This window comes from Algibacter lectus (genome assembly GCF_004368925.1).
GTDB lineage: Bacteria > Bacteroidota > Bacteroidia > Flavobacteriales > Flavobacteriaceae > Algibacter > Algibacter lectus.
The window spans coordinates 1,631,355-1,689,025 of the sequence record NZ_SORL01000007.1 but is presented as its reverse complement, the minus strand read 5'-3'; the positions used below and the strand labels follow the sequence as shown (position 1 = coordinate 1,689,025).

Below are 57,671 nucleotides of genomic sequence, written 5' to 3'. Positions count from 1 at the left end.
ATCGTCGTCTACACGTCTGTAGATAATATCAACCTGTTTTAATCCGTTGGTTGTTTTCATGTAAACAAAATGGTTTTTAACAACCAAATCGCTACCTTCTACTAACTCAATGCCCATTAAGCGGGCTAGGGTAGTATGCTCGTAATAGGCCGAATTGTAAATGCCTGGTGTTAGCAATACTATATTGGGTTTGGATAGATTTGAGAGTTCTTTAAGTTTCTTGTATAGCAAATTAGGATAGTCTGAAACGGAGCGAACATTGTTTTTAGGTAGAATACCTGGGAATAAACGTTTAGAGATTTCTCTGTTTTCGAGCATGTAACTTACTCCAGATGGTGTTCTTAAATTATCTTCAAGAACGTAAAATTCACCATCGTTGTTTCTTATTAAATCGACACCAGAAATATGTACATAAACATCGTAAGGAACCTTAACCCCTTTCATTTCTCTTAAAAAATTAGGGCAAGAGTAAATTAATTCACCTGGAATAATACCGTCTTTAATAATAAACTGTTCATTATAAATATCTTTAATGAATAAGTTTAGTGCTTTTAGACGCTGTTTAATACCTGCTTCAATTTTCTGCCATTCAGCGGTTGTTATAACTCTAGGGACAATATCGAAAGGAAATATTTTTTCGATACCTTCATTATCATTGTAAACTGTAAACGTAACACCTTGACTCATAAATAATTGTTTTGCAAGGTCTTCTTTTTTAGAAAGCTTTTCTGGCGATGTGTTTTCTAAGTATTTAATAAAACCATCATACTGCGATCTAAATTCTGCATTGTCATTATACATTTCATCCCAAGTACTAGCAAGTTTCTCGTAATTAGAGAATAGGTTGTTGTCTTTCATAAGCTACAAAGTGTTATGCTCAAATATAAGTTTTTGTTGTAAAATATTTAGTGTTTTATGACTTTAAGTAAATAAAGTTTACGGTTTATTGGTATTTGTTAAAATAAATATAGTTTTTTAACTGTAATTGTTTTTTTAATATGATTTATTTGCGACATAAATAATAAAAAAAATAAAAGTTATCTATTCTCGACGAGCTATCACTGGCATTTTTGTAAAATTAAAGCAGAATTAATATATAGGAAACCTTAAAAAAACATATCTAAACTTTTAGGTTGTTTGATATTAGATTGTTAAGTTTTATTTTTTTTCTTGTAATTAATAAGTGTGTTGTTTTAACAATTATTATTTTTGTCGTAATGCAAAACCTACTAAAAAGTTATATACCAGAGCATGCTGTTAATCGAGTTTTAAAACTTTTAGAGCATGATCACTTGTTGGTGAAAATAAAAAACGAACGTAAAACACGCCACGGTGATTATAGACAAATGCCGCATGGTAAGCATCAAATCACAATAAATTCTAACCTAAATGAATATCGATTTTTAATTACCCTTATTCATGAAATAGCCCATTTTGAAACATACAAAAGTTACGGAAAATTTATTAAACCACATGGGAAAGAATGGAAATGTACGTTTAAAAATTTAATGTTACCTTTTTTAAACCCCGATGTTTTTCCGGATAGTTTGTTACCACTTTTAGCAGCACATTTTAAAAATCCAAAAGCATCTAGCGACACAGATACGGTATTAGCCCTAGCTTTAAAGGAATTCGACGAGCCAAACGATAAAACTTATGTTTTTGAAATACCTTTGGGACAATCGTTTGAGTTATATAATGGTCGGGTTTTTAAAATGGGACAAAAAAGGGTAAAACGATTTGAGTGTGTGGAAATTAAAACAGGAAGGTTATATTTGTTTAATCCAAATGCGGAGGTTAAACTTATTTAATTTTTGAAAATAGAAGTAAAACAAAATAATAATAAGCTAGAATATTTTACGATTTTCTAGAAAAACAAATTAAGAAATGAAGAATAATTATTATGCCATATTGATGGCAGGCGGAGTAGGATCTAGATTTTGGCCAGTAAGTACAAGTGATTTTCCAAAACAATTTCATGATATGCTTGGAACGGGCGATACGCTTATTCAGAAAACATTTCAACGTTTATCAAGGTTAATTCCAAAGGAAAATATATACATATTAACAAACGAGCGTTATAACGATTTGGTTTTAGAACAACTTCCAGAAGTTACTCAAAAACAAGTGGTTTTAGAGCCTGCAATGAGAAATACAGCACCTTGTATTTTATATGCATCTTTAAAAATTCAGAAAGAAAACCCAGATGCTTTAATGATTGTGGCACCAAGTGATCACTGGATTGAAGATGAGCAAACTTTTTCTAAAAATGTAGAAGAAGCATTTAATTATTGCTCAGAAAATGATGCTTTAATGACGCTTGGTATTCAGCCAACATTTCCAAACACAGGTTTTGGATATATTGAGTTCGATAAAAATTCTGAAAACGTTATTAAACCTGTTAGTCAATTTAGAGAAAAACCAGATTACGAAACAGCTAAAGCCTTTATAAGTCAAGGTAATTTTCTATGGAATGCGGGTATTTTTATGTGGAGTGCAAAAAGCGTTGTAGATGCTTTTAAAAATAATCAACCGGAATTATACCAATTGTTTGAGTCTGGAATATCTGTTTATAACACCGATGGTGAAGATGATTTTATAAAAGAAAATTACTCTAAAGCCGAAAACATATCTGTAGATTACGCCATTATGGAAAAATCTAAAAATGTTTTTGTGATAGGTGCAGAGTTTGACTGGAACGATTTAGGAACTTGGGGAAGTCTTTACGATAAACTAGATAAGGATAGTAATAATAATGCTATTTTAAATGCTAATAGTTTAGTTGAGAATGCTGAAGGTAATATGATAAGAACAAAACTTGGAAAACAAGTTATTGTAGATGGTTTAAATGACTACATTATTGTTGATAATGATGAAGCTTTGCTTATTTACCCTAAGAGTAAAGAGCAAGATATCAAGCTTGTTTTAAAGCGTCTTAACGATAAATATAGCAACTAAATTTTAAGCGGTTTTGCTAATTAATATATAAATGGAAGAAAATAAATTCAATTTTTCTGAAGACGAGGTTCAGGCAAAGAAAAATCAAAATGTAGAGGAATCAAAAAAGGCCGTTAAGAAAGACGCCGAAGGATTGTTTAAAAGCATTTATGTGTTTTTTAAAGAATTATTAGATTTTAGGGATGATACCGATCGCGATGCTACTATTGAGGCTATAAAAGCAGATATTCCTTTTAAAGGAGCTACAGCATGGATTTTAATTTGTTCTATTTTTGTCGCTTCCATTGGGTTAAATGCCGATTCAACAGCTGTTGTAATTGGTGCCATGTTAATTTCTCCGCTTATGGGGCCAATATTAGGTATTGGCATGTCCATCGCTATAAACGATATTGATACACTTAGAAAATCGTTAATAAACTTAGCAACTATGCTTGTTTTGAGTTTGTTAACGGCTTTTTTATTCTTTAAATTTTTTCCTTTAGGAAATCAAGAAACCTCAGAGTTATTAGGTCGTGTAAAACCAGATATTCGAGATGTGCTTATTGCTTTCTTTGGTGGTTTAGCATTAATAATTGCACGTACTAAAAGAGGGACTATTGCATCGGTTATTTTTGGTGTGGCTATTGCTACGGCGTTAATGCCACCTTTATGTACGGCGGGTTATGGTTTAGCACACGGAAATTGGACCTACTTTTTAGGTGCCATGAACTTGTTTACCATTAATACTATTTTTATTGCGTTGGCAACATTTATAGTGCTTAAGCTTCTTAGATTTCCTATGCTTAAGTATGCTAATTCGGCTAAAAGAAGACGCACAGCGCGTTTTGCAGCGTTGGTTGCTGTGGTTGTTATGATTTATCCAACAATTACTTTCTTAAGAGTTTTAAAAAGCAGTGGTTTTGAGAATGATTACAATAATTTTATTTCAAATGAAATTAAACTAAATCAGGAGCTTTGGTTTCAAAACGGAACCTTAAATTCAGATGAGAAAAAAATCACACTTTATTTTAATGGTGAAATATCTGAAGCTACAGAATCCGATTTGTTAAACGAAATTAAAGGATACGATAAAATCAGTGATTTTAAATTAGAGATTTTTGGGAATAAAAACAGAAGTTTTGATAAAATTTCCGACGCTTATGATAGAGCTATTAGAGATTTAGATGAAAAAGATCATATTATTTCTGGTTTACGAAATGAAATTGAAGTTTTACAAGAAGAACTTCGCCTAGTGAATGGCGGAAGTAGCGTAATATCTTTCACCAATTTATCGCGTGATGCCAAAGTTAGGTTTAACGATTTAACATATTTTAGTTATGCTAAAACATTAGAGTCTAAAGATTTTATAAACACAGATACATTGCAAGTTGCCACTGTAAAATGGAACGAATCTTTAAGTGATAGTTTGATTGTGATAAAAGAAAAGCAACTTGCCGATTGGTTAAAAGAAGAGCTTAAAGCCAAGCGTGTTATTTTAAAACGAAATTAATTCGATAGAATAACAACTTTAAAATAAAAATAATGGGTTACTGATTTTAGCTATTTTCTTCCAAGTACATTTTACGTACTTTTTTAAATAAGTTAGATGAATATACAAAGTCGGTAACCACTTCATTATCTGTTCTAAAAATGGTTTCCTTAGAACCTTCCCAAGCTTTTAGTCCATCTTTTAAGAACACAATTTTTTCACCAATTTCCATCACAGAATTCATATCATGAGAATTAATTACGGTTGTAATTTGATATTCTTCTGTAATCTCTTTAATTAAATTATCAATTACAATAGCTGTTTTTGGATCTAAACCAGAGTTGGGTTCATCACAAAACAAATATCTAGGTTTGTTTACAATTGCGCGAGCAATAGCAACACGTTTTTGCATACCTCCTGAAGCTTCACTTGGCATTTTGTTATGTGCATCTGGTAGATTCACTCTTTTTAAAACAAAGTCTACACGATCTTGCATTTCGCTTTTACTTTGTTTGGTAAACATTTGTAGCGGGAACATTACGTTTTCTGCAATAGTCATAGAATCAAACAAGGCACTTCCTTGAAAAACCATACCTATTTTTGCACGCATGTTTCGTTTTTCATCTTCTGTAAGTTTAGAAAATATATGCCCATCGTAAGCAATGCTTCCCTCTTCGTAATCGAATAGCCCTAATAAGCATTTTAAAAATACTGTTTTACCAGAACCACTTTGCCCAATAATTAAGTTTGTTTTTCCTTTTTCAAAAGTGGTTGTAATCCCTTTTAAAATATGTGCTTCTCCAAACGATTTCTGTAAATCTTTAACTTCTATCATGCGCTTAACAACATTTGGGTTAGTAAATAATTTAAAAGAATAATAACAACGCTAGTCCAAACAAATGCGGTTGTACTGGCTTTACCAACTTCCAAAGCGCCACCTTTCATGTAATATCCATGAAAAGATGGAATTGTTGCTAATATAAAGGCGAAAGCAAAAGTTTTTATAAAGGCGTAAGTAATATGAAACGGAATAAAATCCATTTGTATACCAACAATATAATCGTCTAATGAGCTAAAACCACCGTAAACACAGGCAGCCATGCCTCCAAGAATTCCTAAAAACATAGCGATAGAAATTACAAACGGATATAACATTAAAGAAATAAATTTTGGAAATACTAAATAGTTTAATGAGTTTATTCCCATAACTTCCAAAGCATCAATTTGTTCGGTAACTCGCATAGTACCAATACTCGATGTAATAAATGAGCCCACTTTACCAGCCATTACAATAGAAATAAAAGTGGGGGCGAATTCTAATATAATAGATTGTCTGGTAGCAAAACCAACCAAATATTTTGGAATTAAAGGATTGTCAATATTTAATGCGGTTTGTATGGTAACTACACCACCCACAAAAAAAGCAATAAAGGCAACAATGCCTAAAGATCCAATGATTAAATCGTCTATATCTTTTAATATTAGTTGCTTCATAACGCTCCATTTGGTTGGCTTGCGAAACATCTCAACAATCATTAAAAAATAAGCTCCTATATTATGTAGGTACGTCATATATAAATTTGAACTGCTAAAGTAAAAAAAGTTAGTGGGATTTAACGATTATTTTAAATTATCATGTTTTTAAAATATGTATTTTTGAAGCTTAAACCCATTATAATGAATAAAAATATTTTCTTTTTAGTTGTAGTTTTTGTGTTAAGTTTATCTTCTAAAGCACAAAATAAATCTGATGAAACTAACCCGAGATTGGTGGTTGGTATTGTTGTGGATCAAATGCGCTACGATTATTTAACAAGATTTGCAGACCGTTATGGAGAAGGCGGCTTTAAGCGTATGATGAATGAAGGTTTTAACTGTAAAAACAATCATTTTAATTATATTCCAACTTATACAGGGCCTGGTCACGCATCTATTTTTACGGGTACAAGTCCTAAATATCACGGCATTATCGCTAATAACTGGTACGATAAAGAATTAAAAACCATGGTCTATTGTGCACAAGACGATGCTGTTTCTTCTATAGGAACAAAAACAGATGCAGGAAAAATGTCTACACAACGCATGAAAACCACAACATTTGCTGATGAGAATAGGTTATTCACACAAATGCGTGGTAAAACTATAGGAATATCAGTAAAAGACCGTGGAGCTATTTTACCAGCAGGGCACACTGCAAATGCAGCATATTGGTTTCAAGGAAAAAATGAAGGAAACTTTATTTCTAGTTCTTTTTATATGAATGAATTACCTAAATGGGTAAGTAAATTTAATAAATCTGGTATTGTAAAATCATATCTTAAGCCATGGAATACATTATATAATATTGAGACATATTTAGAAAGTGGTAGTGATTTAAACGATTTTGAAGGTGGTTTTAAGGGACAAGCTACAGCAACATTTCCTTACGATTTAGATGCCTTAAAAGGAAAAAATGGTGGTTATGATATTTTGAAAGCAACGGCTTATGGTAATAGTTTAGTAGCCGATTTTGCTTTAGCAGCTTTAGTTGGTGAAGATTTAGGTAAAGATGAATTTACCGATGTTTTAACGGTTAGTTTTTCTAGTACTGATTATGTTGGTCATAATTTTGGAGTTAATTCTAAAGAAATTGAAGATACGTATTTACGTTTAGATAAAGATTTAGAGCGTTTCTTTAAAGGATTAGATGCTGAAGTAGGAAAAGGAAATTACACCGTATTTTTAACTGCAGATCACGGGGCTATTAACGTGCCTGCTTACATGAGGTCTAAAAAAATTCCTGCAGGATATTTGAATAATAAAGCTATGAGAACCGAGTTAGAAGCGTTTATGAAAACAACGTTTAAAGCCGATGATTTAATTGAAAACATAAGTAATAATCAAATATTTTTAAATCGTGAAAAGATTAAAACGTTAGGTTTAGATTTAGAAAACGTGCAAGATGCTATTGTTAACGAAATAATTAATTATACCAATGTTTACAAAGCTTACACAGCAACAACAATGGGGAAAGCTTCTTTTACAATAGGTATTGAAAAATTACTTCAAAATGGGTATAATCAAAAACGTTCTGGTGATGTTTTAGTTATTCAAGACCCAGCATATATATCTTACGGAAAAACAGGTTCTACACACGGTAGTGGTTTAAATTATGATACACACGTGCCGCTTTTATTCTTCGGAAAAGGAATTAAACATGGTAAAACCGTTAAGAGAACAGAAATTACAGATATTGCTCCAACAATTTCAGCGTTGTTAGATATTAATGCACCTAATTTTAAACTTGGAGAGCCTTTAGAATTCATTTTAGAATAAATGACGAAAAGAAAATTATTATCGGTTATTTCCGTCGTTATTCTGGTTGCTATTTATGGATATGAGCATTTTTTAGATGAAGAAGAAAAAAATGAAATTGTAACTGAAGGTAGAACATCTAAGAGTGATACAAACGAATACTTTTTGCCAACCAGTACAACAGGGCAAATTGTGCATCACGATGGATATTCGCTGTCTTACAGCGAGCCTTATGAACAAGCTGAATGGGTGGCTTATGAATTGAAGAAATCTCATTTATCTAAAAATGATTTTAAACGTCCGTATTTTGAAATAGATAAAGCGGTAAAAACAGGCGCAGCAGATTGGCGTAATTATAAAAAATCGGGTTACGATCGCGGGCATCTTTGTCCTGCTGGAGACCGACGTTATAGCAAAGAAGCGCACGATGAAACGTTTTTAACAAGTAATATTAGTCCGCAAAAGCACGATTTTAATGCTGGTATATGGAATACGCTAGAACAGAAAGTTAGATATTGGGCAAGTAAATATAATGGCGTTTTTGTAGTAACAGGAGGAGTGTTAAAGGGAAACATGAAAACCATTGGTGACGAGCAAGTAGCAGTGCCAAATCAATTTTATAAAGTTTTAATCGATAATAATTCGGGTAAAACTAAAATGATTGCTTTTTTAATGCCTAGCGTAGAGTCTAAACAACCCTTATATAAGTTTGTTGTATCTGTAGATGAAGTTGAAAAACTTACAGGAATCGACTTCTTTCCAGAGTTAGAAGATAGTTTAGAAAACAAATTAGAAGCTTCTAGTAGTTACAAAAACTGGAGTTTTAATTAATAATTCTATTTATAATATAAAAGCCGCTTTAAGTGTTAAACTTGAAGCGGCTTTTTTTGTTTTATAAGTTACTTGGAGTTTCCGTTGTCATGTCGACGAATGGAGACATCACATAATTTAGGATTATATGCATTATATGATTTCTCCTAACATCGAAATGACCTAACTTACTTTTTTTATTACTTCTAGTCAACTAAAACACGTACACCTTCACTATGGCTACTAAATTCTGGAGCATACATACTTTGTATCGTGGTTATGCCGTTGCTCATATTTCCGGAGTTATTTACACGTAAATCGTATTCAAAAACATAAACGCCTTTAGGTAAATAATCAAAAAAGAAGTTTGTGCTTGCATCTTTCGTGCTTTCATAATAGCCTAAACCATCTTGCCATTTATAAGCAGATATTACATTTACGGGCTCAAAACCTGCTGCTCGCATATCTTTCATATGTATAAATTCCATAGCTCTGTCGCTTTTAAGTTCTATACGTACACGTACTAAGTCACCAACATTTAAAGCGGTTTGCTCTGTTATTTCCGTTATTTTTTCACCAGTATCCGTATTTGTTTTTAAGAATAATTTCTTTTTCAATTGTAAAGGTGTTTCTGCTGAAGTAATTTTATCTAAATCTTCAAAATACTGCCAATACAAACTACCCCAAGCAATACCTGCTCCTTTTTTAGAAATACTAACGTCTCCCATTTCTGGTTTAATTTCAGCAGTATTCCACGATGTTTTATAGTAACCTGTTCCGGCTTCAACTTTTACATTTTCAAGTTTAGATGGTTCAATCTTTTGTCCGCCTAAAACAATTTCAACAGCATCGGTTACACTTAACCAATCGCTACCTTGCAGTAATAATGCATACACGGCATCGGTTGTAGATTTTGTGGTTTTCCAACGGTTGGTTTGTTTGTTTTTAAGTAACCAGATTTTTAAATTATCAATTGTTTCTGTATCATTTTCTATTTCCGAAAAGGCTTCAATTAATAAAGCTTGAGTTTCAATTGGTGCCTGATACCAGAACCAAGAGTTGGTATTAGCTTTCCAGTACATCCCTAGTTCTTCCGAAGTAATACTTGTTTCTTTGAGTGATTTTAAAATTTTGGTAGCCATAATAGGCGCATCATTTCTATGTGAAATTAAGGACATTAGACCTTTTGCATAAAGCGAACGACTTAACCAATATTTCTCAATTTGTGTTTGATAATAGCTAATGATTTCTTCAACTTCTTTAGATTTTTTAATATTAGGGAAGAAGCTTCGCATGTATAAATAATGCAATTGTGTATAGCTTAAATGGTCTAAATCTAAGTCCATATTCTTATCATACTTTCTAATGTCTTTGTATTCTTGAATAAATTCAGCATCCAAAAACTGAATGGCTTTAGAAACCATTTCGGCAGTTTTTTCATTAGCATCTGCAACAGAAAGTTGTTTTAAATGGCCAAAACCTGTAATTATATGTTGTGTAATGTATCGGTTTTCGCGGCCACCTTTAAACCAAGACCAAGCACCATTCGGCATTTGGTTAGCATCTAGTTTATTAACGGCAGATTGTAATTCGTTATTCATTTTGTTTAAATCGAATAATAAAGCAATACGTTTTTTCTGCTCCGTTTCGCTTTGTGCATCACGTAACCAAGGTGTTTCTTGAATTAAAATAGATTTTAAATCTTCATTTTTTTCTAAGTTAGAAAGCAACGCATCGCTATTTTTCCATTGGTTAAAAACCTCCTGAATTCTTGGGTTCGAGTTTGCAATATGGCTCGCCAGGGCATTGGCATAATAACGACTAAAAGTTTGCTCGTTACACTCGTATGGATATTCCATAAGGTATGGCAAGGCCTGAACCGCATACCAAGCAGGATTAGAGGTTACTTCTAGAGTAAGTTTATGGTTTTTTAAAGTTGAAGAGTTATTGTTTTTCAGCTTATCTAAAACAAATGTTTTAGTTTCATTGCTACGTACCCACATTGGTAAAGTTTCGGTTACCAACATGCGATTGCTTAAAACAGGTAAAGCATTTTGCTCGCCATCGCTATAATCGCCCGCTTTAGCAACAATTTTGTATTGCACAGCCTGTATGTTATCAGGAACGTTTAGTTGCCATGATACTTGTGTGTTACCGGCAGCATTTACATTGAAGGTTTTATCAGCTTCAGTAATACCTAATGCTCCGTTAATTTCTTTTCCGGTTAAGGCATCGGTTAAAATTAGCTTAGCCTGACCAGAAAGTACTTGGTCTGTAAGGTTTGAAATTTTAGTACTGATAGAAATAACATCGCCTTGGCGTAAAAAACGTGGTGCATTTGGCGAAACCATCAATTCCTTTTGGGTAACTGTTGTTAATGTTCTAGTGCTGCTTTCTAAGGTTTTGGTGTGCGCTAATAATTGTAATTTCCATTTTGTTAAAGCTTCTGGTGTATTGAAATTAAAGCTAATATTTCCGTCTTTATCTGTTTTTAACTGTGGAAAGAAAAAGGCTGTTTCTTGAAGGTTTTTACGAATTTGAACATCATCAAAATCGATTTCTTTAGGTTTCTCGGTAGAGGCTTCAGTATTATTAACTTCTTTTTGAGTGCCGTACCCAACAACAACGGTATCATCTAAACTAGACATTTCACTTTCCTCCATCATCATTTCAGGAGCTTCAATACGATCTTCAACGACGTGAACTCCAGAGACACTACCACTTCGTTTTTTAGCCATGCTAGACATACCTCTAATAGATATATTACGGTGTTGTCTTCCAAAATTAAAGCCAAACCAATCTAATTGATCATAATATTGTACAGGATATCTAACATTGGTATAGCTGTTATAAACTCTAAATTGGCTATTCCCAAAGCTTGAATTTGCTTGACTGTAAGTTCGTGTTCGGTATGTAGAATTCTGAATTGGGCTAAAGTACCAACTATGGTAGTTAAATTGATCTAAAGAGGCATCATACATACTTGCCAAAATTTCGGCACTTACTTTTTCGCCTTTTGGACCTTTAATTTTAAACTGCCAATTTTCTTCTGTGCCAGGTTGTAGTTTATCTCTAAACGTAATGGTTTCAATGTCTAGATTTGTTTTTGGGAAGGGAACTGAAATAAATACAGAACCAGATTGGTAGCTATTATAAACCGCAAAGCTGTAGTTTACCGTAAAGCCTCCTAAATCATTTTCCGTTACCGGAATTGTGATGCTTTTTTTGTTGTTATTAAGCTGTATAATTTCAGTTTTAATAATTTTTTCATCCTTTTCAATAGAGACGGTAAGGTTGATGTTTTTAGCTGAAGAAGCAAAGGTTATCACGGCCTTGTCTCCAATGTCATATCGATTTTTATTGGCTGAAACGCTCAATAATTGATTATCGGCTAATGTTTTATCAGTATCACTAAATAAGGTTGTTCTAGCTTCATCTTTAACGGTTTGTCCAAATTTATCTTCACTTTCTAGAACGATAATATATTGACCAGATTTCCATTTTTTTATGTTTCCTAGTTCTAAAGTTTTGGCTGTTTTTGTATTGAAGTCCTTTTGAAAAACTAAATCTCCTTTTTTCCAGTTTTTAGAATCATCTTCATCTTGAAAAGCATCGTGAGGAAAAAGTGTTTTAAAATTTTCGAAAGTAAAATTCTGATAATCTGGAGCATTCCAAGGCCTTGTTCTTAATACAAAGTCTGGAGCATTCAATTTATAAATTTTAATATAACCTTTGGCGTCAACAAAGGAGCCATTTAGGTTTTGTGTGTTTATAGAAATTTGGTTGTTTTTTTTAGTTTTATCTAAAATAGGATTTACCATAATATTAGCTATTAAAGCATGGTAACCTACGTTAACAACTGTTGTTGCGCTTCTTGTTTCTCCATTTAAATCGGTAACATCGGCCGTAATTTCATAATTAAAAATTGGTAAGCTCGATTTATCAATACTTTGATCTGGCTGTGCTTTAAAAGAAATTTCAAACTCACCTTTATCATTAGTTTTTGTTTCTCCATGTGTTATTTCTTGAGCTTCGCTGCTAAAATAAGGGCGATACCAATAATACCAACTTGGGTATCTCACTTTGCGTTTAACGGTGTAAACTACTTTGGCATCGGTAATATTACTGCCCGCATAAGCTAAGGCCTTACCGGTTATTTTAACCAAATCGTTTACTTTATAAGTATCTGTAACGGGAGTGAATTGAGTTTCAAATTTTGGGCGCTTGTATTCTTCAACCGAAAAATCTACTGTGTTTCTAAAGTTGATGCCGTTAGAAGCGGCATTAATTTCAATATAATAAGCGCCATTTAGACCTGAGTTAGGTAAAATAAAATCACCAGCAACCGAGCCAAAATCGTTTGTTTTTAGTTGTAATTCTTTTACTTTTTCACCATTAACGTTATAGAGATAAACCAAGACGTTTTGGTTTTCTAAAACTTCAGATTTATTGTTTTCTCTTTTTATAGCAATAGCTTTGAAGTATACGGTTTGCGATGGTCTGTAAATACTTCTGTCTGTAAATAAAAAAGATTTATAGGTTGTTTTTTCTTCGTTTTGGGTATTACTTCTATTAATATAATAATCGCCAAAGTATGCCAAGTCATTATTACTTTCAACCTTAAGTTTTACATTTCTGTACCAATGCTCTCTTTTTTTATTAATTTTAAATTGGCCTAAACTATTTGTTTTATGTTGCTCGGTTTTTATTTTGTTTGTATAGTTTTCTGTGTATGTTAATTCTACCGAAGCATTGGCTATTGGCGCTCCATTTGTTCTATCGATACATTGAAAAATTTTAAAATCAGGCGATTCGGTTTCGATTAAAGCCGTGTTTGTTATTTGAATGTTGGAAAATGAAAAATCTTTATCACTAGCGTTTTTAGTAGTTGCAACCAGAAGATATCTGCCATTATCTAGTTTAGGAAGTAAAACTTCGGTGCTGTGGCTTTGGTAATCGTTTTCATTTTTTAATGTGCTTTCCCAAGTTTTAGTAGATTTTAATGGCTTAATAAAATCCCATTGATCGTCACTATTATAAAGTGTCAGAAATTTTTCAAATTGTTTTTCGGTTACTTTATAGGCATTAAATTCAAGATGGTTTAAGTTTTTGTATTGTACAAAAATGCGTCCGTTTTGTTGAACCGGTAAAAACGCTTCACTAGTTAGCTGAAGTTGCGTACGGTTAATGATAGCTTTTAAAACTTCACACTTTTCTGCTCCATTACTTTTGGGAAACTTAGCGATAACTGCATCGCAGATTTCTAATGCTTCTTTAGCTTTCCATTTATATGTATTGCTTGTTTTTGAATTATAGGTATTACTTTGTTGGTAGTAAATTTGTGCAATTTCAAAATCATAAAGGCCAGAAACTTCGTGTTTTTTATGTTCTTTATTTTCTGCTTTTAAAGCATCGAGTAGTAAGGTTTCTTTGTTATTAAAAGTGGCATGTTCGTTTACAAATTTTAAGCGCTCAATATTAACATCGGCTAAGGCAAAAGGAGATTTGTCTTTTAAGTGAAAACGAGTTAAGTTTTGATAAATTTTTAAAGCCTGTAATTGTAGCGAGCTAGAATCTTTCGATGTTATTGTTAATTCAGCGAAAGTCTTAGCATCACTTAGAAGTTTTTCGTTATTAACTTCAAATTTATATGCAGGTTTGGTGATTTGAGTTTCATTAGTTTTATAAAACTCTAGAGCTGTATGGTTTAAAAAATCAAACAGTGTTGGTCTGTAAATTTTAGAATCTTTTTGTTCCGTTAAAATAGCTGCAAATTGTTTTAAATCTTCTTGCTGAAGCATTAAACCGTTTGCTAGCGAATTTTGAAAATGTAGGTGTGTTTCATCAAACAGCGTTTGTAAATCCCAAGTTCTAAAATCTGTAGCATCAACCTTTTCAGTGGTTTGTGTTCTGTTATAGAATTTCCATCGGTTTTGCTTGTAATATTGCCAATATAAATTGGCTAAAACATTCTCTAGGATGTTTTTAGTAGGAAATTCACTAGTTGCTATGTTTGATTTAAAATCGTTAATAATATCAAGTTGAGCATCTTCTTCTAATACTATAGCAAACTTGCTTTTAAAAAGCATAGTTTTTATAGTTTGGGCTTGGTTTTTATTGGTTTTGGCAATTTTTTCGATGTTTTCAACCACTTTTAAAGCCGATTTGGGTAAACCTTCAGCTTCAAACTTTGCTACATCTTGCCATAATTTGTCGTAATTAGGGCTTTGAGCAGAAGAAAAGTGTGAAAATAATATAACCATTAATATAGATAGTGTGTTTTTCATTGCATTAAATTTGTCTCTAAAATATGAACAAAAGCCGTTCCAAAATATACCAATGCGTGAACGGTTTCGTTTATTGAGTGAAGTTAACCATTTTTAGAGTAAGGCAGAAAGTTTAACTTTGCATTTTCGAACTAAAATCTATGAATAAATTTTTGATACTTCTGTTATTACCAATTATGGCCTTTTCTCAATCGCCTATTGCCGATTTTGAAGAGCTCGTTCGTAAGAAGCACTATCAAAAAGTCGAGCCTTTACTTATTCAATATTTAGAAAATACGCCTAACGATTTGCAAGCGATTGAATTATTAGGAGATGTTTATGGACATCAAAAACAATGGGATCATGCTATTGATAATTATAAAAAACTTGTTGAAAGTAAACCTAACACAGCCAATTATCATTATAAATATGGAGGTGCTTTAGGTATGAAGGCTCTATCGGTAAGTAAGTTTACCGCATTAGGATTAATAGGCGATATTAAAGGAGCATTTTTAAAGGCCGCGGAATTAGATGCAACCCATATTGATACGCGTTGGGCTTTAGTAGAGCTCTACATGCAATTACCCGGAGTTTTAGGCGGAAGTAGAAGTAAGTCTTTACAATATGCTGAGGAACTTGAAGTGCTTTCTAAAGTAGATGGCTATTTGGCTAAAGGTTATATTTATGAATATGATGACGAACCTAAATTAGCAGAAAAATTTTATAAAATGGCTATAACCGAAGGTGGATCGCTAAACTGTTTTGATAAGTTAACTGCTTTTTATGAAAATGAAAAAAGACCTGAAGATGCCATAAAAAATATAGAGCAAGCCGAAGCTAAGCATAAGCGTAATGCATTACACTACCAAATAGGAAAAGTTGCTGCAGAATATAACGTTGAACTGGAGAAAGGAGAAGCTTGTTTAAATCAATATATTCAACATTATTCTGCGAAAGATGGTGTGCCAAAAGCTTGGGCTTATTACCGATTGGCTCAAATAGAAACCCATCAAAAAAATAAAGAAAAAGCTTTAAAGTATATTGATTTAGCAATTGCTGAGTTGCCAAAAATTAAGGTGTTCCAAAAGCAAAAAGAAGCTGTTTTAAAACTTTAAATCTATCTGTTTAGTCATCTATTCTGTTAAATCTATAAATAGTTTCATTTTGTTTTATATGAAAGAATTTACAGTTAGAATAAGGCACAAATTCAAAAGTTTGATTAAAATTAAACCCTTCATTTTCAATTTTAAAAAAGGCGTCTACATCTATATTTCCGTAAGGAGAAACACGCCTAAATCTATAGTTTAAAGCATTTTTCGTTTCATGCAGTTCAAACCATGCTCCAGCAGCAATGCCAGATAACCATTGCGCCTTTTGATGTGTACAGCTAACTGGTTTGGGATTTAAAGTACCAATGAGGTTTACTTTATGATCTTTAAGTTTATCTAAAAAACAACGTAAATTTTCACTCTTTTGCGAACCTTTAAATTCTGAAATTTTACCAGTTTCCGATACTTTAAAAACATGCGGTCCTGTATTAGCTAGTAGCACATTGCCAACCGTACTTGGTGTAAACCACTTCGAGTTTTCTATATTTTTTTGCATTTTTGGTTCTGTAACAGAGGCAATTAAAGCATCGCAAACAAAACGAGCGCAATTACTAGCATTTTTAATAAAGGCTGCATAACGAATAAAATGTTCGTTTTGCATGTTGGTAATAAACGTTCTTGCTTTTTTGTAGTCTATAACATTACAAACCGAGGCAATCAAATTACCCTCTCCATGAGTTAATTTAGGGTGTGTGGCTAAAAACTTTAAAATTTCGTCTAAATTCAATATTTTATCATCTTTAATCTCTGCTTTTAGCGGGAAATGTAATTCGTTATCAGTATCTCTACCTCGAACACGTCCGTTGGGTTCTGGGGTTATGTAACGTCCAAAATCGTGATATTCTAGAACACCTGTTTCTTTTTCAATTAAAACTAAAGCAGCATGACCAGCACGCAAATAATTCTTTTTTCCAACCCCTACAAATCTTAAAAATGGAGAAAACCATTCATCGGAAACCATAACAATGGTGTCAGGGTAGGCGAGTGTTAAAATAATTCCGGTATTATCCATTAACTATTTGAGGTGTTTTTAATGTTTTGGTAGAAATAGTTTGGTTTTGTAAACTTTCGTAACGCATACTTACGTTGCTATTTGTTTTTTTTACTTGTGTAATACTTGTGGTTTTTACTGTACCTCGGTCCATTACGGTACCATAATCCATATTGTTTTTACCCGCCGTTTTATGAAACGTTAAAATAGATTCCGAAGTTAATACGTTTTCTTTTTTATAGTCGTTAAACCATTGTAAACGTTCGGTTTTCATGGAGGGATTGTATAACGTGGCCGACGACCAAATTTTTGGCTCTAAAGGTAGTTGTGTAAAATGTTTAGTGTTACCATCCCAAACGAGTTCGTAAAATTTTAAATTAGAATTCCAATCGGAAATTGCAATAGTAAAAGGTTCAATATCCTCGAAGTTGTAGTTTTCAATACAAATTTCAATATTGTCGGCAACTAAAAAATCTTTAGCAACTACACCACGGCTTATTCTGTATTCCGTTCTTCTTTCATGAATTGTAAAACCACCATTGAGTACGCAAATAAGTCGGTTTTTTTCACTTGCGCCAATCCATGTTCCGCCAGCCAATTTATCTTTGGGGAATAAAAGGGTGGTGTTTTCAACGCTATAAAAATCGGGTTGAAGAGAAATACGATTTGGAGCTTCATCTCTATTAGAGGTTAGAACAAAGTCGTTATTCTCAGTTGGGAAAATAGTTACTGTACACATAAATTTATAGTCTGAAAACCGATTGGCAACTTACGAAAAAATGTTTCAAAATTTAAAATTTAGAAAGTCAAAAATCGGTTTTAGAGACTAAAGTAGACTTTTACGCCCTTGTATAACTAGAAATTATTTGGAGTAAGCTCCCGAAGAATAAGTTAATTCGTAGCTATGTGTGTATATTTCAAAAACAATTCCGAAAGGATCTTCTACATAGCACATTTTATAAGGTTTATCATCTGGATAATATTCGCGAATAGGCATTCTTTGTTTACCGCCGTTTTTTACAATTTTATCTATTAGTGTTTCAATGTCAGGGTCTTGTATGCAAAAATGAAACAATCCTGTATTGAAAGGACTAAATTCTGGAGCTTCTTTTACGCCATGCGGAAAGCAAAAAAGTTCGATGCCAATACCATCAGATGTAGATAAATGTGCGATTTCAAAGGTTTCCCAATCTTCACCAAAAACATCAATACACATTTGCCCGATGGCTGTATCGCTTTCTTTTTTTACTTCAGAAGGTTCCATGATAATGTACCAACCCATAACTTCTGAGTAGAATTGTACTGCTTTTTTTATATCCGGAACCGTGATTCCGATGTGTGAAAACGATTTTGGATAATTTTTATTTAAAGTCATAATTCAAAGTTTTATTATGCAAACTAAGGTTATATTTGCCAATCTGGCAATAACTTACTAAAAAGTAGTATAGTTACTAAAAGGAGTAAAATAATGATTTATAATTGATTATGTTTTAAAATGAATAAAAATAATTATTGCCCTCTTAATTATACCATGACTTTAATTGGTACAAAATGGAAACCATTAATATTATTTCATCTTTTAGAAGGTGCATTGCGTTCTGGGGTTTTACAGAAACAGATTATTGGTATTTCTAATAAAATGTTTACACAAACGGTTCGCGAATTAGAGAAAGATGGCCTCGTTATTAGAAAAGTATATCCTGTAGTGCCACCCAAAGTGGAATATACATTAAGTGAGCGCGGAAAATCTTTAGAAAATATTTTGAGAAGTTTAGATGAATGGGGAGCAAACGATTTGGATAATTAGTTAAAGCAGTTATAATAATTTATTATAAATTAATGATGTTTTATGAGTCTTTGTATCTTGAAAATCATTTTAAAATTATTAGATTTGTCGTGTATTTACTGAATATTCAATAACGAAAAATAGAAAATCATGGGAAAAGGCTTTTTTAACGTGCCAGTTGCTATTAACGAACCTGTAAAATCTTACGCACCAGGAAGTCCTGAAAGAGCGGAAGTTTTAGAGGCTTATAAAACAATGTTTAATAGTAAAGTGGACGTTCCTTTGTACATAAACGGTGAGGACGTTGAAACGGGTAACACCAGAACAATGTCTCCTCCGCACGATCACAAACATGTGGTTGGAACTTATCACGTAGCAGAGCAAAAACATATTGATGATGCTATTGCTACTGCCTTAGAAGCTAGAAAAACATGGAGTTTACTACCTTGGGAGCAACGTGCAGGAATCTTTTTAAAGGCTGCCGAATTAATAGCAGGTCCATACCGAGCTAAAATTAATGCTGCAACCATGATTGCGCAATCTAAAAACATATACCAAGCAGAAATTGATGCAGCTTGTGAGCTTATCGACTTTTTACGTTTTAACGTACAGTTTATGTCGGATATTTACATGGAGCAACCAGAAAGCACAAGTGATGCCTGGAACCGTGTTGAGTATCGCCCACTAGAAGGTTTTACATATGCTGTAACACCATTTAACTTTACTGCAATTGCTGGAAATTTACCAGCTTGTATGGCATTAATGGGGAACGTTGTAGTTTGGAAACCTAGTGATAGCCAAGTGTATTCTGCAAAAGTTATTATGGATGTGTTTAAAGAAGCAGGTGTTCCTGCTGGCGTTATTAACGTTGTTTTTGGAGATCCGGTAATGATTACAGATACGGTATTGGCTAGTCCAGATTTTTCTGGATTACACTTTACAGGTTCTACTTATGTATTTAAAGAACTTTGGAAACAAATAGGGAATAACATCCATACTTATAAAACGTACCCAAAAATTGTTGGAGAAACAGGAGGGAAAGATTTTATTGTAGCTCACAAATCGGCAAATGCTAAGCAAGTTGCAACGGCAATTGTTCGTGGAGCATTTGAATTTCAAGGTCAAAAATGTAGTGCGGCATCTCGTGCTTACATTCCAAAAAGTTTATGGAGTGATGTAAAGAATTTTGTGATAGAAGATGTAAACTCTTTTAAAATGGGTTCTCCAGAAGATATGAGTAACTTTATTACTGCTGTTATTCACGAGGGTTCTTTTGATAAATTAGCTAAATATATTGATCAGGCTAAAGCAGATGCTGATGCAGAAATTATTGTTGGTGGAGGTTATGATAAAAGCAAAGGTTACTTTATAGAGCCAACTGTTATACTTACAACAAACCCTAAATATACAACTATGAGTACAGAGCTATTTGGCCCTGTAATTACTATTTACGTGTATGAGGATAACGCTTACGCGGAAACATTAAAGTTAGTTGATGAAACAAGTGATTATGCATTAACTGGAGCTATTTTATCTACCGATAGATATGCAGTAACTCAGGCAACTGAAGCTTTACAAAATGCGGCAGGAAACTTCTATATTAATGATAAACCAACCGGTGCCGTTGTAGGACAGCAACCATTTGGAGGCGCAAGAGCATCTGGAACTAATGATAAAGCTGGAAGTGCACAAAACTTATTACGTTGGGTGTCACCAAGAATGATAAAAGAAACGTTTGTAACACCTAAAGATTACCGTTACCCATTTTTAGGAGAATAAATCTTAAAACATATATTTTTAAAAGACCATCTAAAATTTTTAGATGGTCTTTTTTGGTTTATGAAATTTTAGTGTGAATGACATAAACTTTGTTTGAAATTGATAAATAAATCAATAAAAAGCCCCGCGTTAAGGATTGAACGGCTTGTTTGAGCTCCCCGACCATAGGAGGGAGCGAGTAGTGAAAGCCTGCCCCGAAGGGAAACGCCCGAAAAAATGAATGCCTTTGCCGAATAGAAAATGTATAGTATTATCTAAAAAATAATTACCTTTCATAAAAAATTGCAGAAGCCATATAAATGGCATATTAATTGTTGAATTAATATAATATGAAAAAATATTTTACTTTAATTTTAGTTGTTGTACCAATATTGATATTTGGTCAGGCAAATAAATTGTTTCGTCAAGCCTTAAAAACTGAAGATTTAAGCGAGCGCATTGAGCTTTTAACTCAGGTAATTAGTTTAGACTCGGATAAGTTAGATGCTTATTTTTATCGTGCAATTGCAAAAAATGACTTGGGTGATTACTCGGGAGCTATAATCGATTATTCTAAAATAATAATTACAGAGCCTGATGCCGATAGTTACTTTAATCGTGGTAATGCTCGATATAGCTTAGAAGATTTTGAAGGTGCTAGGCAGGATTATAGAGATGCTGTAAAAATAGATCCTAATTTCTTGGATGCGCTTTATAGTTTGGCTTGTGCTAATTTCGATTTAAGCGATTATACAGGAACTATTGAGGTGCTTAATGATTTGCTAAGTAAGGAGCCATATTATCCAAAAGGGTATACGTTGCGTGGTTTGGTTTTTGAGAATTTAGAGAATTACAAACAAGCCTTAAAAGATTATACAGTGGCGGTACTCATGGATCCGTCGGCAGATACGTACTACAATCGTGGTGTGTTTTTGTTGAGTATTAATTACTATAAGAAAGCAAAAAATGATTTTTCGACAGTATTACGATTGAATGAAAATAACGGGTTTGCTTATTTCTATAGAGGGACAACTCATTTGCTTTTAGGGAAATATAAAAATGCTGTTTCGGATTTTGAAACGGCGTTAAAATTTGATTCGTTAGACTTTGATGCTATGCTTGGACTTGCTATGACTTACTATAAGTTGAAAGATTTACCAAATACCAAATTATACTACAACAAGGCTAAAGATATTTTACAAAGAAATGGAAACACTGCTTCTGGAATTACGTTGTTTGAAAATACATATTGGCACAAAAATCAGTTCTATTTCTTTAATGAAAACGTAAAAGAGCTGGAAGAGCTTTAGTTTGTAAGCTGTTTATTTCTTGTCTTTTTCAGGAACAGGATCGTATCCTGAACCTCCCCAAGGATGACAGCTAAAAACACGTTTTATAGCTAACCAACCGCCTTTAAGGATGCCATGTTTTTCTAAGGCTTCTTTAGAGTATTGCGAGCAAGTAGGGTGGAACCTACAGGTTGCAGGTGTGAGTGGCGATATCAGTTTTTGATAAACCTTTATTAAGAATAGAAATGGTGCTACTAATATTTTTTTCAGCATAAGATCTAAATAAGATTATAAAACCTTAAGTTATAAAGTAGCTTTCTGAATTTCTACAAAAAAGAAAGTGTTAGTTAACCGAATAGGTTGTACCGTCTTTACCATCTTTTAGCAAGATACCGGCTTCGGCTAGTTCGTCACGAATTTTATCAGATAAAGCAAAATCTTTATTAGCTCGAGCTTCTTGTCTTAGTTTTATTAAAACATTTACAGCACCAGTTAATTTATCGGTTCCAGAATCGTTTTTAACTACGTTTTCTAAGCCTAAAACATCAAAAACGAAGATGTTCATGGTATTTGTTAAAGTTGCTAAATCTTCGGCAGAAATAGTTTCTTTACCTTCTTTTATTTGGTTAATATATTTTGCTGCTTCAAATAAATTAGCAATTAAAATCGGCGAGTTAAAATCATCGTTCATAGCATCATAGCAAGATTGTCTCCAAGCATTGATATTTATAGTTGATGCTTTTGATACTTCTAATTTTTCTAATAAATTAACAGCATCCATTAGTCTGTAAAAACCTTTTTCACTGGCTAATAAACCATCATTAGTTAAATCTAAAACACTTCTGTATGACGATTGTGCTATAAAAAATCTAATAACACTAGGCGCATATGCTTTACTGAAAAAATCGTTATTACCCGAAAGTAACTCGTCTGGATTTACCGTGTTTCCGGTAGATTTAGACATACGTTGTCCGTTTAATTCGAGCATATTGGCGTGCATCCAATAGTTTACAGGCGATTTTCCTTTGGCTGCTTCATTTTGTGCAATTTCACATTCGTGATGTGGAAATTTTAAATCCATTCCACCACCGTGAATATCAAATTGCTCTCCTAAATACTTTGTACTCATGGCAGTACATTCTAAATGCCATCCAGGAAAACCATCGCTCCAAGGCGAAGGCCAACGCATAATGTGTTGAGGTTCTGCTCTTTTCCAAAGGGCAAAATCTTGTGGATTTCTCTTATCACTTTGTCCGTCGAGTTCTCTTGTATTGTGAATTAAATCTTCAAGTTTACGTTTACTTAATTTTCCGTATTCATGAGTTTCATTAAATTTATGAACATCAAAATATACAGATCCGTTTACTTCGTAACCAAAACCATTTTCGATAATGGTAGAAATTAATTCAATTTGTTCAATAATATGCCCTGTTGCCGTAGGTTCTATACTTGGCGGTAAAAAATTGAACGTGTTTAATATATTATGAAAATCTACAGTGTAGCGTTGTACTACTTCCATAGGTTCTATTTGCTCTAAGCGTGCTTTTTTAGTAATTTTATCTTCACCAGCATCTGCATCGTTTTCTAAATGTCCAGCATCGGTGATGTTCCGTACGTAGCGTACTTTATAACCTAAATGTTTTAAATAACGAAACACCATATCGAAAGACATAAATGTTCTAACATTACCTAAGTGCACATTGCTGTAAACCGTAGGCCCACAAACATACATACCAACATAGCCAGTTTCAATAGGTGTAAAGGTTTCTTTTTTTCCTGAAAGAGAATTGTATATTTTGATAGGGTTATGCTCGAAAAGTTGCATGCGTTAAATGTTGTTAGGTTGAGATGTTGTTGATTGAAAATCGAGAGTGAATAAATTAAAAACTTAAAATTTAGTTTCTAATTTAATGTAATCTAAAAACTCTCTTCTAGTAGATTCTTCTTTAAATTTACCACCAAATTCTGAAGTTACAGTACTGCTCTCAATATCGCGAATACCTCTAGAGTTTACGCATAAGTGCTTAGCATCTATAACGCAAGCAACATCGTCTGTGTTTAATACTTCCTGTAATGCTTTTACAACTTGAATTGTTAAACGCTCTTGAACTTGTGGGCGCTTTGCATAATAATCTACAACACGGTTCATTTTAGATAAACCAACTACCGTTCCGTTAGAGATATAAGCAATGTGTGCTCTTCCAACAATTGGTAATAAATGGTGTTCGCATGTTGAGTATACTGTTATGTTTTTTTCAACAAGCATTTCTCCATACTTGTATTTGTTGTCAAAAGTAGATGCTTTTGGTTTTTTCTTAGGGTCTAAGCCTCCAAAAATTTCGTTTACAAACATTTTTGCAACACGATTAGGTGTACCACTTAAACTGTCGTCGGTTAAATCTAACCCTAATGTTTCTAAAATGTGACGTACATCGTCTTTAATAATGTCTATTTTCTCTGAGTCAGAAAGGGTAAAAGCATCATTCCTTAAAGGCGTATCTGCTGATGTTCCAATATGGTCTTCGCCCAAAGTATCGTGTTCTTCTATATTATTATCCATTTTCATTTGCGAAAAATATCTTATTTTTAAGTCTGCAAAGATAAGTAATTCCGTTTTGTTATGTTTTATCTTAACATATAATTGTTGTTTCTACTTGGTCTGTTTTCTCTTTTAAATATTACAATTAAAATGAAAAAAGCTCGAACATTTTAAAGTTCAAGCTTTTTAAGTGTTTTAAAATTGAAATATTTACTAGATATTGAAGCTTAAAGATAGTGTAACATTAGAGTTTACTCTATCGATATCGACGGTATCAATTAGTCCAACATTGTATAATGAAGTTTGGTATGAGCGTTTAGCCTGATCGAAGGTTAAATCTAATTTTGTGTTACCAAAATTATATCCCAAACCTAAAGAGAATCCATTTAAATCTCCAACAGTAACACCATCGGTATATGGGCTTTCTTCAAATCTATAACCACCTCTAAAACTTAATTGTTTCACTTTGTACTCACCACCAAAACGGTAAGTAGAAGCAGAGGTTAATACGTTTGTAATATCTCCGTTTAAATCTGTATAATCTACTTCTGGTTTAAATGTAGTGTTGGTATAGTTTTTATTCGAATAATCGAAACTAATTAAACCTTGTTGTCCAAAAATATAAGCTATACTCCCTGTAAATTCCCCTGGTGTTTGTAGTTTGTATTCTGGGTAAATGTTAATAATGTTAGAGATAAAACCAATCTCGTCGTCTGCTTCAAGTGAATAAATCGACTGACTTGCTTCTTCTTGAATTGTATACCAAGTAGGTGAATCGTAAGCTAACCCCATACGGAGTTCTGGTGTAATTTTTAAAATAGCTCCTAATTGAAATGAAAACCCATTTCCAGTAGTAGCTAAATTGTTTTCAAATTCGACGTCGTTATTTTCAGTAAAAAAATTAGATTGTTGGTAGTCTATAAAATGAGAGTTCAAATTTATACCTAAGTATAAATTATCTTCATATTGGGTTGCAAAGTTGAAACTAATCTTTCCATTATAACCTGTAGATATTTTAGAATAAGTTTGGTTGTATGGAGATCCGCTCAAGATACTTACATAATCTATATTATCATTATTTGTAGTGTCGTCAGTATTTAATGGGTCTATGATTCCTCCCCAATATCCTAAAAAAGCTTGTTGGTATTTAAAACCAACTTCTGGAATTGCACCTATATCAGCATAAGCATTTTCTATGAATTCATCACCTTGTAGTTTTAAAACACCAAAAGGAATTACTGTATTTCTAGTATAGTCTAAAAAATATTGATCTATAGAGGTGTTGCCAATTCCTTCAGCATACCAACTATTATTATGGTCATTCGTTCTGTCGTAAGCTATGGCTAAAGTAAATTTTCTCCATGGCGAATTATTATTACTTTTAAAAACAAAAGCGGCTCCACCTTGGTTTAAATCTAATTTAGAATCGTTTGTTTTTTCAATGTTTCCAAAATAGTTTGCAGTGTTGTTTTTATCTGCACTTATTAATGAAAACGATGCGTGACTTTGACTGAATACAGCCGAGCCAGCAGGGTTTATACTTACTGCACTCAAATCACCTCCAAGAGCACCAAAGGCACCGCTTAACGCTCTAAATCTGGCGCTTCCTTGAATTTCATCTTGCGAGTAGCGTAAGGCGTCACTAATATCTTGAGCGTATATATTAGACATAGAGAATACACCTATGAATAGTAAACTTAACTTTTTCATATATAAATAGTTTTCTTTTTTTTTCTTAGAATGAATTAACGACGTCTTCCTCCGCTAGATGAGGATCTTGTGCTACCTGAACTTCGGCTACTACTGCTACTTGATGATCTTGTGGTTGATCCACTAGAACTTGATGAGCTTCTTGTGCTTGGTGTGTAAGTAGAGCTTCTTGAGTTAGATGAAGATCTTGTGCTTGAAGGTGAAGAGCTTCTACTGCTTGTTGATGGCGTGTATGTAGAACTACGTCTTGTTGTAGTTGATGTTGATCTCGATGTTGAATTTGTAGACGGCGTTCTAGTTACAGTAGATGTTCTTCTTGAAGTTGTTGAGCTAGGTGTTGAGCTTCTTCTAACTGTGTTGCCGTTGATTGTAGAACTAGATGTGCTACTTCTTCTCGTTGTAGTATTGTATTTTGAAGTAGAGCTACTACGTCCTGAAGTAGTTGAAGCACTAGTACGACGATTTGTGTTTACTGCAGTTCCATAGCTAGTTCTTCTACTAGCATTGTATGCTACTCGGTTATTATTGTAATTTCTATTATTGTAGTTGTAGTAACCACCTCTGTTACCCCAGTATCCGTTAAAACCATTGTAGCTCCAGTTGTTGTAATAACCCCAGCCGCCATAACCGCCATAAAAAATATTGTTGTAACCTCCATAACGGTATGGATTATAGTAGCCCCAGTTGTTAAATCTGTTCCAACCCCAATTGTTATATCTATTCCATTCCCAACTGTTGTAACCCCAATTATTCCATCCGTAGTTATTCCATCCATTGTCTATATAGTTAATAGTAACGTTGTTGGTGGCTTGTCCCCAGCCTGCATAACCTTGGTATGTATTATCTGTTACAATAGCTTCTTCATCAGTATAATTGTCACTTTCGTAACTATCAATATCTGTGAAAATCTCGCTATTCACTATCATTTGTTCGGTTTCTAAAGCACCTGTTTTAAAATAGTTTTCGTAATATTTACTATTTGAGCTGCTTGGAGTTGCAACTTCTGTTTCTTCGTTTTGAACAACGCGAACAGTTTCCTCGCCATAAATTCCATCATTGTCAACACCTACGTATTGATATGAGCCACAAGATGACACACCAATTAGCAAAGCAAGCAGTACTAAGTTTGGCATTTTTTGTTTTAAGTAGCTATTTAATTGCATATCTGTATAATTTTATTGTTGGACACTACAAAAATAGTTAGTTTTGCTGAACTATTTTATTATTTAACATAATCACAATTTTTGTGCCAAAACATCAATATGAGCAAAAAACTTACTAGTAGAGCAGAAGATTATTCTAAGTGGTATAACGAACTCGTTGTAAAAGCCGACCTAGCGGAGAACTCTGCTGTTAGAGGTTGCATGGTAATCAAGCCTTACGGCTATGCTATTTGGGAGAAAATGCAAGCGGAATTAGATAAAATGTTTAAAGAAACAGGACATCAAAACGCTTATTTCCCTCTTTTTGTACCGAAAAGTTTATTTGAAGCTGAAGAAAAGAATGCTGAAGGTTTTGCTAAAGAATGTGCTATTGTTACACATTATAGATTACAGAACGATCCTGATAGACCAGGTAAGTTACGTGTAGATCCGGAAGCTAAGTTAGAAGAAGAGCTTATTGTTAGGCCAACGTCTGAAGCTATTATATGGAATACATTTCGTGGTTGGGTACAATCTTACCGCGATTTACCTTTATTAATAAACCAATGGGCTAATGTAGTGCGCTGGGAAATGCGTACACGTTTGTTTTTACGTACCGCTGAGTTTTTATGGCAAGAAGGGCATACCGCTCATGAAACTAAAGCAGAAGCACTAACAGAAGCGGAAACAATGAATAATGTATATGCAACATTTGCTGAAAAGTTTATGGCTATACCAGTTATTCAAGGATTAAAAACAGAAAGTGAGCGTTTTGCAGGTGCCGATGAAACTTATTGTATTGAAGCCTTAATGCAAGACGGAAAAGCATTGCAAGCAGGAACCTCTCACTTTTTAGGGCAAAACTTTGCAAAAGCATTTGATGTTAAGTTTGCTAATAAAGAAGGGAAGCAAGATTATGTTTGGGCAACTTCATGGGGAGTTTCAACACGATTAATGGGCGCTTTAATAATGACGCATAGTGATGATCTTGGATTAGTTCTGCCTCCAAGTTTAGCCCCAAACCAAGTTGTAATTGTTCCTATATATAAAACGGAAGAAGATTTAAACGCTATTACGGAAGTCGCAAATACTATAATGGGCGATCTACGAAGTAAAAACATGACGGTTAAATTTGATAATAGAACCACGCATAGACCAGGAGCTAAATTTGCACAACACGAGTTGCAAGGTGTGCCATTACGTATAGCAATTGGAGCAAGAGACCTCGCAAACGGAACTGTTGAGATAGCAAGACGGGATACTTTAACAAAACAAGTTGTTGCTTTAAGCGATTTAACAGAAATTATTGAGGATTTATTAAAAGAAATGCAAGATGGTTTGTTTAAAAAAGCATTAGATTTTAGAGATTCTCACATTACGGAAGTGAATTCTTTTGAAGAATTTAAAAATATTTTAGAAAACAAAACAGGATTTATTTCTGCGCATTGGGATGGTACAATTGAGACGGAAGATAAGATAAAAGAGATAACAAAAGCCACTATTAGATGTATTCCTTTGGAATTCAAGGAAGAAGATGGAGTGTGTGTCTATTCAGGGAAACCATCGAAAGGAAGAGTGTTATTTGCAAAGGCATATTAATTAAAAAAAAATGCAAAAAAACTTTTAAAAAAACTTGCAGAACTTAAATTAAGATGTATCTTTGCACCCGCAATGGAAAACATTGTTAAGTTATTTGAAAAGAAAATATTTTATTTGAAAAAATAAATTTGCAAGTTAAAATAAAAGTTTTATATTTGCACACTCAAAAAATAATGGCCCGTTCGTCTATCGGCTAGGACGCCAGGTTTTCATCCTGGTAAGAGGGGTTCGATTCCCCTACGGGCTACAATTTTAAAAAATTAAGAAAAAACAAAATGGCAAATCATAAGTCAGCATTAAAAAGAATTAGAAGTAACGAAGCAAAGCGTTTAACTAACAAATATCAGCATAAAACAACTCGTAATGCTATCAAGAAATTACGTGAGTTAACTGATAAGAGCGAAGCTGAAACTTTATATCCTTCAGTTGTATCTATGTTAGATAGATTAGCTAAGAAGAACGTAATTCACGCAAACAAAGCTGCAAACCTTAAATCTGGTTTAGCGAAATTTGTTGCTGCACTTTAAGAGTGATTTAAAATTTATGATACTAAAAGCTTCTCAGAAATGAGAAGCTTTTTTTTTGGATTTTTTTAATGCGCTTTATAGTGCGAAAAGTAATTTAAAAATATAAATTTGCAAATAGAATAAGTTTATTAACCACATAATAATAGCACCGTTGGAAAATCAAAAAGCAAATAAATTAGTCGATAAAATTCTTAAGGATCTTGATGAGTCAGGTATTAATAAAGAAGCGCTAATCGACGATATTAAGGAATTAAGAACTTATGCTTTAGAAGAGCAAATACCTTTAGTGGTAAAAGTATTAAGGCTAACTTACGAGCATTTAGAAGAGAATAGTACATTCCTTATTCCTATACTTGATGATGAGCCTTTAGAAGATGAGGAAGAAGGCGCAGAAGCGGTAAATGATTTAGATACGCCGGTAGAGAGTTTAAAATACTTAATAGCGTTAACTAAAAATCTTAACAATAAAGGTAATATAGCCGATTTAAGAGAGTACAAAGAGCTTTTTGCACGCTATTAAATTTTACGCTGTAGAAGAACTTAGGTAATAGGTTGTAGAACATAAAAAAAGCCCTTGACATTTTTTAATGTCAAGGGCTTTTTTTATGTTATTAATTATACCGTCTATAAAACAAAATAGTATTTATTGAGTATAGTTAGGGTAGTTGTGTTAGTTTAGAATAAAATAATACAAAGATCTTTTATTTATTTGTTGAAGGTTCTGTTAAGTAAACCCATTGCAAAATATAAAACAGGAGAAATAAGCATTTCTTGAATGCCTCCAGCGAAGTGTCTTGCGTTTAGTGATATTTCATGAATAAACCAATCGAAAAGCCCCATGACTCCAATTATAAATAAACCAGAGATATGAATAAAATGCCAAAGCGACGACATCCAGGTGTCTTTTAGTTTTCCTAAATGAAAAGTACCTACAAAATAAACAGCTAGAGTTGTAGCGAAGGTGATAATGTGCCTAATTTTCGATGGAATAGAGGCTGTGTTCTTGTTTTCTGCAAAATAGATGTAATACCAAGAGTAAACAATAATAATTAATATAAGCCCAACAATGAAGCGAACTTTATCTGATTTATACAGTTTCATTTTTTAAATGAATTTTACGGGCAAAGTAACCCCAAATTATTAATGTCGCTGTGTATACTACAGCTTTAAAAAGGTAATGGTGAGCAAAATCAAAGTATATTTCGAAATATTCGACTAAATATATGAGTCCTACGCATCTTAAAATATTAATAGTATTTAATAATAGAATGCCAAAGATTATATATTTAGTTTTTCTCCAAAAGGAGGAAGGCATGCAAATAATAAAACCAATGTAGAGAATGAAAACTTCTAAGCCATTACAAGCGTTAGCAATATTTAAGGATATGATGTCATTATGATATATAGCCGATATCTCATGTATAGATTTTCCTCCTTCGAAAATAAAGCTGGTGTTTTCTCTTCGGGTAGTGAATCCGCTCATGTCTCCTATATTATTTAGAAGAGTTGCAGAAGCCTCGGCAACATGAGTTGTTAAAGGATGATCCAAGTATTCCGAGTCATATAAAAAAACAGAATAGAGAACTTTCCATATTAAGAAAATTAATAATGCTTTTCCTAAAAAAAGTCTTATTGGTATAGGAATATCTCTCCCTAAAGATTTAAAATTCGTCATTTTTTTAAGCAAGTTAAAATTTTAAAAACGGAGTATTGATAGTATTATTAATCTAAGCAAAACCGAATTAGAGTTGTTTTATTTGCAATTAATCAAAAGTAAGCACTACTAAAGTATATATTTACGAATATTTAATTTTTTGGTAAAATATAATAAATTTACTGCTATATGTATTAATAAAAGTTATCTGCTACAGTTTTTTTGTTAAAAAAAAACTAAGCTTTAAGTTGATACATTCTTAAAAAAAAAATTAAAAGGCCTTTCCGAAGAAAAGCCTTTTGTAATAAAATTATATCTTAAATAAATTAGATTAAGATTTTTTATCTCCACGTAATTTTTTTACTCCAAAAGCCGCTGCTCCTAGCATTAAAAAACCAAGTCCTCCGTCTAAAGGTACAGAAGGGGTAGAACCACCTCCATTACACTTTCCTCTATGTGGTCTGTGACATTTTTTGCATTTTTTAGAAGTGTGTTTAACTTTACAGTTTTTTGCTCCACATACTTTGCATTTGGTCCAACTGATAATAATGTTCCACCAATTTCCAGTTAATGAAATAGAAGTTAAGTGAGTTGAGGTCAGCGCAACACTTGTAGGGGCTTCTAAAGAACTAACAGCTGCGGTTGCATTCATGTTAGTTGAGAAAGTTAAAGTAAATACAATTGCAAGCGTACCAATCATATTTACAAATTTTTGTTTTTTGTTCTTCATTCGTTTTAGATTTAAATTAATTAATTAATAATAGCTGAATCAAAAATAATAACTATTTGAATAATAAGTGATTGATAATCATGTTTTTCGATAAAACATGAAATAAAGTCTACTAAATACCGCTTTACATTTGATTTAGACTGAAAATTGTTAGCTTTTGTTCTGTTTTAGTGTTAATTAGAAAGAAGAACAGAACCTAAAAGTTAATGCTTTAAGTGTTTGTTGTTTTATAATAATTAAACATAATTAAGGCCTAAACTTGCGTTAGCGATTGTAGTGGTTAGCTTTTGGCGAGGCGAGCATCGAGCCAAAACTAGTAACGCAAAGCGTGACCCTTGTGGTAACGCCAAAATTATGGTAAAAAAAAAAGCCTTAACTTTTACATTAAGGCTTTGTGTATATTTTGAAGGCTTTATCCGTTCATTGAGATTAAAAACTCTTCGTTATTTCGGGTTTGTTTAAAACGCTCGTTTATAAATTCCATGGCTTCTACCGGATTCATATCTGCAAGGTATTTACGCATTACCCACATACGTTGTATGGTGTTAGCATCGAGTAAAATATCGTCGCGACGTGTGCTTGAAGAGGTAAGATCGATAGCGGGGAAAATTCTACGGTTAGATATTTTTCTATCTAATTGTAATTCCATATTACCGGTTCCTTTAAATTCTTCAAAAATTACTTCGTCCATTTTAGAACCTGTTTCTGTAAGTGCTGTAGCAATAATGGTAAGCGAACCTCCATTTTCTATGTTACGAGCCGCACCAAAGAAACGTTTTGGTTTGTGTAAAGCATTGGCATCTACACCACCACTTAATATTTTTCCAGAGGCAGGTTGTACACTATTATAAGCACGTGCTAAACGTGTAATAGAATCTAAAAGTATCACAACATCGTGACCACATTCTACTAAGCGTTTTGCTTTTTCTAAAACAATATTTGCAATTTTTACGTGTTCATGGGCTTCTTTATCAAAGGTAGAAGCAATAACTTCTCCACGTACGTTACGTTGCATATCGGTAACCTCTTCAGGTCGTTCATCAATAAGTAAAATCATTTGATAAACTTCAGGATGATTTGCTGCAATAGCATTTGCAACATCCTTAAGTAACATGGTTTTACCTGTTTTTGGTTGCGATACAATCATACCACGTTGTCCTTTACCAATAGGTGCAAACAAATCCATTATTCTAGTAGAAATTGTACTCTGGCGTCCTGCTAAGTTGAATTTTTCTTGAGGAAATAACGGTGTTAAGTGTTCGAAAGCTACACGATCTCTAACCACATTTGGGTTCTGGCCGTTAATTTTACTAACTTTTATTAAAGGGAAGTATTTTTCGCCTTCTTTTGGTGGGCGTACTTGTCCTAAAACAGTATCACCAACTTTTAAACCAAATAATCTAATTTGCGATTGTGATACATATATATCATCTGGAGATGATAAGTAATTGTAATCTGATGAGCGTAAAAATCCATACCCATCTTGCATAATATCTAAAACTCCTTCACTTTCAATAATAGCGTCGAATTCAAAATCTGGTTCACGGTAGCGGTTACGGCTATCTTTATTACCATTGTTTCCAGCATGCACGTTACCGTTTTTCTGGTTTTTGTTTTGATCGCGTTTTTGTTGCGGCTTTGGTCTTGGATTCGGTTGATTATCGTTTTTGCGTTCCTTTTGAGGGCGCGGTCTTGGTTTAGGTTTGTTTTCTACTTTAGCCTCAACTTTTTCAGTTTGTTGGGCTGGTTTATTTTCTACCTTAGCTTTTTCTTGTTTAGGTTCGGCTACTGGTTTTGTTTCTGTTACTTGTTCGGCAGGCGTATTTGTTGCGTTTGGAGTAGGCTTTTGTACACGTTGCCTAGGTTTTCTAGGTTTTGGTTTAGCTGCAGGTGCTTTTTCTGCTACTGGTTTGGCAGGAGTAACTACTGCATCTACCGCTTTTGGGTCTGCGGCTTGAGTATCTAATATTTGATAAACTAAATCTAGTTTTTTTAAAGAACGGTACTTAGGAACGTTCAGTTTTTTAGCAATCTCCTGTAGGTCAGTGAGTTTCTTTTCTTTTAATTGTGAAATTTCAAACATTGATATATTTTGAATATTATATATTGAATATAAAATTGAGTTTTTTGAAAAAAATGAATTTTTATTCTGAAGAATTAACCGCCTGTTATTGCGGTTGTTGAGAATTAATACTGCAATTATACAACTTTATTTTAATTTTTTATGCTATTTTTTTAAAGAAACCGTTATTTTTGCTGCCTAGTTAGTTAAAATAATATGTTACAACGCATTCAAACAGTTTATTTATTAGTGACAGCAGGAATCTCTGCTGGGTTAATTTTTGTGTTCAATTTATGGACTACAAATACTAATGAAATAGTGTTTGCTAAAGATGATATGTTGTACTTTGGTCTCTTTTTAGGATCGGCCGTATTATCTTTAATTTCTATATTTATGTTCAAAAATAGGCAACTTCAATTTGTTTTGGGGAGGCTTAACATCATATTAAACTTTATTTTATTAGGATTTTTTGTGTATCAATCTCTAAATTTATCTGGAGAGACGGCGGTTTCTGAGAAAGGTATTGGGATGCTTCTTCCACTTGTTTCTATCGTGTTGTTAGCTTTAGCTAATAAGGCCATCAAGAAGGATGAAGACCTCGTAAAATCTGTAGATCGATTACGATAGACCTAACATCTTAGTAGTATTAGTGCGTTAAAACTCCGAAGTAAAAACTTCGGAGTTTTTTATTTTTATTCTGTTTTTAGTTGAAGGCATAAAACTAATTAGTTTTTTGGATGCCTATCAGGAAACTCTACAACTTCAAGGTTATCAATTTTTTTACCGTCAATTGTAAAGCGAAGCATGGTTCTTACTTTATGAAAGCCGTGTTTTCCAACAGCACCAGGATTCATATGTAGGACATTTAGTTTTTTATCGGGCATGACTTTTAAAATATGAGAATGCCCAGAAATAAAAATTTTTGGAGGATTTTTTCTAATTTCTTCAATCACTCTTAAATTATATTTAGGTGGGTAACCTCCAATATGTGTAATCCAAACATCTACATCTTCACACATAAAACGATTGTGTTCCGGAAATTCACCACGCGTTTTAGCATCATCAATATTGCCGTAAACTCCTCTTAATGGTTTAAGTTCTTTTATAGCATCTGTTACTTTTAAATCGCCAATATCTCCGGCATGCCAAACTTCATCTGCTTGTTTTACATATTTTAAAACATCATCATCTATATAACTATGGGTGTCCGAAAGGAGTAATATTTTTTTCATTAAAATCTTTTAATATATAATTAAGATTTGAGTATTCACAAGAACCTTAAAACTGACTATATTTGTTCTTTCAACAAAAGTATTAAAACAAATTGCGATATTTTATAGAACTTTCATATAACGGTGCAGCATATCATGGTTGGCAAATACAACCCAATGCCATTTCGGTACAAGAAGTTTTAGAAAAAGCTTTATCGATTTTATTAAATATGCCAATTTCTATAATGGGTGCAGGCCGTACTGATACTGGTGTGCATGCCAAGCAAATGTTTGCTCATTTTGATTTTGAAGGCGAAATAGATCGTGTGGATTTAATGTTTAAGCTTAATTCGTTTTTACCTAAAGATGTTGCTATTCACGATATATTTAAAGTAAAGGAAGATGTGCATACACGTTTTCATGCCGTGAGTAGAACATATTTGTATCGTGTTTCTTTACAGAAAAATGTTTTTAATGTCGATGCTGCTTACTATGTAAAGCAAAAATTAGATATTGAAAAAATGAAGGAGGCTACTAAAATATTGTTGGAATACAACGATTTTGAGTGTTTTTCTAAGAGTAAAACAAATGTAAACACCTTTTTGTGTAATATAATGAAGGCCGAATGGCAAGTGGTAGAAGACGAATTGCATTTTATTATTAAAGGCGATCGTTTTTTACGTAATATGGTGCGCGCCATTGTTGGTACTTTAATAAATATTGGTTTAGGTAAAAATCCGGTAGCACATTTACACAATATTATTGAATCTAAAAATAGGAGTGAAGCTGGGTTTTCTGTTCCGGCTCATGGTCTGTATTTAATAGAAGTAGAATATCCAGAAGATATAAAAATATAAATGAGTAAACCCAAAGAGAAAATATTTGACGTTAACCTTTTTAAAAGGTTATTCACTTACATAAAACCTTATAATTTGGTTTTTATAGGCTTATTAATTATGGTGGTTCTATCTGCTGCTTTCAGTGCAGCAACGCCTTATTTAACGAAATATGCCATAGATAATAGTATAGCCGTAAAATTGAAAGAAGATTTTCTATTTTACATTATTATTATGTTGGTGGTTTTAATTCTACAAACGGTTATACAGCTTTGTTTTATTTATTACGCGGCATGGTTAGGACAGAATTTAGTGAAAGATGTAAGAACTAAATTGTTCAATCATTTACTACGTTTTAAAATGAAGTATTACGATAATTCATCGGTTGGAGTGCTTATTACAAGATCGGTTACCGATATGGAACGTATTGCCGATATTTTTGGTCAAGGTTTGTTCATGATTGTAAAAGATTTACTGACCATGATTGTTGTTTTCGCTGTTATGGTTTATATCAATGTGAAGCTTAGTATTATTGTATTTATCATGCTTCCTTTATTATTATACGCTACAAGAATATTTCAGAAAGTAATGAAAAAGGCTTTTGAAGAAGTAAGAACGGAAGTATCAAACCTGAATTCTTTTGTGCAAGAACGATTAACAGGAATGAAAATTCTACAACTTTTTACAAGAGAAGATACCGAGTTTAAAAAGTTTAAAGCCATAAATGAGCGTCATAAAAAAGGATGGTTAAAAACCGTTTGGTACAACTCTATTTTCTTTCCATTGGCAGATTTATCGGGTTCTATAGCTATGGGTTTAGTGGCTTGGTATGGTGGTTTACATGTGGTTTTGGAAGGAAGCGATGTGTCTCAAGGGGATTTAATTGCCTTTATAATGTTTATTCCTATGCTATTTAGGCCTCTACGACAAATTGCAGATAAATTTAATACGCTACAAATGGGAATGGTTGCAGCAAACCGCGTATTTAAAGTTCTAGATACTACTTCGCAAATTGATGATCACGGAACGCATATTGCAGAAACTTTTAGAGGAGACATTGATTTTAAAAATGTGTTTTTTAATTATGTTGAAGATGAAGCTGTACTAAAAGGAATTTCTTTTAAAGTGAAATCTGGAGATACCGTTGCAATAGTTGGGGCTACAGGAGCAGGGAAATCGACTATAATTAATTTACTTAACCGTTTTTATGAAATTAAAGACGGAGTTATTTCAGTAGACGGAATTAATATAAAAGATGTCACCTTAGAATCTCTTAGAACTCAAATAGCTGTAGTTTTACAAGATGTATTTTTGTTTGCCGATACTATTTTAAACAATATCACTTTAAATCATCCAGAAATTACAGAAGAGCAAGTTTACCAAGCGGCAAAAGATATCGGGATTCACGATTTTATTATGTCGTTACCAAACGGATATCATTATAATGTAAAAGAACGTGGGGTGATGCTATCTTCTGGTCAGCGTCAGCTTATTTCCTTTTTACGGGCTTATGTTACTAACCCTAGTATTTTGGTTTTAGATGAAGCGACTTCGTCTGTAGATTCTTATTCAGAACAACTTATTCAAAATGCCACCGATAAAATTACAAAAGGCAGAACCTCCATAGTTATTGCGCATCGATTAGCAACTATTAAAAAGGCTGATAAAATTATTGTTATGGATTCTGGTAAAATTGTTGAGCAAGGCACGCATAATGAACTTCTTAAAAGAGAAAATGGTTATTATAGAAATTTATATGAAGTTCAGTTTTTAAAGGAAGATGTTGCCTAACCTTTATTAGTTGATATTGTTTAGCTCACTAATTTTTTAGATAAAAAGCTGCGTAAAGTATGCCGAAAATTAATGCTATAATCATCGGAAAAAGGAAGCTCATTACGACGTATAAAATAGTTCTCAATATAGTTGATTTCCACGAAAACTCATATAGCTTTTTGTAAACATGAGCCATATAAAACAAGGCTGGAATAGAAATTAATTGCGATGCGTTGTAGAAGTTTAATCCAAAAGGTAAAGTTATTAAAATCATGAAAAATGATATAATAAACCAGTGTGCCGAAGTATAAGTTATAATCACGAAATGTTCCGCAACATTATACTTTTTCGACTTTTTAAATACAAATCTTGAGATTACGGAATATACAGGAATAGATACCAAAGTAATAACACTTTGATATTCTGTAATGAAATCCATAACACTATTAATATCGAAACCTTCTGGTTGTTCAAGTCCTGAGCCATATTGTAATAATTCTGGGAAGAATTTCTTCAGAATAAAAAACTGAAGTCCCATAAGAGTTATCGATAACCCTAAATAAGAAATGACATTTACATATGTTTTTCTAAAGCCCTTGATATAACTATCAATAACCAAATCAGGCTGTGTAAATAAATCTATAAAAGTTTTTAAGAGCTTATTATCAATACTTAAAAACTGATTGATAAAATGAGCAAAAAAAGATTTCACCGTCAGGCGTTTGTAAGCTGTTTTTTCGCCACATAAATTACAGAAATTACTTTTTTCAAGCAGTAAATTTCCGCAATTTTTACAGGCTAATTTCATTTAAGCTAAATCTGTTTTTATAATTTCGGTAAGTGCATTAGTATCATCAAAAACAACAAACTCCCCATCTTTAAAATACGAAATATGTCCTGTTTCCTCACTTACAACGAGTGCTAAGGCATCCGTTTTTTCGGTAACACCAATAGCCGCTCTGTGACGAAGTCCAAAACGTTTGGGTATGCTTCTATCATTATTAACAGGAAGAATTACACGAGTGGCCTTAACGATATTGTCGTTTATAATAATCGCTCCATCATGCAACGGACTATTTTTAAAGAAGATACTTTCTATAATTGGTTGAGTCACTTTTATATTCATTTCATCACCCGAAGCTGCAATAAAATCTAAGTTGTTATTACGTTCAAAAACAATAAGAGCACCAGTTTTAGACATGGCCATTTTGTTACAAGCCGAAACAATAACGTCTACATCCGTAGCATCGCTAGTTTCTGTTTTTAAGAATTTAAACTGTTGTAAAAATTTGCGTCGTCCGTTAAAGTTCGTTGAACCCACCATTAATAAAAACTTTCTTATTTCTGGCTGAAAGACTACAATTAGGGCAATAATCCCCACTTTCATAAAGCCTCCAAAAATACCGGTAAGCAATTCCATTTCTAGAAATTCGGTAAGCTTCCAAACAAAATAAATAATAATAATACCAATAAAAATATTGATGGCAACTGTGCCTTTTGTTAGTTTATAAACATAATAAAGGAGCACTGCTACCAGAATTACATCAATAATATCAACAATTTTAAAGTTTAAGAGGTCATTAAAAATTTCCAATGGTAAAAGTGTTTTTGTAAATTTAGTAAATAAAGGTTAATTAAAAATGAATTCGTTGTTTGAGATTTTACTTTCTTTTAAATCGGCTTTTTCAATTAAAGATTTATAGGTGATATAATCTTGAAATTTTAAATCTTCATTAAAATTTAAATAAATATTTCGGGCTGTACTATCTTGTTTTTTTAGATAAACCAATAGGTTATTTATGTTTGTTTTTGTAGAAGTTAAGCTGCTGTCAATTTCTGTTATAGCAATGGTGTTAGTCGTGTCGAACGCTATTGAAATCGTGTTTTTACCTTCATTTAAATCTGTAAGTTTTGCTAAGTATTCCAAACTAGTTTTTTGATGATAAACCGTTTCAGTAAACTCAATAAAACCTAAAGTTTTTAAGCTCATATCGTTACAAGTAAAGTAGTTTTTAGCGTCTTCTTTTTTATGTCCAGCATTTTTCTTTTTATTCTGAAGAAATGTAATCTGCGGAATAGCCAACTTTAAACTTAAACGTTTATCCACGTTAACGAGCCAATTGGTTGTGCTAATTAAATTTTTACGGTTTAATTCGATGCTGTCTTTTTCTGAATTGTAAAAAAGATATGCGGCCGAGATATCATCTATTTTTGATATGCTAGAATAATTAATTTCTGGTAATTCTAGTATTTTTTCGTTGTTACAAGATAATAATCCGATGGTAATAAAAAGGAGAAGTAAATGTTTCATTTTAAGCATTGAGAGATTCAATAAGTTTAATAGTTTCCATAGCTTCTTTTACATCGTGCACGCGTAAAATAGATGCGTTTTTCTGTAAAGCAATCGTGTTTAGAACCGATGTGCCGTTAAGAGCTTCTTTAGCTGTGTTGTTAAGGGTTTTGTAAATCATCGATTTTCTCGATACACCAACAAGCAAAGGTTTTTCGAGTATGTTCAATAATTCTAAAGTGTTTAAAAGTTGAAAGTTTTGTTCTAAAGTTTTTGCAAAACCAAAACCAGGATCTATAATTAGGTCTATAATACCAAGTTCTTTTGCGGCCATTAAACGTTCAGAAAAATAAAATATAATATCTTTTACCAAATTGTTGTAATTGGTTTGTTGTTGCATGGTTTGCGGAGTGCCACGCATATGCATCATTATATATGGCACGTGTAAATCGGCAACCGTTTTCAGCATATTGTCATCGAGCTTTCCTGCCGAAATATCGTTTATTAGGGCAGCGCCAGCTTCAATAGATTGTTTGGCGACTTCACTTCTAAACGTATCAATAGAAATTAAAGTTTCTGGAAATGATTTTAAAACAAGTTCTACAATAGGTAAAATGCGTTTTAACTCTTCGGCTTCGCTTACATGGTCGGCATTTGGGCGTGAACTATACGCTCCAATATCAATAAAAGTAGCGCCTTCTGTTAGCATTTTTTCGGTGTGGTTCAGAATAGATTTTTCATCTTTATGCTGTCCGCCATCATAAAATGAGTCCGGTGTTAAATTTAAAATCCCCATTACTTTTGGCGACGATAAATTAATAAGTGTTCCTTTGCAATTAATGGTCATAACCTCTTAAAATGTCAATATTTTCAATATTAAATATCAAACCTAAAACTTTAAAATTGTAACGTCAAACTTCCTCTTAAAAACTTTTGAACTTTAAACAATTTAAGCGAAATTTACACAAAATATAATTGATACATGCCAGATACTTCAAAACAATACGATACGGTTGTAAATACTTGTAAAAGTTTATTTATTAAAAAAATGAGCGACTATGGAAGTGCTTGGCGAATTTTACGTTTACCATCGCTAACCGATCAGATTTTTATAAAAGCCCAACGTATTCGAGGTTTACAGCAAAACGATGTTAGAAAGGTAGATGAAGGTGAAGTAAGCGAATTTATAGGTATTATAAATTACTCTGTTATGGCGCTTATTCAGTTGGAATTAGGTGTTGTAGAACAGCCCGATTTATCGACAGAAGAGGCTACCGAATTGTATGAAAAGCACATTTTGGTTACCAAAACCTTAATGGAAAACAAAAATCACGATTACGGAGAAGCATGGCGAGATATGCGCGTGAGTAGTTTAACCGATTTAATTTTGCAAAAATTACTTCGTGTAAAACAGATAGAAGATAATAAAGGTAAAACGTTAGTAAGCGAAGGCATTGATGCTAATTATCAAGACATGATTAATTATGCCATTTTCGCAATGATTCATTTAGGTGAAGACCATTAATTTAATAGTAAGCACATTTTAAAACTTAAGCTTAGGGTTTAAGTTTCATATAAAAACATATCACATGAAATTTTTAGTAGGTATAAGCCGAGTATTTGTAGGAGTTCTATTTATTATTTCCGGATTCATTAAGCTTAACGATCCGTTAGGTTTTTCATATAAATTAGCCGAATATTTTGGACAAGATGTTTTAAACTTACCATTTTTAGAGCCTTATTCTTTAATGATTTCGGTGCTAGTTGTTGTGTTCGAAGTTGTTTTAGGTGTATTTCTACTCATTGGTTATAAACCTAAATTTACTGTATGGAGTTTATTGTTAATGATTGTTTTCTTCACATTTTTAACTTTCTATTCAGCATATTTCGATAAAGTAAAAGATTGTGGTTGCTTTGGTGACGCCTTGAAACTAACACCATGGGAAAGCTTTACAAAAGATGTTGTGTTGCTGTTTTTTATTCTCATTTTGTTTGCGGGAGTAAAGCACATAAAACCACTTTTCGGAAAGCTAGGCACAACCGTTTTAGCCCTGCTAAGTTTTATTGCAAGTTTATGGTTTGGTTACCATGTATTAATGCATTTACCAGCTATAGATTTTAGAGCATACCACATTGGGGCTAATATACAAGAGGGTATGACTGTGCCTGAAGATGCGGCAAAACCGGTAACAGAATATGCTTGGAAATTTAAAGTAAATGGCGAAGAAAAAATTATAACTACCAATGGTTCTTACCCATCTGTTGAGGGTGAATTTATAAGTGTAGATACTAAAGAAATTTCTGCAGGTTACGAGCCGCCAATCTATGATTTTTCAATAGAAACAGCAGATGAAAATTTAACGGATTATTTTTTAAATAGAGATAATCTAATTGTTGTTATTTCTTATAATTTAGAAAGTATGGAACAAGGCGGAGCTTTAAAATTAAAAGGATTGCAAGATGAAGCTAGAAGAAACGGTTACGAAATTATTGGTTTGTCGGCCTCTGGAGAAGCAGCAAAACAACGTATATCAGAAGCTTATGATATTGATTTTAAGTTTTATTTATGTGATGAGAAAGCTCTAAAAACCATTGTGCGTTCTAACCCTGGAGTTATAGAGTTGGATAAAGGAACTATTAAACAAAAAGTACATTGGAATGATCTAGACGACCTTAAATTACCAAAAGTAGAAAGAGCTCCTGAGTCTGTTAAAGTTGAAAATATTTTATATCAAATTGATGGTGTAACAGCAACGAAAGCAGAGGTTGAAGCGCTTGATACAGACACGATAGAGTCGGTAAATGTTTTAAAAGATCAAAATGAAGAGCTAGACTCTATTAACACTGCAAATACTAATAATTATACAGGGATAGTAAAAGTGATGCTAAAAAAATAAGGCATCATGCTTTATTGAAATTTTATCTAGACCAATAATTAATACCCAGCAATTATTTTGAATTACTTAATAAATAAAATAGCATACGCCATCCTAACATTATTTGGGGTTATAACTGTTATTTTCTTTTTATTTAATGTGCTTCCCGGAGATCCTGCGCAAATGATGTTGGGCCAAAATGAAGATAGCGAACAACTCGCTATTGTAAAGCAAAAATATGGTTTTGATAAGCCTTTAGGAACGCAGTATTTATATTATTTAAACGATTTGTCGCCATTGTCATTCCATTCTAAAGAAAAAGATGATTATACTTTTTTGCGCGAAGGAAAATATACAGCGAGTAAATTATTTACTATAGGGAATACAACCACGGTTTTAAAATTTCCTTATTTGAGAGAATCCTTTACAAAACAAGGGAAAAAAGTAAGCCAAGTATTAGGCGAAACCTTACCCAATACTTTTGTGTTGGCTGTTTCGGCCATTGTAATAGCCATGATATTAGGTGTTATTTTGGGTATTGTATCTGCTTTGTATAAAGACCAATGGATCGATAAAACAATTCAAATATTTAGCACGCTAGGCATGAGCGTACCTTCTTTTTTTAGTGCTATACTATTTGCTTGGTTTTTTGGTTTTGTGCTGCATGAATATACCAATTTAGAGATGACGGGGAGTTTGTACGAACTAGACGATTTTGGAGAGGCTATGCACATAAAATGGAAAAATTTAATACTTCCGGCAGTTGTTTTAGGTATTCGTCCGTTGGCGGTGGTTATTCAGCTTATGCGAAATTCTTTGCTAGAGGTTTTTAATCAAGATTACATTAGAACAGCAAGAGCTAAAGGACTTAGTGAATTTCAAATTATAAAAAAACATGCTGTAAAAAACGCCTTAAATCCGGTAGTTACGGCAATATCAGGTTGGTTTGCATCTATGCTTGCAGGAGCCGTTTTTGTAGAATACATTTTTGGGTGGAACGGCCTTGGTAAAGAAATTGTAAATGCCTTAAATACTCTAGATTTACCGGTAATTATGGGCGCTGTATTGGTAATTGCTGTGTTATTTGTAATTATCAACATTTTTGTCGACTTAATCTACGTTTGGTTAGATCCAAAAGTTAAATTAAAATAAATATTTATTTCCGCGAAAGCGTAAACATTTCAAACACTTTTTATATGAACAAGATTAAATATATTTTCGTTTTATTAATCACTTTTTTAAGCTGTAAAGACGAGCCAAAACAATTTTCTGCCGCAGCTTTAAACGATACCTTTATTGCTCAAAATGGCGACGAGGTAACCTTCCAAAGCATATTAGATAAACACCAAGGCAAAACAATAGTTATTGATGTTTGGGCATCTTGGTGTAGCGATTGTATTAAAGGTATGCCTAAAGTTAAGACGCTACAAGCCAACAATCCAGAAGTAGCCTATGTGTTTTTATCTTTAGATAGAGAGCAAGGGGCTTGGCATCGAGGTATTGCAAAATATCAAGTAAATGGCGACCATTATTTTATGCCAAATGCTAAAGATTGTGATTTTGCAGATTTTTTAAATATAAGCTGGATTCCTAGATATTTGGTAATAAATAAAGCTGGCGAAATCGTTGTATTTAATGTTATTGAAGCTGATGACGATAAGTTAATAAAAGCTATAAAAAATTAACTATTTTAGCAGTAGAAAACAACAATTACTAACTTTTTTAAAAAAATATCCTTGTCAATTTAGGGAAGGTTAAAAGGCAACTATGAGAAAAAACATTGTAGCAGGAAACTGGAAAATGAATAACGATTTAGCGCAAACCGAAGCGTTAATTACTGCGTTAAAAAATCAAACAACAAGCTCTAATGCAGAAGTAATGGTAGCACCAACCTTTACCAATTTATTTCAGGCATACCAAGCATTAAAAACTTCTAATATCGAAGTTATAGCACAAAACATGCACTTTGCAGAAAATGGAGCCTATACAGGTGAAATTAGTGCGAGTATGTTAAAAAGCATCGGCGTTAATACTGTAATTTTAGGTCACAGTGAGCGTCGTGAATATTTCAATGAAACCGATGAGTTACTTGCTAAAAAAACCGATGCAGCTCTAGCAAAAGGTATTCGTGTAATTTTCTGTTTTGGTGAAGAATTAGCTGATAGAAAATCTGGAAACGAAGAGACTATAGTTGGGAATCAAATTAAAAATGCATTGTTTCATTTAGAAGCAGCGGCATTTCAAAACATTGTGTTAGCCTACGAGCCTGTTTGGGCCATTGGTACAGGAGAAACTGCAAGCCCAGAGCAAGCTCAAGATATGCATGCATTTATTAGAAAAACACTTGCCGATAAATACGGAAACGATGTTGCCGATGAGGTTTCAATCCTTTACGGAGGTAGTGTTAAGCCAGCAAATGCTGAAGAAATTTTTTCTAAACCAGACGTAGATGGTGGTTTAATTGGAGGAGCAGCTCTAAATGCTGAAGATTTTTTCGCGATTGTAAATGCTTTTTAAAACATACAATTAGTTAAAAATAATTAGGGCGTTACCCGAAAAGGGTCGGGCTTTCGGCAGTCGCTTTTTTGTGTTGCATAGGTGCAACCACACAAAAAGAGCTCCAACAAAGTCTCAATCCCTAACGCGGGCTAACCTGCAAAATGTAGAGACAACCCTTTGGTTTCTCCTTTTTTGCAAAGTTCTATTTAAAATAAATTAAATTCGTTAGCTTTTTTAATGATGTATTAAAAATGTAAAACACTTTATCATTCACTTGATAAGGTGTTTTTTGTTTTATAAAAACAGGGAATTTTCCTTTAAATCTTTTGTCATTTCTATGCAAGGAGAAATCACACATACTTGGTTGTGTAGAGAATATAAACAATTAGAATTTCTGTTTACGAAATCAAGTTAGATTTCCAAACGTCTCTAAAGACTAAAACCATCATAGAGCAGTCGCTTCAAACTAAGTTTTAATAAATTTTTATCACGAACTCCGTTAATAACGCTTAAATTTGCACTTTAATAAAAAAGCAAATGTCAAACATTATTTATATTGGGTACTATTTTAAAGTAGCGCCATTACAGCCAGCCGTAGAGATTTTAATAGCAGAACTTGGTTACGCTGGTTTCGAGAGTTTTGTAGAAAACGAAGATGGAGCAACGGCTTACATTCAAAAAGAAGAATGGAATGCTAATATTTTAGACGATGTTCAAATATTAAAATCTGATGAGTTTGAAATTACTTACGAATTCAATGAAATAGAACAAACCAACTGGAACGAGGAATGGGAGAAAAACTTTAATCCTATTATTGTTGACAATGCCTGTTCTGTTAGAGCACCTTTTCACGAGAAACCAGATACAATTTACGATATTATTATAGAACCAAAAATGAGTTTTGGTACAGGACATCATGAAACGACACACATGATGATTCAACATATTTTAAAAACAGATTTGAAAGATAAATCGGTTTTAGATATGGGCTGTGGTACTGGGGTTTTAGCGATTCTTGCTGAAATGAAAGGCGCAAAACCTCTAGATGCTGTAGATTATGACAATTGGTGTTACCTTAATAGTTTAGAGAATGTAGAGCGCAACAATGCTGAGCATATCACGGTTATAGAAGGCGATGCTTCTGCTTTAAAAGGTAAAAGTTACGATGTTATTATAGCAAATATTAACCGCAATATTTTACTTCAAGATATGGCAACTTATGCTGCTTGTTTAAATAAAAATGGTATGTTATTTTTAAGCGGATTTTATGCTGAAGACATTCCGCTAATAACAGCTGAATGTGAAAAACATTTGTTAAAATTTGAAGAAAAGTTAGAAAGAAACAATTGGGTATCGTTAAAATTTTTAAATTAGTAACATATTTAAACCGTTAACCAAGTGTTTTCCGATAAGGAAACATAAGAAAGACATAGTGTAAATTATGAGTATACAAGAAAAAACATTCGAAGAATTATTACTAGAAGAAGAAGTTTTAACTCAAAACGAGATTGTTTTGCATAACGACGATGTAAATACTTTCGATCACGTTATTGATACATTAATTTATGCTTGTGAGCATACACCAGAACAAGCAGAACAATGTGCTATGTTAGTGCATTACAAAGGAAAGTGCACGGTTAAAACAGGCTTATTAGACGATTTAAAACCACGTTGCTCTATGTTGCTAGAGGCAGGCTTAAGTGCAGAGCTCGTGTAAAACACATATATACAATAATCAAAAAAGACCTTTCAATAAAATGAGAGGTCTTTTTTTTTGCTATTAATGTCATTTTTCTTTCTACTTTACTTTCTTAATCGAGTTTATTTTTAAAATGCCATAAAGCGGGCAAAAGTTAATAAAACTTGTTACAAGTAAAAGAACAGCTACAGCCATTAATATTAAAGCAAATGTTCCTGAGATAATATTAAAATAGTAAAGTAAAGCAATAGCTATACCTGCAAGTACTCTAATAGCTTTATCGGTAGCTCCTATGTTTTTTGTCATTACTAAAAAATTAAATATTAATGTTTAAAGCGTACTTGGACACACAAAATCTGTGGTTGGTAAATCGGAGTTTTTAATAGCTCCAAATCCTCCAGCAATATCAATTAAGTTATCAAAACCTCTTGCTTTTAAAATAGATGCTGCTATTACCGAGCGGTAACCACCAGCGCAATGCACGTAGTAAGTTTGGTTTTTATCAATACTATTCATATTATCGTTAATATAATCTAGCGCAAAATGTTTAACGTTGTCACCTTTTAAATGCTCTGAGTTATATTCTCCATCTTTTCTAACATCTAAAACCTGTATGTCTTCTGCATTAAAGTGCTTAGAGAACTCATCAACCGATATAGACTTAATGGTTTCTATATCTTTTCCAGCTGCTTTCCAGCTTTCTATGCCGCCTTCTAAGTAACCTAAAGTGTTATCATACCCTACACGAGATAGTCTTGTAACAGTCTCCTGTGCCTTTCCTTCAGGAACTACAAGTAGAATAGGTTGTTTTAAATCTGTTATTAAAGCACCAACCCATGGCGCAAAACCACCTTGAATACCAATAGAAATAGAATTAGGAATATGGCCTTTTACAAAATCGTCCTGATGTCTTACGTCTAAAACTAATGCATCTTCACTATTGGCCATTGCTTCAAAAGCTTCTGGAGAAAGTGGTGTATCGCCTTTTTTAAGAATTGTTTCAAAATTATCATAGCCCGATTTATTCATCATGGCATTTTTTGCAAAATATTGTGGTGGTGGTGCAATACCATTTAAAACTTCTTTTATAAATTCTTCACGCGTCATGTCGGCACGTAAAGCGTAATTCGTTTTTTTCTGTTCACCTAAAATACCAACGGTTTCTTTGCTTAAGTTTTTTCCGCAAGCAGAACCTGCGCCGTGAGCTGGATATACAATAACATCGTCGGCAAGTGTCATGATTTTGTTACGAAGCGAATCGAACAACATGGCAGCTAAATCTTCTTTTGTTAAGTCAGATTTTATAGCTAAATCTGGTCGGCCAACATCACCTAAAAACAGAGTGTCTCCAGAGAAAATAGCGTGGTTTTTTCCATCTTCATCAATCAACAAATAAGTAGAAGATTCTAGCGTATGCCCAGGTGTATGCAATACTTTAATAGTGATTTCTCCAATTTTAAAGGTTTCGTTGTCTTTGGCTATGTGAGCGTTATAATCGGTTTCTGCATTTGGTCCAAAAACAATAGTTGCTCCGGTTTTTTTAGCTAAATCAACATGACCAGAAACAAAATCGGCATGAAAATGCGTTTCAAAAATATATTTTATTTTAGCATTTTCTTTATTTGCTTTGTCTACATATTGTTGCGTTTCGCGCAATGGATCTATAATAGCAACTTCACCGTTAGATTCTATGTAGTAAGCGCCTTGAGCTAAGCAACCTGTATATATTTGTTCTATTTTCATGTTTTAATTTTTTATGGTTTCTATGATTTCAATAGGAGTGAAATCGATACTTTTTTTATTACTTGATTCAAAATTAAGAAACTTTAATGGTTTGCTACGTTACAATTATTACATAAGCTATTTAAGCTCTTTGTACATTATGTATACGGCCATTAGTAGAACAAAAAAACCGAAGCTTTTTTTGAGTTTACTACTGCTAATAAATTTAGAAAAATAGTTTCCTAGAATAATTCCAAAAATGGATATCCCTGTAAATGTTAAAAGGAACGTCCATTCGATTTCTAATGTTTGCATATCTCCTGTAAACCCTATAAGGGAATTTATAGTGACAATGATTAATGAGGTTCCTACTGCTTTTTTCATAGGGATGTTAGCCCAAAGTACTAATGCCGGAACATATAGAAATCCGCCTCCCGCACCAATCAAACCTGTTATGGTACCTATAGTTAGCCCTTGTATAAAGGTTTTGTAATAAGGTTGGCTTGTTGTTGTAACAACATCCTCCGTTTTTCCTTTTTTAATCATGGAAATGGATGCTATAAGCATAATGATAGCAAAAAACACCATGATACTCATATCTTTGGTTAACGTGAAATTGCCAAAGTTAAATAAGGTTTCTGGTATATTTGGCACTAAATAGCGACGTGATAAATACACGGCAATAAAGGATGGAAATGAAAAAGCTAATCCGGTTTTTACATCTACCAAGCCCTCTTTAAATTTCTGTAAAGTGCCTACAAGTGAAGTTGTGCCAACAACAAATAAAGAATATGCCGTTGCAACAATAGGGTTGTAGCCTAATAAGTAGACTAATAAAGGAACAGTTAATATAGAACCACCACCACCAATAAGTCCCAAAACGAGACCAACAATAAGCGCGCCTACATAACCTATAATTTGAGAGCTTTCCATTTAGTGTGGGAGTTTACTTTTTAGTATACCGTAAATAAATGTACCAACTATGGCTGCCGAAATTACAATAAGCATGCTAGAAACGCCTGTGCCTAAAAGAATATACATAGGTCCAGGACATGCACCTATAAGTGCCCAACCTAAGCCAAAAATAATTCCGCCAACAATATAGCGAGTGATCCCGTTGTCTTTTTTAGGAACAAATATATCGGCGCCTTTTATGCTTTTGATATAACCTCTTTTTGATATTTGTAAAAACAAAATACCTGATATTACGGCTGTGCCGATAATGCCATACATGTGAAAGGATTGAAAACGGAACATTTCGTAAATGCGATACCATGAAACGGCTTCGGATTTTACTAATAGAATACCGAAGACAATGCCTACTAATAAGAATTTAATAAATTTCATAGTTAAAATATTAGAGGTAAAATAAGGTTAGTCATTATTAATCCACCGATAAAAAAGCCAATTACAGCTATTAGTGATGGTTTTTGCAAGCTGCTTAGCCCTGTAATGGCATGGCCTGAAGTACAGCCACCCGCATATCTGGTTCCGAAACCAACAAGTATGCCCCCAATAATTAATATGATTAATACTTTAGGTGATTTGAGCGCTTCGATACTGAAAAGCTCGTTTGGTAAAAGTGTTGCGCCTGCATTTTGAAAGCCCATATTCTGAAGCTCGACAACCGTTTCTGGGTTTAAATCGATAAGTGTATCGTTTGATAGATAGTGTGTTGCAATGAATCCGCCTATAATAGCGCCTAATACTACAGTAAGATTCCAGAGTTGATCTCTCCAGTTGAATTTAAAAAAATCGGCAAATTTACCAGCTCCTCCAATAGCGCAAAGTGTGCGCAGGTTGGATGACATACCAAAAGTTTTGCCAAAATAGAGTAGTAACGCCATAACGATGGCTATTAATGGGCCTGATACATACCATGGCCAAGGGTTCAAAATTATTTCCATATTCTTTTATTTGGTGCAAAGGTATGGTCTTGGTGTAGTATGTTTTGTAATAAATGTTACTTTGAATTTTGTGTGTGGTTAAGTTGTTTTAAGGGAGTCGGTTAGAAGTGTGTGCTGAGGTTACTTTATTCGTAAGACTTAGAAAATAGGTTAGAGGTTATGGAAACAAGAAGAAATAGGAGCGTAAATAAGAAAAAATACTGTGTTTATTTGATGTAGGTTTTTGTTGGCGGATTTGCTTGCGCTAGGGATAGTAGTGAAAAGCCCACAGTATGCGCAATGGCAATTGCGCGTACGAGGACTTGTAGTGAATAGCCCGACCCTTTTCGGGTAGCGCCCAAATGTTTTATAGAATTTCTATTTTGTTACGGCTTAGTTTTATTTTGTTTTCGTTTTCTAGCTGTTTTAAGAGTCTAGAAATTACGACGCGTGAGGTGTGGAGGTCTTCGGATATGTCGAGATGTTTTACGATAATGGTTTTTGAGCCGTTGAGTTCTGCTTTGTTGAGTAGGTAGTGGTAGAGGCGTTGGTCCATTTTTAAAAAGGCCAGATTGTCTATGGTTTCGAGCATTTCGTTGAAGCGTGATTGGTAACTTTCGAGTATGAAATTACGCCAACTGTGGTTGCTATGGAACCAAATTTGCATGTTTGCTACAGGTATAAGTACGATGCTTGAGTTGCTTTCGGCCACGGCGCGAATTTTGCTTTTTGAGGTGCCCATACAACAGGTAAGCGACATGGTGCAGGTTTCGCCGGCTTCGAGAAAGTATATTAAGAGTTCGTTACCATCGCTATCTTCACGTAATATTTTTATGTTTCCGCTTAAAAGTAGTGGGATGTATTCTAGATTTTGGTTGATATCGATTATAATATCATCTTTTTGAAAAGTTTTAAAGCTTCCGACTTCTAAGATTTCGTTTATAATATCTTGATCTAGAGCGTTGCTGAATTTTTCTTTTAAGAGGGCTTTTTCCATATTCAAAAATAATAATAAAAAAAGTTAAAAAAAATTTGGTGGGCTTTTATTAAAAGATGTATATTTGCACCCACATAAAAACGGCCTCGTGGCGCAACTGAATAGCGCACTTGATTACGGCTCAAGAGGTTACTGGTTTGAATCCAGTCGAGGTCACGAAAAAATAAGCTTCCAAGAAATTGGGAGCTTTTTTTATGCAATAATTTTAAATTAATCTAACGCGTTTTTAGTGACGTAAACACGCCAACCTATTATTGCTAATTGTAGTTTACTGGCTTTTGATAAATCGAGTTGTTTTTTAGAGTAACTTGGTAAGACTGCTTTGTTCACCTTTGCTAAAATTTTGAATATTTGCTTTTGCATCTATAACCTCTTTTTTTTGTAAAAATAGTAAAACTTATTCTAGACTAAGTTTTACATGTTTTGTGGTTAGATACTTGTAAGGATTGTGATAATTAAATCTACTACAAGTTTTGCAAGAGTCATCATAATTGTTAGTTTTAAAGGGTTAGTGTTATACTCAGTTTTTCGATTGAGTTTTCAATATATATTTTTAGAGAAGTATTCTCCAAGTGATTTTAGGTAAATCGGTGAAATTGAATGCGAATTTGTAAGTATAAAAATCATTTTTGTTTTAATATTTGAGTGACTTGCTTTGCGTGTGTTTTGAATTGTGTGTAAAATGTGTTAATATGGTTTTAAATTAAAACTTTTCAAGGGGTTTTTGAGGGTGTGTTTGAGAAACCAAGGGGGATTTGGTGTAAAACATAACGGTTTTTAATGGTTTTGTCTTTTTTGAAATTTAAAAAAACAAAAAAAGACACTCATTGCTGAGTGCCTTAATTTTGAATTTATGGGTTGGGAGTTTATTTTTTTGTGGTAATTTCTATAACGCCATTTTTACCTTTATCACCGTATTTATCAGTAGCGTTTTTATTTTTTAAAACATTCATTGATTCTATGTTTTCTGTGTCAAGATTTTTTAAGTCTTCGTAATTTACTTCTTCGTTGTCAACATACACCAAAGGTTGTTTGTCTTTCGCTATTTCTAATTTATGTTGTGTTTTTTTTGTTTGAACAGAATCTGAGTTTTTTTGATTATTGTTCTTAGTCGTAATTTCTATAGCTCCATTTTTAGCTTTTTCTCCATATTTATCAATAGCAGATTTTCCTTTAAGTACATTTATCGATTTAACGTTGTCTTCTTGTAAAGTAAAACCTTTTTCTTCTATAATTTTACCGTCGATAATGTATAAGCGATCGGTGTCCGTTAGAACTTGCGCCTTTGTTATCTCAAGGCCTATTTTTAAGTTTTCATCATTACTATTTTTTATAGTGATACTATGGTTGCTTTTATCAATAATAATATTTATGGTTTTTATCGGGGCGCTAGAATTAGAGCTATAGTTCGTGCTGTGAGATGCTTTATAACTTACCGAAATTTTAATGTCGGTAATAAGGTTGTTTTTATTTCTTCTAAGTTTACCTATTTTTAATGAGTATCCTTTTTGCGCTAAATCGCTTTTAAGTTTTTCTATAGTATTGTCTGTGGTTTCTTTATGAATGTAAAGGTTTAGTTTGTCTTCCGAGGTTGTTAAATTATTAATGTTAGAAACATCCTCTGTTTTAGAATTGATAATAACCTCTTCGGTATTGAAACTCATTAAAAATAGAGTTAATAGCGGTAATACTATTGCATACTTAAATAAACTGATTTTCTTCGATTTTGATTTGTGTAACATAACGATTCGTTTTTTGATTAATGATGTGTGAAAATTATTGGTTAAAGCCATTTGATGAGATGGCAAGCTTGTTTTTAATAAAGTGATTTGATACGTTTTTTTACAATCTATTTGATGTTGGGTTTCATTATCGGCTATAAATTCTAAATTTTGTTTTAAAGCTTTGTTGTAAAACCATATAAACGGATTAAACCATAGTGCAATGCAACTAAGTTGTGTGAGTAAAACATCGATGGAATGTTTTTGATTGGAATGAATTTTTTCGTGAATTAGAATCTGTTCTAACTCGGTGTTGTTAAAGTTATTTGGGTTAAAAACAATCCAGTTGAAAAACGAAAAAGGCGATATGTTTTTGTCCGTTTTAATATAAGTGTATTTACCGTGTTTTTCTTTTTTACTTTTAGAAATAACTAAACTTAAAGAGGTAAGTTGTATTACAAACCGAATAGAAAAACCGATAACTCCTAGTAAATAAGTTATAGGTAAGTAATCTAATATATTAAATGATGCTTCGATATTTTCGGGAACCTCCGTAGGGATATTATTAAAATTTGGTACGTCTACAGGAGTGTATTCAATATAAATTGGAATCACTAAAAAAGGCAACACAAATGCAGTTACAATACCGAGTATTAAAAACCATCTATTCTCATTAAAAAAAGTGTCGCGTTGCAAAAACACTTTATAACTTACATAGAAAATGGCTAATAAAGCAGATACTTTTAATAGGTATTCCATAATTAATTATCTTTTTCAATAAGTTTAATAATCTCTTTAAGCTCGTCTACGCTAATCTTTTCCTCCTTAGCAAAAAAGGACACCATGTTTTTGTAAGAGTTATTAAAATAGTTATTAATGGCTGTATTCATAAAACCTTTTCTATAATCTTCCTTAGAAACAATAGGGTAGTATTGGTGAGTTTTTCCGTAGGCATTGTAGGCTACATATCCTTTATCTTCTAAATTTCTAATTATAGTAGAAAGCGTATTATAATGCGGTTTGTCATTTTCTATTTCAGCCAAAACATCTTTTACAAAAGCCTTTTCTAGCCTCCATAAAATGTGCATTATTTCTTCTTCTTTGTTGGTTAACTTTTCCATTATGAATTAAAATGTTAATTATCAGTAGTTTTCAAATGTATAACTATTTTTGTAGTTATAAAACTAAAACAGCAGTTATTTAACTATTTTTTAAGTTTTCAAAAGTGTTTGTTCTTAATTTTAGCTGAGAGGTGGTCTTTAATTTATCTACTTACCTTATTGTTTAAAAAAAACTTTTCCCTTTTCGCTTTTCAATTTTCAGTTTCAATTATCTTCGCAAAAAAATATAGTTATGAGTTTACTTTGGGTTATCCTTGGTTTTATTTTATTGGTTGTTGGTGGCGAATTTTTGGTTCGTGCATCTGTAGCATTATCTTTTAAGTTTAATATCTCCAAAATGGTAATTGGAATGACGGTGGTTTCTTTTGCAACATCGGCACCAGAGTTACTCGTAAGTTTACAAGCCGCTTTGTCTGGATCGCCAGCCATTGCTATAACTAATGTTGTGGGATCTAATATTGCCAATATTGGTTTGGTATTAGGTATCACGGCTATGGTAAGCGTTATTGCTGTAGATAAATCATTTTATAAGCTTAATTGGCCTGTGATGATGGTGTTCTCTGTAGTATTGTATTATTTTCTGAAAAACGATAATGTATTGTCGGCAATAGAAGGAGGTATTCTGTTTGCAGGACTTATCGTGTTTTTAATATATTTAATAAGAAGCGCCAAAAAAGATACAGCTTCAGATGAGGTTGATGATACGTTGGCTACTGTTTCTAACTTTAAAATAGTGTTATGGCTATTAATTGGAGCAGCATCACTTTATTTCGGTAGTGAATGGTTAGTAGAAGGCGCTAAAGCTATAGCAGTTTCTATAGGGGTTTCCGAGGCTGTAATAGGTGTGTCGCTTATTGCAATTGGTACAAGTGTACCAGAGTTAGCAGCATCGGTTATTGCCGCAGCAAAACAAGAAAAAGCTATTTCTTTAGGGAATTTAATTGGCTCTAATATTTTTAATATTGCATCGGTTTTAGGGTTAACAGCTATGGTAAAATCAATTCCGGTAACAGAACCTTCTATTTTAAGTACAGATATTTTTTGGATGCTTGGTTTTTCGGCTATTTTAATTCCGTTAATATTTTTACCAAAACGTTTACAAATTAGCAGATTAAAAGGCTTTGCGCTAGTTGTTGGTTATGGCGTTTTTATGTTTTTGGTATTTACCGGAAAATAGAGTTTTTGTAGTATGGTTAAAATAGTACAAGCAACAGTTAAAGACGCTCAATTAATTGCTAAAGTTGGACGTAAAACCTTTTTAGAATCTCACGGACATAGTGCTTCGGAAGATGATATTAAAAAATTTGTTAATAAAACCTATCAAGAGCAAGCTATAGCTGAAGAATTTAAAAACGAAAACGTTCAATACTATATTATTTCTTTTGAAGATGAAATTGCGGGTTTTTCAAAAATTGAAGTTAATGCTTTAAGTCCTTGGGTTGATGCGCCCGCTATTACCAAATTAGATCGGTTTTACTTATTAGAAGCCTTTCATGGTAAAAAACTAGGTGTAGAATTCTTCAATTCTATTATTGAAACATCTAAGCAGTATAAACAACAAGGAATTTGGTTGGCTGTTTGGGTCGAAAATTTGAAAGCCATAAAATTCTACACAAAAAATGAGTTTAAAATTGTTGGTGATTACAATTTTAAACTTTCCGATACGCGATCAAATCCTAATCATATTATGTTTAAGGCTTACTAGTTTTTTTTCTTTATTTTGAATTTTTAAGCGGTAAATCATCCCGAAAAACCTGAGGTTTTTTGCTCTTTACACATCTATAATAGTTAGATTTGCAACTTCAAAATCGATACATGGTACATTCTTTAGAAGCATTAAAATCTGGACAATTAATAGGATCGAAAACATTAAAACTAGCTTGTGGTTTAGAAACGTTTCCGGAAGAAATTATATCGCTTTCCGAAACTTTAGAGGTTTTAGATTTATCAGATAATAATTTAACTTCTTTACCAGAAAGTATTACTCAGCTTAAGCATTTAAGAATTATATTTTTTGCAAGAAATAACTTTACGGAATTCCCAAGCATACTTGCAAAATGCCCTAATTTGAATATGATTGGTTTTAAATCAAATCAAATTAAAACAGTGCCAGAGCAAGCATTTCCACCATTATTAAATTGGTTGATTTTAACTGATAATAAGATTGAAAAACTTCCGAAAAGTATTGGAGATTGTACGTTGCTTCAAAAATGTGCTTTAGCAGGAAATTTAATTGAAGAATTACCTGTTGAAATGAAAGCTTGTGTGAATCTTGAACTCATTAGGTTTTCTGCTAATAAATTAAAATCGATTCCAGATTGGTTTTTTGAGTTGCCAAAATTAAGTTGGGTAGCTTTTGGAGGTAATCCTGCTGCTGCTAAAATAGAATTACAACCCGATTTTGAGGCTTTTGATTGGAACGATTTTTCTGTTAAAGAATTATTAGGAGAAGGTGCTTCTGGTTTTATTTCAAAAGCCTTTTGGAAATCGAAGAATAAAGATATTGCTGTTAAAGTATTTAAGGGCGATGTAACTAGCGACGGTTTACCAGATGATGAAATGGCTATTTCCATTGCAGCTGGTGCTCATGAGAATTTAATTCCTGTTTTAGGAAAAATTAAAAACCATCCGGAGGATAAAATTGGTTTAATAATGACGTTGATTTCTCCAGATTTCGTCAATTTAGGAAATCCGCCAAGTTTGCAAACTTGTACACGAGATGTATTTGATGAAACTTCTGTTTTTAATGCAGATGAGTTATTGAAAATTGCAAAAAGCATAGCTTTGGTTTGCCAGCAGTTACATAAAAAAGGTATTAACCATGGTGATTTGTATGCGCATAATATATTAGTGAATGCATCGGCAGATTGCCTTTTGGGTGATTTTGGTGCAGCTTCTTTTTACGATGTTAATTCTGAGCTTGCTCGTGCCATTGAGCGTGTAGAAGTACGTGCTTATGCTTGTTTAGTAGAAGATGTGTTAGGTCTTGTTCGTGAAAATGACATGAATACTGAACTTCTCGAAAAATGGCAGAAATTAATTGCTAATTGTACTGATGTAGATGTGAAAACTCGACCTACGTTTTCTGAGATTTTAGAGGCGCTTGATGAGTTTTAAAATAATTTTATACTTAGAAACGAACATTAAGCCCAATTTGCCCTGGTGCAAAAGATAAATCCCAATTTACCTTTTTATTGTTATATTTTTGATTGTATCTGGAGTCTAAATATTTATCTATAGATTCTACAATTAAAATGCTCATTACTGTCCCAAGGGCGACATCGGAAAACCAATGTTTACTGATTACAATTCTTGTAAATCCAGGAATCATGCCTACTGTGTAAATAC

General features: G+C 33.0%; 56 protein-coding genes and 2 tRNA genes (2 of these 58 cut by a window edge). 27 read left to right on the top strand and 31 right to left on the bottom strand.

What is annotated here, in order from left to right:
- Positions 1-858 carry the 5' portion of a circularly permuted type 2 ATP-grasp protein gene (locus tag DFQ06_RS07665; RefSeq protein WP_133966974.1) on the bottom strand. It extends 585 nt beyond the left edge of the window, so the window shows 858 of its 1,443 coding nt (coding positions 1-858); the start codon lies at positions 856-858; its stop codon lies beyond the left edge, outside the window.
- A gap of 359 nt (positions 859-1,217) precedes the next feature.
- Here DFQ06_RS07665 and DFQ06_RS07660 point away from each other — a divergent pair, with 359 nt between their 5' ends.
- From DFQ06_RS07660 to DFQ06_RS07650, 3 genes are all read left to right on the top strand, one after another.
- Entirely contained in the window at positions 1,218-1,811 is a 594-nt protein-coding gene (locus DFQ06_RS07660; RefSeq protein WP_133966972.1) for a SprT-like domain-containing protein, read from the top strand.
- Positions 1,812-1,887: 76 nt separating this feature from the next.
- The gene (locus tag DFQ06_RS07655; RefSeq protein ID WP_042497264.1) at positions 1,888-2,958 is read left to right on the top strand and encodes a mannose-1-phosphate guanylyltransferase; all 1,071 of its coding nucleotides are present in this window, start codon (positions 1,888-1,890) and stop codon (positions 2,956-2,958) included.
- A 31-nt stretch (positions 2,959-2,989) separates the two neighbouring features.
- Positions 2,990-4,447: a DUF389 domain-containing protein gene (locus DFQ06_RS07650; protein WP_133966970.1), complete on the top strand. Its 1,458-nt coding sequence runs from the start codon at positions 2,990-2,992 to the stop codon at positions 4,445-4,447.
- Between the two features lie 46 nt (positions 4,448-4,493).
- Here the strand turns inward: DFQ06_RS07650 and DFQ06_RS07645 are convergent, their stop codons facing one another.
- Both DFQ06_RS07645 and DFQ06_RS07640 read right to left on the bottom strand, forming a co-directional pair.
- Entirely contained in the window at positions 4,494-5,261 is a 768-nt protein-coding gene (locus DFQ06_RS07645) for an ABC transporter ATP-binding protein (RefSeq protein WP_074938166.1), read from the bottom strand.
- Positions 5,258-5,998 carry an MlaE family ABC transporter permease gene (locus DFQ06_RS07640; protein ID WP_074938163.1) on the bottom strand — a complete coding sequence of 247 codons (741 nt, stop codon included), beginning with the start codon at positions 5,996-5,998 and terminating at the stop codon, positions 5,258-5,260. Before DFQ06_RS07640 ends, DFQ06_RS07645 begins: the two co-directional genes overlap by 4 nt.
- Before the next feature lie 105 nt (positions 5,999-6,103).
- Between DFQ06_RS07640 and pafA the strand changes: the two genes are divergently transcribed.
- The gene (gene pafA, locus DFQ06_RS07635) at positions 6,104-7,741 is read left to right on the top strand and encodes an alkaline phosphatase PafA (protein WP_074938160.1); all 1,638 of its coding nucleotides are present in this window, start codon (positions 6,104-6,106) and stop codon (positions 7,739-7,741) included.
- Positions 7,742-8,551 carry a DNA/RNA non-specific endonuclease gene (locus DFQ06_RS07630; RefSeq protein WP_133966968.1) on the top strand — a complete coding sequence of 270 codons (810 nt, stop codon included), beginning with the start codon at positions 7,742-7,744 and terminating at the stop codon, positions 8,549-8,551.
- Between the two features lie 185 nt (positions 8,552-8,736).
- Here the strand turns inward: DFQ06_RS07630 and DFQ06_RS07625 are convergent, their stop codons facing one another.
- Positions 8,737-14,817: an alpha-2-macroglobulin family protein gene (locus DFQ06_RS07625; protein ID WP_133966966.1), complete on the bottom strand. Its 6,081-nt coding sequence runs from the start codon at positions 14,815-14,817 to the stop codon at positions 8,737-8,739.
- Between the two features lie 140 nt (positions 14,818-14,957).
- Here DFQ06_RS07625 and DFQ06_RS07620 point away from each other — a divergent pair, with 140 nt between their 5' ends.
- Positions 14,958-15,911, top strand: coding sequence for a tetratricopeptide repeat protein (locus tag DFQ06_RS07620; RefSeq protein WP_133966964.1), 954 nt, complete (start codon positions 14,958-14,960; stop codon positions 15,909-15,911).
- A gap of 10 nt (positions 15,912-15,921) precedes the next feature.
- On the opposite strand, the gene DFQ06_RS07615 is transcribed toward DFQ06_RS07620, so the two are convergent.
- From DFQ06_RS07615 to DFQ06_RS07605, 3 genes are all read right to left on the bottom strand, one after another.
- Positions 15,922-16,917: a DUF6695 family protein gene (locus DFQ06_RS07615; RefSeq protein ID WP_133966962.1), complete on the bottom strand. Its 996-nt coding sequence runs from the start codon at positions 16,915-16,917 to the stop codon at positions 15,922-15,924.
- Positions 16,910-17,635 carry an NRDE family protein gene (locus DFQ06_RS07610; protein WP_133966961.1) on the bottom strand — a complete coding sequence of 242 codons (726 nt, stop codon included), beginning with the start codon at positions 17,633-17,635 and terminating at the stop codon, positions 16,910-16,912. The genes DFQ06_RS07615 and DFQ06_RS07610 overlap by 8 nt, the downstream gene beginning before the upstream one ends.
- Before the next feature lie 123 nt (positions 17,636-17,758).
- A complete protein-coding gene (locus DFQ06_RS07605) occupies positions 17,759-18,271 on the bottom strand; it encodes a lactoylglutathione lyase family protein (protein ID WP_133966959.1) in 513 nt (170 codons plus the stop codon).
- A 120-nt stretch (positions 18,272-18,391) separates the two neighbouring features.
- Between DFQ06_RS07605 and DFQ06_RS07600 the strand changes: the two genes are divergently transcribed.
- The 3 genes from DFQ06_RS07600 (at position 18,392) to DFQ06_RS07590 (ending at position 21,750) form a co-directional block, all read left to right on the top strand.
- Positions 18,392-18,703 (top strand): winged helix-turn-helix transcriptional regulator, encoded by a 312-nt coding sequence (locus DFQ06_RS07600; RefSeq protein ID WP_074938147.1) that lies wholly within the window; start codon positions 18,392-18,394, stop codon positions 18,701-18,703.
- 129 nt (positions 18,704-18,832) lie between these two features.
- Complete coding sequence (gene pruA, locus DFQ06_RS07595) at positions 18,833-20,461, top strand: L-glutamate gamma-semialdehyde dehydrogenase (protein WP_133966957.1); 1,629 nt, start codon at positions 18,833-18,835, stop codon at positions 20,459-20,461.
- Positions 20,462-20,790: 329 nt separating this feature from the next.
- Entirely contained in the window at positions 20,791-21,750 is a 960-nt protein-coding gene (locus DFQ06_RS07590) for a tetratricopeptide repeat protein (RefSeq protein WP_042503096.1), read from the top strand.
- 12 nt (positions 21,751-21,762) lie between these two features.
- On the opposite strand, the gene yidD is transcribed toward DFQ06_RS07590, so the two are convergent.
- The 5 genes from yidD to DFQ06_RS07565 form a co-directional block, all read right to left on the bottom strand.
- A complete protein-coding gene (gene yidD / locus DFQ06_RS07585; RefSeq protein ID WP_042503093.1) occupies positions 21,763-22,002 on the bottom strand; it encodes a membrane protein insertion efficiency factor YidD in 240 nt (79 codons plus the stop codon).
- 70 nt (positions 22,003-22,072) lie between these two features.
- The gene (gene cysS / locus DFQ06_RS07580; RefSeq protein ID WP_042497296.1) at positions 22,073-23,554 is read right to left on the bottom strand and encodes a cysteine--tRNA ligase; all 1,482 of its coding nucleotides are present in this window, start codon (positions 23,552-23,554) and stop codon (positions 22,073-22,075) included.
- A gap of 63 nt (positions 23,555-23,617) precedes the next feature.
- Positions 23,618-24,295, bottom strand: a complete 678-nt coding sequence (gene folE / locus DFQ06_RS07575; protein WP_042497298.1) for a GTP cyclohydrolase I FolE — start codon at positions 24,293-24,295, stop codon at positions 23,618-23,620.
- Positions 24,296-24,481: 186 nt separating this feature from the next.
- A complete protein-coding gene (locus DFQ06_RS07570) occupies positions 24,482-25,978 on the bottom strand; it encodes an OmpP1/FadL family transporter (RefSeq protein WP_162857664.1) in 1,497 nt (498 codons plus the stop codon).
- 35 nt (positions 25,979-26,013) lie between these two features.
- A complete protein-coding gene (locus DFQ06_RS07565) occupies positions 26,014-27,141 on the bottom strand; it encodes a hypothetical protein (protein ID WP_133966955.1) in 1,128 nt (375 codons plus the stop codon).
- A gap of 99 nt (positions 27,142-27,240) precedes the next feature.
- Here DFQ06_RS07565 and proS point away from each other — a divergent pair, with 99 nt between their 5' ends.
- The 4 genes from proS (at position 27,241) to DFQ06_RS07545 (ending at position 29,766) form a co-directional block, all read left to right on the top strand.
- The gene (proS, locus tag DFQ06_RS07560; protein ID WP_042503090.1) at positions 27,241-28,719 is read left to right on the top strand and encodes a proline--tRNA ligase; all 1,479 of its coding nucleotides are present in this window, start codon (positions 27,241-27,243) and stop codon (positions 28,717-28,719) included.
- A gap of 175 nt (positions 28,720-28,894) precedes the next feature.
- Positions 28,895-28,966, top strand: a tRNA-Glu gene (locus tag DFQ06_RS07555).
- Between the two features lie 28 nt (positions 28,967-28,994).
- Positions 28,995-29,246 carry a 30S ribosomal protein S20 gene (rpsT, locus tag DFQ06_RS07550; RefSeq protein ID WP_042497482.1) on the top strand — a complete coding sequence of 84 codons (252 nt, stop codon included), beginning with the start codon at positions 28,995-28,997 and terminating at the stop codon, positions 29,244-29,246.
- Between the two features lie 151 nt (positions 29,247-29,397).
- Positions 29,398-29,766 carry a hypothetical protein gene (locus DFQ06_RS07545; RefSeq protein ID WP_042497304.1) on the top strand — a complete coding sequence of 123 codons (369 nt, stop codon included), beginning with the start codon at positions 29,398-29,400 and terminating at the stop codon, positions 29,764-29,766.
- Positions 29,767-29,951: 185 nt separating this feature from the next.
- On the opposite strand, the gene DFQ06_RS07540 is transcribed toward DFQ06_RS07545, so the two are convergent.
- From DFQ06_RS07540 to rho, 4 genes are all read right to left on the bottom strand, one after another.
- The gene (locus tag DFQ06_RS07540) at positions 29,952-30,347 is read right to left on the bottom strand and encodes a hypothetical protein (RefSeq protein WP_133966953.1); all 396 of its coding nucleotides are present in this window, start codon (positions 30,345-30,347) and stop codon (positions 29,952-29,954) included.
- Complete coding sequence (locus DFQ06_RS07535) at positions 30,334-30,921, bottom strand: archaeosortase/exosortase family protein (RefSeq protein ID WP_133966951.1); 588 nt, start codon at positions 30,919-30,921, stop codon at positions 30,334-30,336. Before DFQ06_RS07535 ends, DFQ06_RS07540 begins: the two co-directional genes overlap by 14 nt.
- Before the next feature lie 310 nt (positions 30,922-31,231).
- Positions 31,232-31,630 carry a PID-CTERM protein-sorting domain-containing protein gene (locus DFQ06_RS07530; protein WP_133966949.1) on the bottom strand — a complete coding sequence of 133 codons (399 nt, stop codon included), beginning with the start codon at positions 31,628-31,630 and terminating at the stop codon, positions 31,232-31,234.
- 412 nt (positions 31,631-32,042) lie between these two features.
- Positions 32,043-33,713, bottom strand: coding sequence for a transcription termination factor Rho (gene rho / locus DFQ06_RS07525; protein ID WP_074938131.1), 1,671 nt, complete (start codon positions 33,711-33,713; stop codon positions 32,043-32,045).
- 195 nt (positions 33,714-33,908) lie between these two features.
- On the opposite strand from rho, the gene DFQ06_RS07520 reads away from it, so the two are divergent.
- Positions 33,909-34,319 carry a DUF4293 domain-containing protein gene (locus DFQ06_RS07520; RefSeq protein WP_133966947.1) on the top strand — a complete coding sequence of 137 codons (411 nt, stop codon included), beginning with the start codon at positions 33,909-33,911 and terminating at the stop codon, positions 34,317-34,319.
- A 98-nt stretch (positions 34,320-34,417) separates the two neighbouring features.
- On the opposite strand, the gene DFQ06_RS07515 is transcribed toward DFQ06_RS07520, so the two are convergent.
- Positions 34,418-34,924 carry a metallophosphoesterase family protein gene (locus DFQ06_RS07515; RefSeq protein WP_074938127.1) on the bottom strand — a complete coding sequence of 169 codons (507 nt, stop codon included), beginning with the start codon at positions 34,922-34,924 and terminating at the stop codon, positions 34,418-34,420.
- 92 nt (positions 34,925-35,016) lie between these two features.
- On the opposite strand from DFQ06_RS07515, the gene truA reads away from it, so the two are divergent.
- Complete coding sequence (gene truA / locus DFQ06_RS07510; protein ID WP_133966945.1) at positions 35,017-35,760, top strand: tRNA pseudouridine(38-40) synthase TruA; 744 nt, start codon at positions 35,017-35,019, stop codon at positions 35,758-35,760.
- On the top strand, positions 35,761-37,530 hold the full coding sequence (locus DFQ06_RS07505) for an ABC transporter ATP-binding protein (protein ID WP_133966943.1): 1,770 nt from the start codon (positions 35,761-35,763) through the stop codon (positions 37,528-37,530).
- A gap of 28 nt (positions 37,531-37,558) precedes the next feature.
- Here DFQ06_RS07505 and DFQ06_RS07500 read toward each other — a convergent pair whose 3' ends face one another.
- The 4 genes from DFQ06_RS07500 to folP are packed head-to-tail and all read right to left on the bottom strand — an operon-like array spanning position 37,559 to position 40,649.
- Entirely contained in the window at positions 37,559-38,320 is a 762-nt protein-coding gene (locus tag DFQ06_RS07500; RefSeq protein ID WP_052415947.1) for a DUF3667 domain-containing protein, read from the bottom strand.
- Positions 38,321-39,106, bottom strand: a complete 786-nt coding sequence (locus tag DFQ06_RS07495) for a diadenylate cyclase (RefSeq protein ID WP_042503074.1) — start codon at positions 39,104-39,106, stop codon at positions 38,321-38,323.
- Between the two features lie 36 nt (positions 39,107-39,142).
- Positions 39,143-39,823, bottom strand: a complete 681-nt coding sequence (locus DFQ06_RS07490) for a hypothetical protein (RefSeq protein ID WP_133966941.1) — start codon at positions 39,821-39,823, stop codon at positions 39,143-39,145.
- Position 39,824: 1 nt separating this feature from the next.
- Positions 39,825-40,649, bottom strand: coding sequence for a dihydropteroate synthase (gene folP / locus DFQ06_RS07485; RefSeq protein ID WP_133966939.1), 825 nt, complete (start codon positions 40,647-40,649; stop codon positions 39,825-39,827).
- A 135-nt stretch (positions 40,650-40,784) separates the two neighbouring features.
- On the opposite strand from folP, the gene DFQ06_RS07480 reads away from it, so the two are divergent.
- From DFQ06_RS07480 to DFQ06_RS07450, 7 genes are all read left to right on the top strand, one after another.
- Positions 40,785-41,327, top strand: coding sequence for a DUF1599 domain-containing protein (locus DFQ06_RS07480; protein WP_133966937.1), 543 nt, complete (start codon positions 40,785-40,787; stop codon positions 41,325-41,327).
- A gap of 64 nt (positions 41,328-41,391) precedes the next feature.
- Complete coding sequence (locus DFQ06_RS07475; RefSeq protein WP_042497317.1) at positions 41,392-42,699, top strand: BT_3928 family protein; 1,308 nt, start codon at positions 41,392-41,394, stop codon at positions 42,697-42,699.
- Between the two features lie 54 nt (positions 42,700-42,753).
- A complete protein-coding gene (locus DFQ06_RS07470) occupies positions 42,754-43,830 on the top strand; it encodes an ABC transporter permease (RefSeq protein WP_133966935.1) in 1,077 nt (358 codons plus the stop codon).
- 44 nt (positions 43,831-43,874) lie between these two features.
- A complete protein-coding gene (locus tag DFQ06_RS07465) occupies positions 43,875-44,363 on the top strand; it encodes a TlpA family protein disulfide reductase (protein ID WP_042503065.1) in 489 nt (162 codons plus the stop codon).
- Positions 44,364-44,445: 82 nt separating this feature from the next.
- The gene (gene tpiA / locus DFQ06_RS07460) at positions 44,446-45,195 is read left to right on the top strand and encodes a triose-phosphate isomerase (RefSeq protein WP_042503062.1); all 750 of its coding nucleotides are present in this window, start codon (positions 44,446-44,448) and stop codon (positions 45,193-45,195) included.
- Between the two features lie 519 nt (positions 45,196-45,714).
- Positions 45,715-46,551, top strand: a complete 837-nt coding sequence (prmA, locus tag DFQ06_RS07455) for a 50S ribosomal protein L11 methyltransferase (protein ID WP_042497323.1) — start codon at positions 45,715-45,717, stop codon at positions 46,549-46,551.
- 67 nt (positions 46,552-46,618) lie between these two features.
- Positions 46,619-46,894 carry an ATP-dependent Clp protease adaptor ClpS gene (locus DFQ06_RS07450; RefSeq protein ID WP_042497325.1) on the top strand — a complete coding sequence of 92 codons (276 nt, stop codon included), beginning with the start codon at positions 46,619-46,621 and terminating at the stop codon, positions 46,892-46,894.
- A gap of 81 nt (positions 46,895-46,975) precedes the next feature.
- Here DFQ06_RS07450 and DFQ06_RS07445 read toward each other — a convergent pair whose 3' ends face one another.
- The 6 genes from DFQ06_RS07445 to DFQ06_RS07420 all read right to left on the bottom strand — a co-directional run bounded on the left by DFQ06_RS07445 (position 46,976) and on the right by DFQ06_RS07420 (position 51,481).
- On the bottom strand, positions 46,976-47,182 hold the full coding sequence (locus tag DFQ06_RS07445) for a YgaP family membrane protein (RefSeq protein ID WP_042497327.1): 207 nt from the start codon (positions 47,180-47,182) through the stop codon (positions 46,976-46,978).
- A gap of 24 nt (positions 47,183-47,206) precedes the next feature.
- Positions 47,207-48,619 (bottom strand): MBL fold metallo-hydrolase, encoded by a 1,413-nt coding sequence (locus tag DFQ06_RS07440; protein WP_042497329.1) that lies wholly within the window; start codon positions 48,617-48,619, stop codon positions 47,207-47,209.
- Positions 48,620-48,736: 117 nt separating this feature from the next.
- Entirely contained in the window at positions 48,737-49,531 is a 795-nt protein-coding gene (locus DFQ06_RS07435) for a sulfite exporter TauE/SafE family protein (RefSeq protein WP_042503058.1), read from the bottom strand.
- Positions 49,532-49,945: a DUF6691 family protein gene (locus DFQ06_RS07430; RefSeq protein WP_074938114.1), complete on the bottom strand. Its 414-nt coding sequence runs from the start codon at positions 49,943-49,945 to the stop codon at positions 49,532-49,534.
- A gap of 2 nt (positions 49,946-49,947) precedes the next feature.
- Positions 49,948-50,505: a YeeE/YedE family protein gene (locus DFQ06_RS07425; protein ID WP_042503055.1), complete on the bottom strand. Its 558-nt coding sequence runs from the start codon at positions 50,503-50,505 to the stop codon at positions 49,948-49,950.
- 346 nt (positions 50,506-50,851) lie between these two features.
- A complete protein-coding gene (locus DFQ06_RS07420) occupies positions 50,852-51,481 on the bottom strand; it encodes a Crp/Fnr family transcriptional regulator (RefSeq protein ID WP_133966933.1) in 630 nt (209 codons plus the stop codon).
- Between the two features lie 82 nt (positions 51,482-51,563).
- Here DFQ06_RS07420 and DFQ06_RS07415 point away from each other — a divergent pair.
- Positions 51,564-51,637 (top strand) — tRNA-Arg (locus DFQ06_RS07415).
- A gap of 54 nt (positions 51,638-51,691) precedes the next feature.
- Here DFQ06_RS07415 and DFQ06_RS07410 read toward each other — a convergent pair.
- The 3 genes from DFQ06_RS07410 to DFQ06_RS07400 all read right to left on the bottom strand — a co-directional run bounded on the left by DFQ06_RS07410 (position 51,692) and on the right by DFQ06_RS07400 (position 54,323).
- On the bottom strand, positions 51,692-51,844 hold the full coding sequence (locus tag DFQ06_RS07410; RefSeq protein ID WP_074938075.1) for an SsrA-binding protein: 153 nt from the start codon (positions 51,842-51,844) through the stop codon (positions 51,692-51,694).
- A gap of 503 nt (positions 51,845-52,347) precedes the next feature.
- On the bottom strand, positions 52,348-53,961 hold the full coding sequence (locus tag DFQ06_RS07405; protein WP_133966931.1) for a M56 family metallopeptidase: 1,614 nt from the start codon (positions 53,959-53,961) through the stop codon (positions 52,348-52,350).
- Positions 53,962-53,963: 2 nt separating this feature from the next.
- A complete protein-coding gene (locus DFQ06_RS07400; protein ID WP_074938071.1) occupies positions 53,964-54,323 on the bottom strand; it encodes a BlaI/MecI/CopY family transcriptional regulator in 360 nt (119 codons plus the stop codon).
- Positions 54,324-54,555: 232 nt separating this feature from the next.
- Between DFQ06_RS07400 and DFQ06_RS07395 the strand changes: the two genes are divergently transcribed.
- The 3 genes from DFQ06_RS07395 (at position 54,556) to DFQ06_RS07385 (ending at position 57,440) form a co-directional block, all read left to right on the top strand.
- Positions 54,556-55,500 (top strand): calcium/sodium antiporter, encoded by a 945-nt coding sequence (locus DFQ06_RS07395; RefSeq protein WP_133966929.1) that lies wholly within the window; start codon positions 54,556-54,558, stop codon positions 55,498-55,500.
- 12 nt (positions 55,501-55,512) lie between these two features.
- The gene (locus DFQ06_RS07390; RefSeq protein ID WP_133966927.1) at positions 55,513-56,028 is read left to right on the top strand and encodes a GNAT family N-acetyltransferase; all 516 of its coding nucleotides are present in this window, start codon (positions 55,513-55,515) and stop codon (positions 56,026-56,028) included.
- 110 nt (positions 56,029-56,138) lie between these two features.
- The gene (locus tag DFQ06_RS07385) at positions 56,139-57,440 is read left to right on the top strand and encodes a protein kinase (protein WP_133966925.1); all 1,302 of its coding nucleotides are present in this window, start codon (positions 56,139-56,141) and stop codon (positions 57,438-57,440) included.
- A 13-nt stretch (positions 57,441-57,453) separates the two neighbouring features.
- Here DFQ06_RS07385 and DFQ06_RS07380 read toward each other — a convergent pair whose 3' ends face one another.
- Positions 57,454-57,671, bottom strand: the 3' end of a protein-coding gene (locus DFQ06_RS07380) for a phosphatase PAP2 family protein (RefSeq protein ID WP_042503047.1). The gene runs 619 nt beyond the window's last position; only the last 218 of its 837 coding nucleotides appear in the window; its start codon lies beyond the right edge, outside the window — the gene reads right to left on this strand; it ends in the stop codon at positions 57,454-57,456.

Excerpts from the sequence above, each read along its gene's own strand:
- tpiA (WP_042503062.1), top strand. The coding sequence starts at position 44,446 with ATGAGAAAAAACATTGTAGCAGGAAACTGGAAAATGAATAACGATTTA.
- DFQ06_RS07435 (WP_042503058.1), bottom strand. The coding sequence starts at position 49,531 with ATGGAAAGCTCTCAAATTATAGGTTATGTAGGCGCGCTTATTGTTGGT.
- DFQ06_RS07625 (WP_133966966.1), bottom strand. The coding sequence starts at position 14,817 with ATGAAAAACACACTATCTATATTAATGGTTATATTATTTTCACACTTT.
- yidD (WP_042503093.1), bottom strand. The coding sequence starts at position 22,002 with ATGCTGAAAAAAATATTAGTAGCACCATTTCTATTCTTAATAAAGGTT.
- DFQ06_RS07405 (WP_133966931.1), bottom strand. The coding sequence starts at position 53,961 with ATGGAATACCTATTAAAAGTATCTGCTTTATTAGCCATTTTCTATGTA.
- DFQ06_RS07440 (WP_042497329.1), bottom strand. The coding sequence starts at position 48,619 with ATGAAAATAGAACAAATATATACAGGTTGCTTAGCTCAAGGCGCTTAC.
- DFQ06_RS07410 (WP_074938075.1), bottom strand. The coding sequence starts at position 51,844 with ATGCAAAAGCAAATATTCAAAATTTTAGCAAAGGTGAACAAAGCAGTC.
- DFQ06_RS07430 (WP_074938114.1), bottom strand. The coding sequence starts at position 49,945 with ATGAAATTTATTAAATTCTTATTAGTAGGCATTGTCTTCGGTATTCTA.
- DFQ06_RS07520 (WP_133966947.1), top strand. The coding sequence starts at position 33,909 with ATGTTACAACGCATTCAAACAGTTTATTTATTAGTGACAGCAGGAATC.
- DFQ06_RS07615 (WP_133966962.1), bottom strand. The coding sequence starts at position 16,917 with ATGGATAATACCGGAATTATTTTAACACTCGCCTACCCTGACACCATT.
- cysS (WP_042497296.1), bottom strand. The coding sequence starts at position 23,554 with ATGCAACTTTTCGAGCATAACCCTATCAAAATATACAATTCTCTTTCA.
- folE (WP_042497298.1), bottom strand. The coding sequence starts at position 24,295 with ATGAAAATGGATAATAATATAGAAGAACACGATACTTTGGGCGAAGAC.
- DFQ06_RS07475 (WP_042497317.1), top strand. The coding sequence starts at position 41,392 with ATGAAATTTTTAGTAGGTATAAGCCGAGTATTTGTAGGAGTTCTATTT.
- proS (WP_042503090.1), top strand. The coding sequence starts at position 27,241 with ATGAGCAAAAAACTTACTAGTAGAGCAGAAGATTATTCTAAGTGGTAT.
- DFQ06_RS07420 (WP_133966933.1), bottom strand. The coding sequence starts at position 51,481 with ATGGAAAAAGCCCTCTTAAAAGAAAAATTCAGCAACGCTCTAGATCAA.
- DFQ06_RS07490 (WP_133966941.1), bottom strand. The coding sequence starts at position 39,823 with ATGAAACATTTACTTCTCCTTTTTATTACCATCGGATTATTATCTTGT.
- DFQ06_RS07565 (WP_133966955.1), bottom strand. The coding sequence starts at position 27,141 with ATGCAATTAAATAGCTACTTAAAACAAAAAATGCCAAACTTAGTACTG.
- DFQ06_RS07645 (WP_074938166.1), bottom strand. The coding sequence starts at position 5,261 with ATGATAGAAGTTAAAGATTTACAGAAATCGTTTGGAGAAGCACATATT.
- DFQ06_RS07445 (WP_042497327.1), bottom strand. The coding sequence starts at position 47,182 with ATGACAAAAAACATAGGAGCTACCGATAAAGCTATTAGAGTACTTGCA.
- DFQ06_RS07535 (WP_133966951.1), bottom strand. The coding sequence starts at position 30,921 with ATGACGAATTTTAAATCTTTAGGGAGAGATATTCCTATACCAATAAGA.
- DFQ06_RS07450 (WP_042497325.1), top strand. The coding sequence starts at position 46,619 with ATGAGTATACAAGAAAAAACATTCGAAGAATTATTACTAGAAGAAGAA.
- rho (WP_074938131.1), bottom strand. The coding sequence starts at position 33,713 with ATGTTTGAAATTTCACAATTAAAAGAAAAGAAACTCACTGACCTACAG.
- DFQ06_RS07500 (WP_052415947.1), bottom strand. The coding sequence starts at position 38,320 with ATGAAATTAGCCTGTAAAAATTGCGGAAATTTACTGCTTGAAAAAAGT.
- DFQ06_RS07610 (WP_133966961.1), bottom strand. The coding sequence starts at position 17,635 with ATGTGTACAGTAACTATTTTCCCAACTGAGAATAACGACTTTGTTCTA.
- rpsT (WP_042497482.1), top strand. The coding sequence starts at position 28,995 with ATGGCAAATCATAAGTCAGCATTAAAAAGAATTAGAAGTAACGAAGCA.
- DFQ06_RS07515 (WP_074938127.1), bottom strand. The coding sequence starts at position 34,924 with ATGAAAAAAATATTACTCCTTTCGGACACCCATAGTTATATAGATGAT.
- DFQ06_RS07540 (WP_133966953.1), bottom strand. The coding sequence starts at position 30,347 with ATGAAACTGTATAAATCAGATAAAGTTCGCTTCATTGTTGGGCTTATA.
- DFQ06_RS07425 (WP_042503055.1), bottom strand. The coding sequence starts at position 50,505 with ATGGAAATAATTTTGAACCCTTGGCCATGGTATGTATCAGGCCCATTA.
- DFQ06_RS07650 (WP_133966970.1), top strand. The coding sequence starts at position 2,990 with ATGGAAGAAAATAAATTCAATTTTTCTGAAGACGAGGTTCAGGCAAAG.
- pafA (WP_074938160.1), top strand. The coding sequence starts at position 6,104 with ATGAATAAAAATATTTTCTTTTTAGTTGTAGTTTTTGTGTTAAGTTTA.
- DFQ06_RS07655 (WP_042497264.1), top strand. The coding sequence starts at position 1,888 with ATGAAGAATAATTATTATGCCATATTGATGGCAGGCGGAGTAGGATCT.
- DFQ06_RS07590 (WP_042503096.1), top strand. The coding sequence starts at position 20,791 with ATGAAAAAATATTTTACTTTAATTTTAGTTGTTGTACCAATATTGATA.
- DFQ06_RS07605 (WP_133966959.1), bottom strand. The coding sequence starts at position 18,271 with ATGACTTTAAATAAAAATTATCCAAAATCGTTTTCACACATCGGAATC.
- DFQ06_RS07385 (WP_133966925.1), top strand. The coding sequence starts at position 56,139 with ATGGTACATTCTTTAGAAGCATTAAAATCTGGACAATTAATAGGATCG.
- prmA (WP_042497323.1), top strand. The coding sequence starts at position 45,715 with ATGTCAAACATTATTTATATTGGGTACTATTTTAAAGTAGCGCCATTA.
- DFQ06_RS07620 (WP_133966964.1), top strand. The coding sequence starts at position 14,958 with ATGAATAAATTTTTGATACTTCTGTTATTACCAATTATGGCCTTTTCT.
- DFQ06_RS07530 (WP_133966949.1), bottom strand. The coding sequence starts at position 31,630 with ATGAAGAACAAAAAACAAAAATTTGTAAATATGATTGGTACGCTTGCA.
- DFQ06_RS07395 (WP_133966929.1), top strand. The coding sequence starts at position 54,556 with ATGAGTTTACTTTGGGTTATCCTTGGTTTTATTTTATTGGTTGTTGGT.
- DFQ06_RS07480 (WP_133966937.1), top strand. The coding sequence starts at position 40,785 with ATGCCAGATACTTCAAAACAATACGATACGGTTGTAAATACTTGTAAA.
- folP (WP_133966939.1), bottom strand. The coding sequence starts at position 40,649 with ATGACCATTAATTGCAAAGGAACACTTATTAATTTATCGTCGCCAAAA.
- DFQ06_RS07630 (WP_133966968.1), top strand. The coding sequence starts at position 7,742 with ATGACGAAAAGAAAATTATTATCGGTTATTTCCGTCGTTATTCTGGTT.
- DFQ06_RS07465 (WP_042503065.1), top strand. The coding sequence starts at position 43,875 with ATGAACAAGATTAAATATATTTTCGTTTTATTAATCACTTTTTTAAGC.
- DFQ06_RS07400 (WP_074938071.1), bottom strand. The coding sequence starts at position 54,323 with ATGGAAAAGTTAACCAACAAAGAAGAAGAAATAATGCACATTTTATGG.
- pruA (WP_133966957.1), top strand. The coding sequence starts at position 18,833 with ATGGGAAAAGGCTTTTTTAACGTGCCAGTTGCTATTAACGAACCTGTA.
- DFQ06_RS07660 (WP_133966972.1), top strand. The coding sequence starts at position 1,218 with ATGCAAAACCTACTAAAAAGTTATATACCAGAGCATGCTGTTAATCGA.
- DFQ06_RS07600 (WP_074938147.1), top strand. The coding sequence starts at position 18,392 with ATGAATAAAAATAATTATTGCCCTCTTAATTATACCATGACTTTAATT.
- DFQ06_RS07570 (WP_162857664.1), bottom strand. The coding sequence starts at position 25,978 with ATGAAAAAGTTAAGTTTACTATTCATAGGTGTATTCTCTATGTCTAAT.
- DFQ06_RS07640 (WP_074938163.1), bottom strand. The coding sequence starts at position 5,998 with ATGACGTACCTACATAATATAGGAGCTTATTTTTTAATGATTGTTGAG.
- DFQ06_RS07505 (WP_133966943.1), top strand. The coding sequence starts at position 35,761 with ATGAGTAAACCCAAAGAGAAAATATTTGACGTTAACCTTTTTAAAAGG.
- DFQ06_RS07390 (WP_133966927.1), top strand. The coding sequence starts at position 55,513 with ATGGTTAAAATAGTACAAGCAACAGTTAAAGACGCTCAATTAATTGCT.